This is a genomic window from Segatella copri (genome assembly GCF_009494395.1).
Classification (GTDB): domain Bacteria; phylum Bacteroidota; class Bacteroidia; order Bacteroidales; family Bacteroidaceae; genus Prevotella.
The window spans coordinates 57,672-115,342 of sequence record NZ_VZCB01000099.1 but is presented as its reverse complement, the minus strand read 5'-3'; the positions used below and the strand labels follow the sequence as shown (position 1 = coordinate 115,342).

At 45.0% G+C, this 57,671-nt stretch carries 45 protein-coding genes and 2 pseudogenes (2 of these 47 cut by a window edge); 30 read left to right on the top strand and 17 right to left on the bottom strand.

Translation table 11 applies throughout. From position 1 onward, the window contains the following. Both F7D73_RS14670 and F7D73_RS14665 read left to right on the top strand, forming a co-directional pair. Positions 1 to 1,249, top strand: the 3' portion of a protein-coding gene (locus F7D73_RS14670; RefSeq protein WP_153125892.1) for a cellulase family glycosylhydrolase. The gene continues 1,112 nt to the left of window position 1, outside the view; 1,249 of the gene's 2,361 nt are visible here — the last part of the coding sequence; its start codon lies beyond the left edge, outside the window; its stop codon occupies positions 1,247 to 1,249. A 9-nt stretch (positions 1,250 to 1,258) separates the two neighbouring features. Next, complete coding sequence (locus tag F7D73_RS14665; RefSeq protein WP_153125890.1) at positions 1,259 to 2,323, top strand: hypothetical protein; 1,065 nt, start codon at positions 1,259 to 1,261, stop codon at positions 2,321 to 2,323. A gap of 342 nt (positions 2,324 to 2,665) precedes the next feature. Here the strand turns inward: F7D73_RS14665 and F7D73_RS14660 are convergent, their stop codons facing one another. From F7D73_RS14660 to F7D73_RS14650, 3 genes are all read right to left on the bottom strand, one after another. Continuing rightward, positions 2,666 to 3,979 carry a glycoside hydrolase family 5 protein gene (locus tag F7D73_RS14660; protein WP_153125888.1) on the bottom strand — a complete coding sequence of 438 codons (1,314 nt, stop codon included), beginning with the start codon at positions 3,977 to 3,979 and terminating at the stop codon, positions 2,666 to 2,668. A gap of 329 nt (positions 3,980 to 4,308) precedes the next feature. After that, complete coding sequence (locus F7D73_RS14655) at positions 4,309 to 4,446, bottom strand: hypothetical protein (protein ID WP_153125886.1); 138 nt, start codon at positions 4,444 to 4,446, stop codon at positions 4,309 to 4,311. 4 nt (positions 4,447 to 4,450) lie between these two features. Continuing rightward, positions 4,451 to 5,404 (bottom strand): ATPase, encoded by a 954-nt coding sequence (locus F7D73_RS14650; RefSeq protein ID WP_153125884.1) that lies wholly within the window; start codon positions 5,402 to 5,404, stop codon positions 4,451 to 4,453. 221 nt (positions 5,405 to 5,625) lie between these two features. On the opposite strand from F7D73_RS14650, the gene kdsA reads away from it, so the two are divergent. The 4 genes from kdsA to F7D73_RS14630 all read left to right on the top strand — a co-directional run bounded on the left by kdsA (position 5,626) and on the right by F7D73_RS14630 (position 9,458). Beyond that, positions 5,626 to 6,378: a 3-deoxy-8-phosphooctulonate synthase gene (gene kdsA, locus F7D73_RS14645; RefSeq protein WP_153125882.1), complete on the top strand. Its 753-nt coding sequence runs from the start codon at positions 5,626 to 5,628 to the stop codon at positions 6,376 to 6,378. A gap of 114 nt (positions 6,379 to 6,492) precedes the next feature. Next, positions 6,493 to 7,473, top strand: coding sequence for a KpsF/GutQ family sugar-phosphate isomerase (locus F7D73_RS14640; protein ID WP_153125880.1), 981 nt, complete (start codon positions 6,493 to 6,495; stop codon positions 7,471 to 7,473). 57 nt (positions 7,474 to 7,530) lie between these two features. Beyond that, the gene (gene cls, locus F7D73_RS14635; RefSeq protein WP_153125878.1) at positions 7,531 to 8,802 is read left to right on the top strand and encodes a cardiolipin synthase; all 1,272 of its coding nucleotides are present in this window, start codon (positions 7,531 to 7,533) and stop codon (positions 8,800 to 8,802) included. A gap of 47 nt (positions 8,803 to 8,849) precedes the next feature. Then, on the top strand, positions 8,850 to 9,458 hold the full coding sequence (locus tag F7D73_RS14630) for a response regulator transcription factor (protein WP_228117762.1): 609 nt from the start codon (positions 8,850 to 8,852) through the stop codon (positions 9,456 to 9,458). 143 nt (positions 9,459 to 9,601) lie between these two features. Here the strand turns inward: F7D73_RS14630 and F7D73_RS14625 are convergent, their stop codons facing one another. Then, the gene (locus F7D73_RS14625; protein WP_153125874.1) at positions 9,602 to 10,558 is read right to left on the bottom strand and encodes a LuxR C-terminal-related transcriptional regulator; all 957 of its coding nucleotides are present in this window, start codon (positions 10,556 to 10,558) and stop codon (positions 9,602 to 9,604) included. A 365-nt stretch (positions 10,559 to 10,923) separates the two neighbouring features. On the opposite strand from F7D73_RS14625, the gene F7D73_RS14620 reads away from it, so the two are divergent. The 13 genes from F7D73_RS14620 (at position 10,924) to F7D73_RS14560 (ending at position 24,789) form a co-directional block, all read left to right on the top strand. After that, positions 10,924 to 12,225, top strand: coding sequence for a hypothetical protein (locus F7D73_RS14620; protein ID WP_153125871.1), 1,302 nt, complete (start codon positions 10,924 to 10,926; stop codon positions 12,223 to 12,225). Positions 12,226 to 12,305: 80 nt separating this feature from the next. Then, a complete protein-coding gene (locus tag F7D73_RS14615; protein WP_153125869.1) occupies positions 12,306 to 13,559 on the top strand; it encodes an imelysin family protein in 1,254 nt (417 codons plus the stop codon). A gap of 106 nt (positions 13,560 to 13,665) precedes the next feature. Continuing rightward, complete coding sequence (locus F7D73_RS14610; protein ID WP_153125867.1) at positions 13,666 to 15,423, top strand: di-heme oxidoredictase family protein; 1,758 nt, start codon at positions 13,666 to 13,668, stop codon at positions 15,421 to 15,423. A gap of 161 nt (positions 15,424 to 15,584) precedes the next feature. After that, positions 15,585 to 17,849: a cytochrome c biogenesis protein CcsA gene (gene ccsA, locus F7D73_RS14605; RefSeq protein WP_153125865.1), complete on the top strand. Its 2,265-nt coding sequence runs from the start codon at positions 15,585 to 15,587 to the stop codon at positions 17,847 to 17,849. A 90-nt stretch (positions 17,850 to 17,939) separates the two neighbouring features. After that, entirely contained in the window at positions 17,940 to 18,338 is a 399-nt protein-coding gene (locus tag F7D73_RS14600) for a C-GCAxxG-C-C family protein (RefSeq protein ID WP_153125863.1), read from the top strand. Positions 18,339 to 18,344: 6 nt separating this feature from the next. After that, positions 18,345 to 18,536, top strand: coding sequence for a 4Fe-4S binding protein (locus tag F7D73_RS14595; RefSeq protein ID WP_089542963.1), 192 nt, complete (start codon positions 18,345 to 18,347; stop codon positions 18,534 to 18,536). 18 nt (positions 18,537 to 18,554) lie between these two features. Continuing rightward, positions 18,555 to 19,133: a 4Fe-4S binding protein gene (locus F7D73_RS14590; RefSeq protein WP_117692104.1), complete on the top strand. Its 579-nt coding sequence runs from the start codon at positions 18,555 to 18,557 to the stop codon at positions 19,131 to 19,133. A 35-nt stretch (positions 19,134 to 19,168) separates the two neighbouring features. After that, positions 19,169 to 20,095 (top strand): LysR substrate-binding domain-containing protein, encoded by a 927-nt coding sequence (locus F7D73_RS14585; protein WP_153125861.1) that lies wholly within the window; start codon positions 19,169 to 19,171, stop codon positions 20,093 to 20,095. Positions 20,096 to 20,213: 118 nt separating this feature from the next. After that, entirely contained in the window at positions 20,214 to 20,510 is a 297-nt protein-coding gene (gene trxA, locus F7D73_RS14580; protein WP_117692155.1) for a thioredoxin, read from the top strand. Between the two features lie 179 nt (positions 20,511 to 20,689). After that, complete coding sequence (hcp, locus tag F7D73_RS14575; RefSeq protein ID WP_153125859.1) at positions 20,690 to 22,333, top strand: hydroxylamine reductase; 1,644 nt, start codon at positions 20,690 to 20,692, stop codon at positions 22,331 to 22,333. Positions 22,334 to 22,513: 180 nt separating this feature from the next. Further along, positions 22,514 to 23,182: a Crp/Fnr family transcriptional regulator gene (locus F7D73_RS14570; protein ID WP_153125857.1), complete on the top strand. Its 669-nt coding sequence runs from the start codon at positions 22,514 to 22,516 to the stop codon at positions 23,180 to 23,182. Positions 23,183 to 23,610: 428 nt separating this feature from the next. After that, a complete protein-coding gene (locus F7D73_RS14565) occupies positions 23,611 to 23,871 on the top strand; it encodes a hypothetical protein (RefSeq protein ID WP_153125855.1) in 261 nt (86 codons plus the stop codon). Between the two features lie 15 nt (positions 23,872 to 23,886). After that, the gene (locus tag F7D73_RS14560; RefSeq protein WP_153125854.1) at positions 23,887 to 24,789 is read left to right on the top strand and encodes a transglutaminase-like domain-containing protein; all 903 of its coding nucleotides are present in this window, start codon (positions 23,887 to 23,889) and stop codon (positions 24,787 to 24,789) included. Positions 24,790 to 24,929: 140 nt separating this feature from the next. On the opposite strand, the gene F7D73_RS14555 is transcribed toward F7D73_RS14560, so the two are convergent. The 5 genes from F7D73_RS14555 to F7D73_RS14535 all read right to left on the bottom strand — a co-directional run bounded on the left by F7D73_RS14555 (position 24,930) and on the right by F7D73_RS14535 (position 28,663). Then, positions 24,930 to 25,628 carry a tRNA 2-thiocytidine biosynthesis TtcA family protein gene (locus tag F7D73_RS14555; protein WP_153125852.1) on the bottom strand — a complete coding sequence of 233 codons (699 nt, stop codon included), beginning with the start codon at positions 25,626 to 25,628 and terminating at the stop codon, positions 24,930 to 24,932. Between the two features lie 115 nt (positions 25,629 to 25,743). Continuing rightward, complete coding sequence (gene rny, locus F7D73_RS14550) at positions 25,744 to 27,279, bottom strand: ribonuclease Y (protein WP_153125850.1); 1,536 nt, start codon at positions 27,277 to 27,279, stop codon at positions 25,744 to 25,746. A gap of 43 nt (positions 27,280 to 27,322) precedes the next feature. Continuing rightward, positions 27,323 to 27,622, bottom strand: a complete 300-nt coding sequence (locus F7D73_RS14545) for a cell division protein ZapA (protein ID WP_153125848.1) — start codon at positions 27,620 to 27,622, stop codon at positions 27,323 to 27,325. Between the two features lie 8 nt (positions 27,623 to 27,630). Beyond that, positions 27,631 to 27,924, bottom strand: coding sequence for a hypothetical protein (locus F7D73_RS14540; protein ID WP_153125846.1), 294 nt, complete (start codon positions 27,922 to 27,924; stop codon positions 27,631 to 27,633). 88 nt (positions 27,925 to 28,012) lie between these two features. Continuing rightward, the gene (locus F7D73_RS14535) at positions 28,013 to 28,663 is read right to left on the bottom strand and encodes a hypothetical protein (RefSeq protein ID WP_153125844.1); all 651 of its coding nucleotides are present in this window, start codon (positions 28,661 to 28,663) and stop codon (positions 28,013 to 28,015) included. Between the two features lie 214 nt (positions 28,664 to 28,877). Here F7D73_RS14535 and rfbA point away from each other — a divergent pair, with 214 nt between their 5' ends. The 3 genes from rfbA to F7D73_RS14520 all read left to right on the top strand — a co-directional run bounded on the left by rfbA (position 28,878) and on the right by F7D73_RS14520 (position 32,925). After that, positions 28,878 to 29,753 (top strand): glucose-1-phosphate thymidylyltransferase RfbA, encoded by an 876-nt coding sequence (gene rfbA, locus F7D73_RS14530; RefSeq protein WP_153125842.1) that lies wholly within the window; start codon positions 28,878 to 28,880, stop codon positions 29,751 to 29,753. 95 nt (positions 29,754 to 29,848) lie between these two features. Beyond that, positions 29,849 to 32,407: a GumC family protein gene (locus F7D73_RS14525; RefSeq protein ID WP_153125839.1), complete on the top strand. Its 2,559-nt coding sequence runs from the start codon at positions 29,849 to 29,851 to the stop codon at positions 32,405 to 32,407. Between the two features lie 89 nt (positions 32,408 to 32,496). After that, entirely contained in the window at positions 32,497 to 32,925 is a 429-nt protein-coding gene (locus F7D73_RS14520) for a BT0820 family HAD-type phosphatase (protein WP_153125837.1), read from the top strand. Positions 32,926 to 33,335: 410 nt separating this feature from the next. Here F7D73_RS14520 and F7D73_RS14515 read toward each other — a convergent pair whose 3' ends face one another. From F7D73_RS14515 to F7D73_RS14500, 4 genes are all read right to left on the bottom strand, one after another. Continuing rightward, positions 33,336 to 35,483, bottom strand: coding sequence for a peptidylprolyl isomerase (locus F7D73_RS14515; RefSeq protein WP_153125835.1), 2,148 nt, complete (start codon positions 35,481 to 35,483; stop codon positions 33,336 to 33,338). A 200-nt stretch (positions 35,484 to 35,683) separates the two neighbouring features. Next, complete coding sequence (locus F7D73_RS14510; RefSeq protein ID WP_153125833.1) at positions 35,684 to 36,952, bottom strand: hemolysin family protein; 1,269 nt, start codon at positions 36,950 to 36,952, stop codon at positions 35,684 to 35,686. A gap of 12 nt (positions 36,953 to 36,964) precedes the next feature. Beyond that, complete coding sequence (lptC, locus tag F7D73_RS14505) at positions 36,965 to 37,624, bottom strand: LPS export ABC transporter periplasmic protein LptC (protein ID WP_153125831.1); 660 nt, start codon at positions 37,622 to 37,624, stop codon at positions 36,965 to 36,967. Between the two features lie 62 nt (positions 37,625 to 37,686). After that, complete coding sequence (locus tag F7D73_RS14500) at positions 37,687 to 38,982, bottom strand: hypothetical protein (RefSeq protein WP_194256934.1); 1,296 nt, start codon at positions 38,980 to 38,982, stop codon at positions 37,687 to 37,689. 166 nt (positions 38,983 to 39,148) lie between these two features. Between F7D73_RS14500 and F7D73_RS14495 the strand changes: the two genes are divergently transcribed. From F7D73_RS14495 to F7D73_RS14475, 5 genes are all read left to right on the top strand, one after another. Next, a complete protein-coding gene (locus tag F7D73_RS14495) occupies positions 39,149 to 40,444 on the top strand; it encodes an Lnb N-terminal periplasmic domain-containing protein (protein ID WP_153125829.1) in 1,296 nt (431 codons plus the stop codon). Next, positions 40,441 to 40,800 carry a hypothetical protein gene (locus F7D73_RS16270; RefSeq protein ID WP_228117761.1) on the top strand — a complete coding sequence of 120 codons (360 nt, stop codon included), beginning with the start codon at positions 40,441 to 40,443 and terminating at the stop codon, positions 40,798 to 40,800. The genes F7D73_RS14495 and F7D73_RS16270 overlap by 4 nt, the downstream gene beginning before the upstream one ends. A 236-nt stretch (positions 40,801 to 41,036) precedes the next feature. Continuing rightward, a complete protein-coding gene (secA, locus tag F7D73_RS14485; RefSeq protein WP_153125827.1) occupies positions 41,037 to 44,381 on the top strand; it encodes a preprotein translocase subunit SecA in 3,345 nt (1,114 codons plus the stop codon). A gap of 250 nt (positions 44,382 to 44,631) precedes the next feature. Continuing rightward, the gene (gene feoB / locus F7D73_RS14480) at positions 44,632 to 47,163 is read left to right on the top strand and encodes a ferrous iron transport protein B (RefSeq protein ID WP_153125824.1); all 2,532 of its coding nucleotides are present in this window, start codon (positions 44,632 to 44,634) and stop codon (positions 47,161 to 47,163) included. A gap of 229 nt (positions 47,164 to 47,392) precedes the next feature. Beyond that, the gene (locus tag F7D73_RS14475; RefSeq protein WP_153125822.1) at positions 47,393 to 49,552 is read left to right on the top strand and encodes a six-hairpin glycosidase; all 2,160 of its coding nucleotides are present in this window, start codon (positions 47,393 to 47,395) and stop codon (positions 49,550 to 49,552) included. Positions 49,553 to 49,710: 158 nt separating this feature from the next. On the opposite strand, the pseudogene F7D73_RS14470 reads toward F7D73_RS14475, so the two are convergent. After that, positions 49,711 to 50,313: pseudogene (locus F7D73_RS14470) on the bottom strand (beta-glucuronidase); the annotation flags it as partial. A 197-nt stretch (positions 50,314 to 50,510) separates the two neighbouring features. Here F7D73_RS14470 and F7D73_RS14465 point away from each other — a divergent pair. Then, complete coding sequence (locus F7D73_RS14465; RefSeq protein WP_153125821.1) at positions 50,511 to 52,901, top strand: sugar-binding domain-containing protein; 2,391 nt, start codon at positions 50,511 to 50,513, stop codon at positions 52,899 to 52,901. 33 nt (positions 52,902 to 52,934) lie between these two features. Beyond that, positions 52,935 to 54,434 (top strand): glycoside hydrolase family 30 protein, encoded by a 1,500-nt coding sequence (locus tag F7D73_RS14460; RefSeq protein WP_194256932.1) that lies wholly within the window; start codon positions 52,935 to 52,937, stop codon positions 54,432 to 54,434. Positions 54,435 to 54,533: 99 nt separating this feature from the next. On the opposite strand, the gene F7D73_RS14455 is transcribed toward F7D73_RS14460, so the two are convergent. Next, complete coding sequence (locus F7D73_RS14455) at positions 54,534 to 55,874, bottom strand: family 43 glycosylhydrolase (RefSeq protein WP_153125817.1); 1,341 nt, start codon at positions 55,872 to 55,874, stop codon at positions 54,534 to 54,536. A gap of 9 nt (positions 55,875 to 55,883) precedes the next feature. Further along, complete coding sequence (locus F7D73_RS14450; protein WP_153125815.1) at positions 55,884 to 56,366, bottom strand: carbohydrate-binding protein; 483 nt, start codon at positions 56,364 to 56,366, stop codon at positions 55,884 to 55,886. Between the two features lie 34 nt (positions 56,367 to 56,400). On the opposite strand from F7D73_RS14450, the pseudogene F7D73_RS14445 reads away from it, so the two are divergent. Next, positions 56,401 to 56,742, top strand: a pseudogene (locus tag F7D73_RS14445) (ferrous iron transport protein B); the annotation flags it as partial. Positions 56,743 to 56,810: 68 nt separating this feature from the next. On the opposite strand, the gene F7D73_RS16265 reads toward F7D73_RS14445, so the two are convergent. Continuing rightward, on the bottom strand, positions 56,811 to 57,671 hold the 3' portion of the coding sequence (locus F7D73_RS16265) for a glycosyl hydrolase 115 family protein (protein WP_228117763.1). 1,419 nt of this gene lie beyond the right edge of the window; the window shows 861 of its 2,280 coding nt (coding positions 1,420-2,280); its start codon lies beyond the right edge, outside the window — the gene reads right to left on this strand; the stop codon is at positions 56,811 to 56,813.

Here is a 57,671-nt window from a genome sequence, read left to right as displayed (position 1 = left end):
CCTGGCAGAATGTGGTACTGATGCCAACAGCAACACGACTACAGCCGGCATTGATGAGGCATGGAACGCAGGTGCAAAATGGAGTTTCTTCATGCCTTGGTATGGAAGCAACATGCCATCCAACGACTGGTGGAAGGCAGCATTGAGCAGCAAGAACGTGATTACCCGCGACCAGGTGAACCTGAATGCAAACTATGTAGAGGAAAGTGCAGTAGATGCAGTGAAGAACATGGGCATCGGTACCAACTTCGGCAACTGCACAGATGTAGTTGCCATGTGGATGAACATGAACAGCAACTCGGTTACTGATTTCGAGAAAGCTTGGGGACAGGTTCCTACCACCAAACCGATGGTAGATTTCCTGAAGCAGAACGGTTTTAATTCCGTCCGCATCCCTGTTACCTGGTTCCAGCACATGAAGGAAGACGGAACCGTGGATGAAGCCTGGATGAACAGAATACAGGAAATCGTAGATTACGTCATTGATAACGGAATGTACTGCATCCTGAATGTTCACCATGATACAGGTGCAGACGATGAGGATGTGAAGCACTGGATCAAGGCTGATGAAGCCAACTATAACGAGAACAAGGAGAAGTTTGAATATCTCTGGACTCAGATTGCCACCCGTTTCAAGAACTACGACCAGCACCTGGTGTTCGAAGGTTACAACGAGATGCTTGATGCCGACAACACCTGGAATGCACCAAAGAGCGCAAGCAGCTATAAGGGTTTGAACGGATATGCCCAGAGTTTCGTGAATGCAGTACGTGCTACCGGTGGCAACAACGAGACCCGCAACCTCATCATCAATACCTATGCTGCAGCTAATGGTGACGACGTATTGAACAACCTCGCCATCCCTACCGACAAGGTGGATGGTCATATCGCCATAGAAGTTCACACCTATGGTCCTTGGGACTGGTTTGCCAAAGGCAAGTGGGATGCTTCCTGCAGCAAGGAAATCGCTGATATGTTCACCCGTCTGAACAGAAAGTTCATCAGCAAGGGCATTCCTTGCATCATCGGTGAATACGGTACTCACGGAAGCAAGAGCGTCAGCAAGAACAGTTCTGCCAGCGAGATTCAGGCTGCTGCCGACCAGGCTGCCGACATCGTGAAGCAGGCAAAGGCTTACGGTGTAGCCACCTTCTACTGGATGAGCATCTTCGACGGTACAGACAGAAGTGTTCCACAGTGGACCTTGCCTACCGTGGTAGAAGCCATGAAGAAGGCTTATAACGAATAAAAAAAGAAGATGAGAATCAAATATTTATTATTGATTTTTGCAGCACTCATGGCTCTCTCATCCTGCGGTGAAAAGAAAAAGAAATCGTATGATGAGATTGCCATGAGCGGTCTTACTACCCGCACAGAGAATCTGAAAACCAACCTCAAGGCTTTCGCCAACAAGGGAACCCTCATCGGACAGATGTACGGCACCCTAAGCGGAATGGGTTGGAACAGATGGGAATGCGATAGCGACCGCTGCGACATGAAGGCACTCTGCGGTTACCGACCAGCAGCCAACGGTTATGAACTGGACGGCATCGAGAGCGGAAAGCAGCAGAATGCAGATGGAGTACCATTCAAGGCAATCCGGGAAGATGTGCTCAATCACTTCCGCAAGGGAGGCTTGCTCATCATGAACTGGACGATGCCGAACTACAACGGAGATGAAGACAAACTGGAAGAATACACCCAGCAAGTGGCAAAATATCTTGATACCTTGCAAGATGGTTACGGCATCAAGGCTCCGGTGATTCTCAATCTCCTTCCGATAGACGGCAAGGCATGGTACTGTCAGTTGAGTGCGGAAGATTACAGTAAGCTTTATCAGAAGATACAGGACTGCTTATCAGATGAGGAAGTAACGAATGTGGTTTACGGTTATTCGGAGACCTACCAGCCAGGCAAGAAACTGATGGAACGTTATCCAGACCACAATATTGATGTCATCAACATCACTTATCTCCAGTCTAAGGATACCATCAATCTCCCACTCTACCAGAAGAGCCTCAAGGACATCGTGGCTCAGGCTTTGCCTTTTGCACAAGAGCACAACAATGCGTTTGGTATGACAACGGGCATTGAATCCATCGGTGATTCCAGCCTCTTCGCTGATATACTCCTGCCGGAACTTAAACAGCATCATATCGCTTACCTGATGTTCGGCAGAAACGCAGGAGAACCTATCAATGAGCATTACTACACTCCTTATCCTGGAGTTTCCAATAGTAAGACCCATGGTTTCATGGAGTTGGTAAACGATGAAGTGAGTGTGTTCCTGGAAAAGCTGAACGGCTTGTATCTGGAACATTAAGACGTAAAACAACTGAAAAACAAACGCAGGCAAAGTGGATTTGCCTGCGTTTATTTTTTCCTCACGATGGGTCTGAAAATGCGTCCCGACGCAGCAGTTACTACGTCGAGGACGTAGGATTTCCTACATCGGGACGTAAGAAGCGCTACGTCGGGACGTAATTTAAAGGGCTAGGTTGCATCCCGCAACCTAGCCCCTTGACTTAAACCAATTATTAAACTAAGAGTAAATAAAAACACTCTCTATTACTGAACAAACTTTTATCCATTCTTAATAACAACGCCCTTATAAGAAGCGTCAACCTGCTGACCAGCAAGACTATATGTCTGAGAGCCCCGGATATCATGGTTTGGGATAGATTTTGTGATAAGTTTCCATACCTATCTCAGCTCCATCCATTACACCTTTAAATATATAAGAGTCAGAGACTACTTCCTTGGCACGGTTGAAGAGCGTCATGTGAGGAAGAGGCTGCACATTGATGTCCCAAACGTAGGGAATGAGACCAGCCTTCAGCATCTCGGCAGTAACGGAACTGTACCATGACATCATACTTTCATCATGCAGTTTCTGATTTCCCCCATAGAGGGAAGCATCCTTGCGGTTGGCACCGTATTCACCAATGACAACAGGATAACCCTTGTCCACGAACTTCTTCTTCATCTTCATCACCTGGTTGGTAATATGCTGATAGGCATCCACATTCTTATTGTCATACCAGATGGTATTGACGGTACGCCCCTGATCGTCAGCAGGCGCATGTCCCTTCCAGTAGAGTGCCACCTTGCCCCAATCGGCATCCTTGTCCATCAGGGTGAAGATATATGGATCATAGAAATGTACCTCTGCCATCAACCGGTTCTTTGCCGAATCCTTGAGACGGGCAATATCATAGGTATCCTTCTCAGCCAGATCTATCTCCGTCTTCGGACACTGCATGATGAGTACACGTTTGGCATTCTTGCCACCGGTAGAACGAACGGCATCCAGGAACACCTGCTCATATTCAAGGAGTCTGTCGGCAAACTCCTTGCTGTCGGGAGCCAGCATTTCACCCTTTGCCAGTGGACTGCCCCCACCTACTCCAGGTTCATTCAATGCTGCAAAGAGTAGGCGCTGATCATAGTCCTTAAACTGTTTGGCAATATTGACCCACAATTTGCGATACATCTCCTTATGTTCTGAAACATTCGCCAGATTGGTAAAAGCATCATGCTCCATCCAACCACCATCCCAATGTTCGTTGATGATGACACAGAGTCCTGCATTGAGACCGTAATCCACAATCTCCTTGATACGAAGCATCCAAGCAGGGTCTATCGTCATCTTCTCCTTGTCTACAATATGACCAGCCACCCAAGAGGTAGGAATGCGAAGACTGTTGAATCCCTGCTTCTTCAAGCTCCGGATATAACTTTCCGATGTCTTGTCATTCTGCCATGAAGTCTCCGACTTCAAGCCGGCGTTGTTGGTAAAGATATCATTCCAATTACAAGCCTCCATCGTATTACCAAGGTTGACGCCTGGCGCCATATAATGCGCCAACTGGCTTGCAGTAAGTTCCATCTTCGTCATACGTCTATCAGCAGGTGCCACTTGTGCACTAGCCCATGCAAACTGGGCAGCTGCCGCCAAAATCATAACTATTTTTTTCATGTTAATTATATAAATTGTTATAGTTCTATGTAGTTATGGTGCAAAGATAAAGAAAAAACGGCTATAGCTATGTAGTGTTTTGTTAAACTGATACGTACATAATGTTACAAGGACATATTTTTGTCTTTTGGGGGAAAGAATATGTTACACACAAAAAAGGCGCACACCAGAGAAAGACTCTCCGACATGCGCCCGGAACACTTATGCTAAACCCAAAAACTTCACATAACTTTCTTTATTTAACAGGCCAAGCGGCTGCCTTCACAGCCTCCTGAATACCCTCCAACATATTGGCATTGCTGACTGATGCCTGGCACGGTTGAAGATGGTCATACTTGGGAATCTACCCAGTCGGTATCAAGCAAATCGCCATTGGCATCATAGACACTCTTGTACTTACTCCAGTCGTAGGCGTTCTTACCCGAGTTGATGGCAGCACCCGTCACCAGCTTTTTCTTCACTGCCATTCTGTTACTCTTTCCGAAGAGAATGAAAGGCAATCAGCCCCTTCATTGGGGCTCTTAATATGAGAGCAATCTTCAGGTGATGTTCATCTTCCATCACGTTTCTGAGAGGCGATTCGAAATAGTGGGCAATGCTTCCCACAAACCCTACTTCCTGATTTTCGCCCAAAGAAGCATCCCAAGCTTTCACTCCCGACGTCAACCTGCTGATGTCCTCAACGCTAGCCTTCACATAATCAATATAAGGAACTAGATTGTTACGGTAAAACAAGTCAAAGCTACTTAATATCATCCGGTAGAGCGCCATGGCTTCGTTCAGCTCATCGCTACCGTTTTCATGTTTCTCTCCCTCGGCTATCTGCTGGGAAATGAAAGGACAGATAGAAGCCAGAAAGCGATTGGCTAAAGGCTCTTTATATACCTTATTAATAATAGTAGGGTAATCAAGTCCTGACCATGCCAGATATTTCTCCTTGAGAGAAGCAGGAAGTGTTCCCTTGAAGATACCATTCAGAAACAGCTTACCCAATACAGCTCCACTACCTTCATCCCCCAGGATGTAACCAAGCGGCGGAGTATTCATAACGATGTTCTTTCCATCATAAAGACAACTGTTGGCACCTGTACCCAAGATACAGGCAATACCCGGTTTATCACCAAACAGAGCACGAGCAGCACCCAACATATCACCTTCCACTTCTACCCTAGCTTCCGGGAAAGACTGCTGCAACAAGGACTGCATACGAGGTTTCATCGCCTCAGTTACACCACTGCCATAAAAGAACACTTCCTGAGGCTGCTCGTTCAACACTAGTTTATCACAGAGAATCTGCAATATATCAGCATCACTCTGATGAATCGGATTGATGCCTTGAGTATTACAAGTCATCAACACATCCCCCTGGTCACTTATCAATGCCCAATCGGTCTTGGTACTACCACTATCTGCTATCAGTTTCATCTTCGACTATTCTATTAATCAATACTATTTCTTCCTTAGAACATTCATCCAAGTAACGTCTAAGACACTGCAAATTTACAGAATTTCATTGAAATATCATCATAATAAATTGAAAAAGATACGCCCCAAAGGATAATATCTCAAAAAAGGTTCATGAATCTTTGCTTTTCTCTTCTTTTTTTAATAACTTTGCAGTCAATAACAATAAAACATGTATAATTATGGCAACATTCATAGCAGGACCATGCGTCATCGAGTCGATGGAACTACTGGACACAGTAGCTCAGGAACTCGTTCGCATCAACCAGAAGTTAGGAACCGACATTATATTCAAAGCATCATTTGACAAGGCAAACCGAACCAGCATCCACTCTTTCCGTGGTCCTGGTATGGAAAAGGGTCTACAGATGCTCAGCGATATCAAGTCAAAGTATGGACTTCGCATCACCACAGATATTCATGAGAGTTATCAGGCTGAGGCTGTAGGCAAAGTATGCGATATTCTCCAGATACCAGCCTTCCTCTGCCGACAGACCGATCTTTTGGTTTCAGCTGCTAAAACGGGTAAGATTGTCAACATCAAGAAGGCACAGTTCCTGAGCGGAAGAGATATGAAATATCCTGTAGAAAAAGCCTTGGACAGCGGTGCCAAGGAAGTATGGCTCACCGAGCGCGGCAACTGCTTCGGCTACAATAATCTCGTAGTAGACTTCCGCAACATTCCAGACATGAAGGAGATTGTTCCTAATGTCATCATGGACTGCACTCACAGTGTGCAGCGACCAAGCGCTGGCGATGGCAAAACCGTGGGCGACCGCAAGTTCGTACCAGCCATGGCCATGGCAGCCAAGGCATTCGGCGCAACCGGTTACTTCTTTGAGGTACACCCAGACCCTGATCAGGGAAAAAGTGACGCTGCCAATATGCTGGAATTAGACAAGCTGGAGGCTCTCATTGCAGATTTGCTCGCTTAACAAAGTATATTAATTAACTTGTCTAAGTATATTAGTTTACTTGTCTAAGTATATTAGTTTACTTGTCTAAGTATATCAGTTCCATTCAATAAAGAACATTTATTTTAGAAAATAATGAATCACAAGATAAACGATATTGACAACATGACAGTCCGCTCGTATGGAGAGCAAGCCCTTCGTGATGAAGCTCAAGCCATACTCGATCAAATTTCCTATATGGATAGTAATTTTGAGAAGGCAGTAGATATGATGTATCATTGCGAAGGAAAGATTATCGTAACCGGTGTAGGCAAAAGTGGACACATAGGTGCCAAGATTGCAGCTACTCTGGCATCAACAGGTACACCTGCTTTCTATATCAATCCTCTGGATGTATATCACGGTGATTTAGGCGTAATGACAGATAAAGACGTAGTTCTGGCACTGAGCAACAGTGGCCAGACCGATGAGTTGCTTCGCTTCATTCCAATGGTACTCCACATGAATGTTCCAATTATTTCGATTACGGGAAATCCAAATTCCCTGTTGGCGAAATATTCCAACCACCATATCACAGTAAAGGTAAAGAAGGAAGCTTGTCCGCTGAACCTTGCTCCAACCAGCAGTACCACTGCGGCTTTGGCGATGGGAGATGCCTTGGCAATAGCCCTGATGCAGGTACGCCACTTCAAGCCGCGCGACTTTGCACAGTTCCATCCTGGTGGCGAATTAGGTAAGCGCCTCCTGACTACCGCAGAAGATGTGATGCGCAGCGACGATATGCCAATCATCCCTAAGGAGATGCACCTAGGCGAGGCTATCATCCACGTCAGCAAGGGCAAACTGGGATTGGGAATCTCGCTTGATGAAGACAATCGTGTCATCGGATTGATTACTGATGGCGATATCCGCCGTGCCATGGAGAAATGGCAGGCTGAGTTCTTCAACAAGACGGTGAACGACATCATGACCACCACTCCTAAGATGGTGACTCCGAAGACCAAGATTTCGGAAATTCAGCGCATTATGCATAAGTACAAGGTACATACAGTACTCGTAGTAGATAAGGATAATCATTTGAAAGGCATCGTTGATCACTATGCCTGCATGGTGTGATTTTAATTAATAATTTATAATTAATAATTTATAGCAAATAGATTATTAGTAGTTGACATGAGACTCAGAGAGATAATAACAACGATAACACTGATGCTTGTCAGTTCGCTGTGCAGCGCACAGACCAGCGATTCATTGATAGTCAACCAGCTTCGTGGGAAAGGTGTGAGTTTTTCTCACGATAATTCTGTTACGCTCCTGATGAGCGGACAGGAGAAATTTGATGATATGTTTCAGGCAATCCGTCAAGCCAAACACAGCATTCATCTGGAATACTTCAACTTCCGCAACGACAGCATCGCCTCCCTACTCTTCGACCTCCTGGCTGAGAAGGTAAAGGAAGGCGTCAAGGTAAGAGCCTTGTATGACGGATTCGGGAACTCATCCAACAACAAGCCGTTGCGCAAACGGCATCTCAAGAAAATACGTGCCAATGGCATTGAAATATATGAATACAAGCCGGTTAAGTTTCCATGGGTACATGCCATCTTCAACCGTGATCACCGTAAAATCGTGGTCATTGATGGACAGATTGCCTATACAGGAGGTATGAACGTTGCCGACTATTATATCAATGGTACAGAAGTAGTAGGCGAATGGCATGACATGCACTGCCGCATTGATGGTAGCGAGGTGAATACCCTGCAAAAGATATTCCTCAAGATGTGGAACAAGGTGAGTGGTCAGCATATTGACGGCGATGAGTATTACCGCAAGGAGAAAAAAGATTATCTGGTAGAGAATCTCAAGCCCGACACCACTGCTACCGCCTATCATAAAACGGTAGGCATCATTAACCGTGAGCCCCATATCACCAAGGATATCATCCGCTATTTCTATGTGAATGCCATCAATGATGCCCAGGATAGCATCAAGCTCATCAGTCCTTACTTCACCCTAAGCCACAAACTGAAGAAAGCACTGAAGAATGCAGTAAAAAGAGGCGTAAAGGTAGAAATCATGCTCTCTACCAAGAGCGATATTCCATTGACTCCAGATTGCGGTTTCTATAATGCCCATAAACTGATGAAGGCAGGTTGCCATGTATGGATGTACACACCAGGCTTCCATCATACCAAGATTATCATGGTAGATGGAAAGTTCTGTACGGTTGGCAGCGCCAATCTCAATGCCAGAAGCCTTAGATGGGATTACGAAGAGAATGCTGTAATTGTAGACCCTTACACTACAGACCAGCTGGTAAAGCTCTTCGATGGAGAGAAGAAAGACAGTTTCCTGCTCAACGAGAAGAACTGGAGAGAATGGCGCACGGGGTGGCAGAGATTCAAGGGATGGTTTGCAGCCACCTTCCTGACCCCTTTCCTATAAAATTATAAAAAAAAGAAGATATAATGAATGAAGAAATGATGAAAGTAATGGCTGGGAAATCAATGCCCGAACTAGCCATTGTAGATAATAATACGCTGGCAGCATTGGGACTGAAAAGTCTGCTGGAAAGCGCTATTCCGATGGTAAGAATCAAAACCTTCGGTACATTCGGTGAATTTGAATCGAGTGTATCCGAGCGGTTTATGCACTATTTTGTAGCAATGCCTATTGTATTAGCGCATCGCAACTTCTTCATTGACGAAAAGCATCGTCACCATACCATCGTACTGACTCCCAGTTTCGATCCCAATTCGCAACTGCAAGGTTTCCACTGTATCTGTACCAACGTACCTGAAACGCAACTGATCAAGGAACTGATGAGTCTGCAACATTCAGGTCACCCCCATGGTGAACATATTCCGATGATGGGCGACTCATCTCCAAAAGAAAAAGTGTTGACTGATAGAGAAATCGAAGTTCTGTCCCTGATAGCACAAGGCAAAATCAACAAAGAAATTGCCGATCAGCTCTGCATCGGACTCACTACCGTGATTACTCACCGCAAGAATATCCAGGAAAAATTAGGAATTAAAAGCGTTTCGTCACTCACCATCTATGCCGTAATGCATGGATATGTGGACATCAACAGGATTTAAACGGGTCTGTTTATCCCCAATAATGGTGATACCCGGTTATAGCATACCTACATATAGTGATAATGCCTTCCCCGCAAGCAGCAGGGAAGGCATTATTATTTTATAAAAAATAACATTTCTCAAATGACTTTTCCTAAGAAAAACTAGAGTTTCACAGTGGAAATATCAACCAGACTGTTCACGATGGCATAAATTGTAAGACCCGCAGGAGAGTGAATCTGAAGCTTTCGGGCGATATTTCTGCGGTGAGTGATTACCGTGTTGATAGATATAAAAAGATGTTCCGCAATCTCCTTATTGGTCATACCCTGAACCAAGGCTACAATCACATCTTTCTCTCTATCGCTCAACTGTTCGTCGCTCATCGGGGTCTGGTTAATCATGCTCGAAATCTTGGCACTCACATCATTCTGCTTCAGTTTCATTTCTGCATTTCTCACGGCAGGAATAAAGATTTCTTCCTCCACCTCAGAATGATGCATCAGCCATTCCTCATTGTTGTAGATGTCATAGAGGGTGGCACTGAGCTGGTTGTTATGCAGTCCATCCGAAGGCAGATACTTGATGATGATACTCTTCAACTCCTTCAACTTTATGTCCACCTGAGCATGATGCTTCGAGAAGGTCTCTATATCGAAGTTCGCACTGGCATTACCATCGATAAGTGCCTGAACATAAGGAAATACCATCTTTTCCTCATACTTCATGTGATTGGTGATGCTATGGGCATAATCATCATAAAGCTTGAGGATAAGGCGTGCCAGATTATCCTTTTCATCCAGCGCTTCAACCAGTTCCTTACGGATAAACGGCAACTGGAAATCTATGTAATAGGCATGCGATGCCTTGAGATAATGCAAGAGGGTTGGCAGCGACAGGCGGTCGGCATTGTCATACTCCTTGTAACCATTAATCGTCAAGTTTACCACGGACAGGAAGGTATAGGTATCCACATTCTGCTCGTCGCAAACCTCACGCACAGTCTTGTCGCCAAAGCCCAGGTTAATACCGAAGCTACCGAGGCTCTGCAAGATGTTGTAATTGTCTCTAATGATGCTGATCATCTTGTCATCAGCCTCATACATCTTCTGATTTTTCATCTTCTTTTATCCTTAAATGAAAACATCCTTGTATCAAGAACATTCATAATGTTTCTATTTCGGCTGCAAATATACAAAAAAGTTTTGAAACTCGCAATACCTAGAAATGGGGATGCCGTAGTTTACCGATTTTTAGGTATTGCAAGATTTTTTAAAACTCCGTACCTTTGCACCCGAAATCGAGAAAGAGCGCGGTGATGATTGCCACTCCCGAGCGGCAGAGCTGCGTAATTCCTTATCAAGCTTCAGGGCTTTAAGGAGATACTAGGCCTCTAAAGTGTCGAGACCGCAAACAGACATCCGCGCTCTTTTCTTTATATTATAATAAGGATAATAAGATAACAAATAATTTCAATATAACAAAAATGAACAGTTTAAGAATTGGATTGATGTCCGCTGCCCTCGTTGCCGGTTTGGCAACAGCAAGTGCACAAACTGTGGCTGCCGATAGTGTGATGCAGCATGTAAACGGCAAGCGCCTCAGCGTGGGTGGTTATGGCGAGGTAGCCATGAGCCGCAACTTCTACAGCGATCACGTAAGCCGTTACAGTTTGGCAGACGAGCACAAGAATGATCCTAGTCATGGTCGTTTTGATATTCCTCATGCAGTAATCTACCTGGGTTACGACTTCGGAAAGGGTTGGACTATGGGTACCGAGATTGAGTTTGAGCATGGTGGCGTAGGAATGGCCTATGAAAAAGAAGATGAAGAAGGAGGCGAATGGGAACAGGAAGTTGAGAAAGGCGGTGAGGTCGAACTCGAACAGTTCTGGATTCAGAAGTCATTCGGTCGTTGGGCTAACATCAAGGCAGGTCACATCGTTGTTCCCGTTGGTTTGAACAACGCTTACCACGAGCCATTGAATTTCTTCACTGTTTATCGTCCGGAAGGCGAGAATACAGTTCTTCCAAGCACTTGGCATCAGACAGGTATCAGTTTCTGGGGTAAGACAAAAGGCTGGAGATATGAATTGCAATTCCTGGCAGGATTGAACTCAGACAACTTTACCAATACAGGTTGGATCAAGAAGGGTCCAGGTACTCCTACCGAGGGAGAGATTGCAACCAAATATGGTACAGCCCTCCGTATCGACAACTACTGCATCAAGGGCTTACGCATCGGTCTGAGCGGATACTATGGTCATGCCATCGGCAACTCTTATCCAAACAACAAGGATGGAGCAGAATCTAAGTACAAAGGTGTGGTAGCTATCGGAGCCATCGACTTCACATACAATAATTATAATTGGATTGTACGCGGTCAGGCAGACTATGGTTACCTGAGTGATGCCAAACAGTTGAAGTACTTTACTAATCGTCTAAATGGTCTCTCTCCATTCCATCACTCAGCATTCGTCAGCAAGAATGCCTTTGCATACGGAATCGAGGCTGGCTACAATGTTTTCTCACAAATTGAGAAACTCCGTCAGGACAACCAGAAACTGTATCTCTTTGGCCGTTATGAGCACTATAATCCATACGCTTCCAAGACCAAGAATACATCATACGATTACACCAATGTAAAGCGTATGGCAGTTGGTATCAACTACTATCCAGTAAAACAGATTGTAGTAAAGGCAGAATATTCGCATCGCTTCCTGAAGAGCCAGTACAACAATGAGCCAGCCATCAACATCGGTGTGGCTTATGAAGGATGGTTCCTCTAAAGATTCTTACAGAAGAACTTAATATAAAGTGATTGAAACATAGATATAAACATATCAATAACAAAATACTTATATTTAAAATGAAAAAGGTTTTTAAAAGTGCAGTAATGCTCATGGCAGCCTTTATGTTGCCATTAGGTTTCACATCATGCAGCAGCGATGATGATCCAGTAGAGAACAGCGACTTTACAAACAAGGCATATGGCCAGGATGCTATGGATGCCTGCGATGAACTTTGCAATGCCCTCCGTGCAGCTTACAGCAAAGTAAACAACGCAAATTTGAGTGCAGATCAGGAAACATACCTGAAGAATGTATGTGCTAATGCTGTTGACAATACCATCCAGCCAACATACAAGTCACTGGCTGACGCTGTAGAGAAGTTGCACACTGCTCTTCCTAAGAGTGTAGATACCAACAACCTGACTCAGGAGAACATCAACAATGCCTGCGATGCTTTCAAGGAAGCACGTGCATTGTGGGAGAAGAGCGAGGCTTTCCTCGGTGGTGCAGCATCAGACTTCGATATTGACCCACACATCGACTCATGGCCATTGAACCGTACACTCCTCCACAGCTACTTTGCTACAGGTAAGTTTAGTGATGCTGCGCTTGAGGATGCTTCTATCCTTGGTTTCCACGCACTTGAGTTTATCCTCTTCCGTGATGGACAGCCACGTAAGGTTGCTGAGTTCAAGGGTAACGATACATACAATGGCTTTACAGATGTAAAGGGTTCTGAGGAGCTGAAGTATGCAGAGGCTGTTATCGAGGACTTGGTTAACCACGTATATGAGTTGGAGGTTGCATGGTCTGAGAATCCTAACGAATCTCGCCTCGCAGCAGTAAAGGCAGCAGGTCTTGAGTACCTGACAGACAAGGGTCAGTCATACGCTGCCAACATGAAGAATGCAGGTAACACTTCTGTTAGTAAGTTCGCTTCTTTGAAGGCAGCCGTTCAGCAGCTTCTCTCTATGGAGGAAGGTTCAGCTTGGGGTATCTCTAACGAGGTAGGTACAGCCAAGATTGCCAACCCATTCCAGGCAGGTGATATCAGCTACGTAGAGTCTCCATATAGCTACAACTCTATCACCGACTTCCAGAACAACATCCGTTCTATCGAGAACTTGTGGTATGGTGGCACTAATGGTACAAGCTCTAATGCTAAGTATAGCTTCCATCAGTTCTTCAAGGACAACGCATCTGCAGAAGGTCAGCGTGTTGAGACTGCCATCGCTAACGCTATCAGCAAAATCGGTGGTATGCCTTACCCATTCGTTAAGTATGTAAGTACTGTTTGGGGTAAGAAATTTGATGAAGTAAACCCAGAGTAATCTTGTGGTAAACTAACATACAGGAAGCATCTCACCATACTCTTTTTGGTGAGATGCTATTCTGCGCTAAACGAGAATATAAAACATTATAAAACAGAATAACATTATGATTTATCAAAGAATTAGCAAAATGTTATTACTCGGCTTGCTTGTTTTGCCTTTGGCATCATGCTCCGATGATAACAATGTGGTAAACAATGACAATTTAAATGGTGATTCTCAGTTTGGTAAGGCTAACGATGTTTTTGAGGCATCAGAATGGTATCCAGGTGGCGAACTTGGAACTGACGAAGGTATGAGCTATTCAGCCGAAACACCAGCTACTACCAACCAGGGACTGTCAAACAGTTTCAACAAAGGTGAAGATTTCTTCGAGCACCTTTACACCATCACAGAGGCTCCACGTAAGGGTCTTGGCCCAGCTTGGGTTCGCAGCAGCTGTCTCCACTGCCATCCTAACTATGGTCATGGTAAATTCCAGAACCAGTATCAGGCAGACCAGTTTGGTAACGGCTACCTGCTCGTGGTTTATCACCCTACAGCAGGTACTACAGCTGACGGAAAGCCTTATAAGGCAGACAGCTACATAACTGAGGTTCCAGGTATGCCACAGACCAAGGCTATGACTCCATTCTCTGCTCCTATCGACGAGAAGCAGATTAACATCCAGTGGAATGAGGTTACAACCATGCCTAGCGGTTTGGCTATGAAATTCCCTAAGGATGGCGAGACTTTCGCTTTGCAGTATCCAGAGGTTACCATCCCTCAGTCTGCATTCAATACCAATCCTAAACCAGACAACTATGAGGTTCGCCTGGAATCAACCATCGGTATCTATGGTACAGGCTTGCTTGATGCCATCGACGAGGATGATATGAAGAAGGTTTATCAGAATGAGGCGAAATACGTAGAGTTGAACCCTGCCATGTGGGACAAGACTGCTAACGATTGGGCTTCAAGTGCCTGGTACACTTTGGCAGATGGAACCAAGAAGGTGAAGAAGTTTACCTATGCCCTGACCCGTGCTTCCCTGCAGGATGGTCCAGGTGCCAATGCCATCTGGAACATTACCAACGTAACACGTTCCGACCGTCATTATCTCTATACTACTCCAGCTTGGGCAAAGTATCAGAGTGAAGATCCAGAAGTAATCAGCTATATCAAGAAGCATGGTGCTGACGAGTCTTCTGTACTCCACCCATACTATGCAGATGGAACAGAGGAAGGTATCAAGGAGAGAGTAAACGAGATTCTGAGCTGCAACAATGCATCCAAGTCGGCTACTTTCGAGAAATACCTTTTGAATGGTGCTCCATACAATGGCGAGGAAGAGATGAGCGATAAGGATTACTATGACTTCATGGTTTGGCATCGCGGTCTGGCTGTTCCTGCTGCCCGTAACCTCGACAATGCACAGGTTCAGGAAGGTAAGAAGCTCTTCACTCAGTGGGGATGCGTTAATTGCCACAAGCCATCTTGGAAAACAGGTGCTGACAACTATTGGGTAGATAAATCTATCAAGGCTTATGCCAAGAGCATTGGTCAGGATCCTAACACCATGTTGCCAAAGTATCCAGGCCAGACTATTTATCCATACACCGACCTGGTACAGCACCGTCTGTACATGGCTAACGACATCCGTACAGGATGGTGCCGCACTACTCCACTTTGGGGTCGTGGTTTGTCAAGCATGCTGACTGGTCGCAGCGACCGTTTGCACGACTGTCGTGCCCGCAATGTAGTAGAGGCTATCATGTGGCACTGCTATGACAAGCGCAGCGATTCATACAATGCAGCACTCAACTTCTACAATGCAACCAAGGAAGAGCGTGATGCTGTAGTGGCATTTATCAATGCTATCTAAGCCTTTACATGAAGGAACAAAAATAAGAAAAGCTGCCAGGCTATCAAAAGCACTTGGCAGCTTTTTTTATCTGAATCTATAAATATACGGATTAACTCTTGCATGTTTCCGAATAAAATCGTAATTTTGCAGCGGAAATTCTATCAAGGTTCCAACTAAGTATGGTTAAAAAGATTATATTCATTCTTTACATCCTTGTGCTCGTATGCATGGCTGCCGCCACCATCGTGGAGAAAAGCCAGGGCACGGATTATGCCCATGCCCACTACTATGGGGCATGGTGGTTCATTCTAATCTGGGCAGTACTTGCTGCCCTCGGTGCTTTCTACATCATCAAAAGAAAAGTGAAGTGCGCTTCTACGCTGGCACTCCATCTCTCCTTCATCATTATCCTTGCCGGGGCATTGCTCACACATATATCGGCTAAACGGGGCATGATTCATCTGCGCATCGGTCAGCCTACAGATACTTATATGGCTCAGGATGAAGAGCAGGGTATGAAGGAAGAGAAACTCCCTTTCTCGCTCTGCCTGCAGAAGTTTGAAGCGAAGATGCACGATGGAACCAACGCTGCGGCTGACTATTCTTCAAAATTCACCGTAATAGACGGAGATGATAAGAGCGAAGGCGAAGTTTCGATGAACAACATCTATTCCCACCGGTCTTACCGTCTTTATCAGTCATCTTACGATGAAGACGGCAAGGGAAGCGTGCTAGCCATCAATGCCGACCCTTTCGGTATTCCTGTCACCTATACTGGCTATGCACTGCTCTTCATCTCCCTCGTATGGATGCTCTTCGACCCTAAGGGCGGTTATCGCAAACTACTGAAGAGTCCTTTGCTCAAGAAGGGAGCCTTGATGATAGCACTCATCCTCAGCATGGCTAACATACAGACTCTGCATGCCGAATCAGCAGCAGGCAATCTCCAGCATGCAGTATTGCCAAGGGAAAGTGCTGAGAAATTCGGCAAACTCCATATTCTCTACAATGACCGCATCTGTCCGGTACAGACCTTTGCCCTGGATTTCTGCAAGAAGATATATGGAGCTAGAAGCTATCAGGGATTGACTGCAGAACAGGTGCTCTCCGGTTGGGTATTCTATGGGAATATATGGGCAAGCGAACCTTTCATCAAGATCAAAAGCGGAGAAATGAAGACGGCAATGAACCTGCCAGACTATACATCGCTTAATACTTTCTTCAATCGTGAGATGGGTGGCTATACCATCGGACCATATGTTCAGGAATACTACAATGGTCAGCAGGACAAGTTCCATCAGCAAGCCGCCGATATCGATGGCAAGATACAAATCATCATGGAGTTGCGAGCAGGTATCTCATTGAAAGTTCTTCCTTACACCTTCATCAAGAATGTGAAGGCTACCAAGGATCATCCTTTCATCAAGGCGGGTACCACCACCTGGTTTTCACCGGTGGATAAGTTGCCGCAAGCCGTAGAGCAGCAGCATGCGCTCTATATCAGGAACGTATTCTCCCTGCTGAATGGCGATGTAAAGGCAGGAAATATCAGCCGTGTAAATGAGTTCTTCGTCAAGATGAAGAAATATCAGGAGGTAAGTAGTGGTAACTCGCTGCCAACAAATACCCAGTATAAGGCAGAACGCATCAATAATGCCTTTCCTTTTGCCACCATTCTCTTCATGGCAAACCTCACACTGGGTTTCATTGCCCTCTTCTACACCATCTATCGCATGACGAAGAAGAAAGAAATCAAGGCATTGAACATCGCTTTGCCTATCTTGCTTGGCGTATCCTTCCTTGCCTTAACCTTCGGATTGGCATTGAGATGGATTATCAGCGGCAACATACCTATGTCTAACGGATATGAAAGTATGCTGACTGTAGCCTGGTTCGTGATGCTTATCAGCATTTTGATGCAGTTGCGCATCCGCATCGTCATGGTATTCGGCTTCCTGATTTCAGGATTCTTCCTTCTGGTAAGCCATATCAACCAGATGGATCCTGCTATCGGACAGATGATGCCGGTATTGAACAGTCCGTTACTCAGCATCCATGTCAGCATCATCATGATGAGCTATGCCCTCCTATCGCTCACCTTTATCTGTGGCATCATGGGTATCTGCCTTCGTTCTCATGGCGAAGAGCTTCAGGCACTGAGCCGCATCTTCCTATACCCTGCCCTCACCACGATGGGATTCGGCATCTTCATCGGAGCCATCTGGGCTAACGTGAGCTGGGGTAATTACTGGAGTTGGGATAGCAAGGAGACGTGGGCGCTCATCACCTTTATGATTTATGCCGTAGTAGTGCATACGCAGAGTCTGCCGGTCTTCCGCAAGCCGCTGGTATATCACATCTACATCACCCTAGCCTTCCTGAGTATCGCCATGACCTACTTCGGTGTGAACTATTTCCTCACGGGTATGCACTCGTATGCATAGATAGAATCTATAATATAATAGCCAACATCTTTCGTTTATCTATCATAAAAGCCGTATCTTTGCAGCAAAATTCAAATAAACAAGATAAAAATGGAAACAAGAAAAGAAATTGCAGCAGAAAAGAAGCGTTGTGGATCTCATAACTGTACCCAGGCAGTGGTTTGTACCTATTATGATTATACAGGTATCGACGAAGATACCCTCAAGAATGTGGGCAATGCCTTTGCAGCGGGAATGGGAAATATGGAAGGAACCTGCGGTGCCCTCGTAGGAGCAGGTGTGGTATTGGGTCTTGCCACCAAGGATAAGGCAAAGGCTATCAAGGCGATGCGACAGATTATGACCCAATTCCAGCAGCGCAACGGAGCTACCCAGTGCAGGCTTCTCAAGGGCGTAGGTACGGGAAAGGTCCTCAGAGAATGCCCGCTCTGCGTAGCCGATGCGGCAGAATTTCTGGAAGAGCAGTTTGATAAACTAACCGATCAGTAGAAAACGATGGCAAAATACAAGGCTCAAAGCGAGCACGACCGCTGCGTGGCATGTGGTGTTTGCGTAAAGGTGTGTCCCAAGGATGCCATCAGCATCTACCGGGGATGTTATGCAGTAGTGAATGAGGATCTGTGCATAGGTTGCGGCATCTGTGAAAGGAATTGTCCGGCAGGAGTCATGCACAAGGTATTGAGATAACAGATAAAAAGCATTTTTATGGCAAGACAAAAAAGCAAGAAGTGGAGTGATTATCTGTGGCTGGTATCTGCCACCTATTTCACCCTTGGATTCTTCAATATCGTGTTTGCATGGCTGGGAGTCATCTGTTTTATGATTCCGCTGTTCATGGCTGTTTTCGGAGGCGGCAAGGGATATTGCAACAACTATTGTGGGCGTGGTCAGCTTTTCCTTCAAATAGGAAACACCCTGGGATGGTCGCGCAGGAAGGTAGCACCAAGATGGTTATCATCCAAATGGTTCCGTCATGGATTTCTGCTGTTCTTCATGTTCTTCTTCATCCAGATGATCATCCTCACAGTGATGGTGGCAAAGGGTGCAGAGAATCTCCATCAGACCATTCACCTGCTATGGAGCTTTGATGTTCCCTGGCACTGGGCATATCCTGTAGAGATAGAACCCTGGAAGGCTCAATTTGCCTTCGGTCTCTATGGCATCATGCTCACCTCGCTGATAGTGGGTGTGCTACTCACCATCTTCTATCGTCCTAGAACCTGGTGTGTTTTCTGTCCGATGGGCAACATGACTCAACTCATCTGCAAACTCAAGGCAAGATAAGCCCTGTACTTGGCTGATATAAATAGAATAGCGATATGAATTTACAGCAACTGAAATATATTGTGGCACTCAACCGCTTTCGCAATTTTGCGAGAGCGGCAGAGGCTTGCCTGGTTTCGCAGCCCACGCTCAGTGCCATGCTTGTGAAACTGGAGGAAGAACTGGATACCCGTATCTTCGAAAGAAACAACAAGACCGTATCTCCCACTGCATCAGGCAAGAAGATTATCCGTCAGGCAGAAACGGCATTGCAGGAGACAGAACGCATCTCGGAAATCGTGATGGAAGATAAGGGAGAGATAGGCGGAAGACTGTCGCTCGCCGTGGGTCCAACCATTGCCCCCTACATCCTGCCCAAGTTCATCAGACACTATCGGGAAAACTATCCATCGGTGGATCTCAACATTCAGGAACTGAAGGCTGATTTCATGCTCGATTCCCTGCTTCGTGGTGAGACGGATGCCGGCATAGCCATCTCCGACAATATCCGTGAAGGCATTCTGGAGATACCGCTCTACACGGAGAAGTTCTATGTGTATCTTGCCGAGAGATGCTGGCGCAAGCTCCCTGTTTTCAAGCCAGAGAATCTGGAGTATGAGAACATGTGGATTATGAAGGAGGCACAGTGTCTGCGCAACAGTGCCTTTTCGTTCTGCAAGGCGCGCAGCAAGGGTCATCATATCTATGAGGCAGGCAGCATCGAGACCCTGATAAGGATAGTGGATGAGAATGGTGGCTTCACCATCATTCCAGAGATGCACCTCCCCTTCCTGAGTGAGGAGCAGAAGAGGAATGTAAGAAAGATAGAAGAAGATTATCTGTCGCAGCGGCGCATATCGCTCTATATCAGGGAGGATTACATCCGTGAGCGGATGCTGAACACCCTAGTCGATACCCTCAAGATATTCATTCCGGAGGAGATGATGGGAGAAGGCATCAGGAAATACGGCATCAGGCTGTAACCTTAAAATGAATAGACTCCATCTATCGCCGCATTGACTGAGTGATTTGGTGGAATGCCGGATTCTTCTTATCTTCGCACCGATAAAAACAAGTAATAACTTTTAAATATCAATAATGATGGAAAAATTCAATGAAATGATTAACGGCGAACAGCTGACATTGGTAGATTTCTTCGCTACCTGGTGCGGACCTTGCAAGATGATGCACCCTATCCTGGAACAGCTGAAGGAGAAGATGGGCGATGACATCAGAATCCTGAAAGTAGATGTAGACAAGAACGAGGCACTGTCCATGCAGTACCGCATTCAGTCGGTCCCTACTCTCATGCTCTTCAAAAAGGGAGAAATGCTCTGGCGACAGAGCGGAGCCATGAGCCTGAATGATTTGATGCAGAAAATTTCGCAGCTGCAATAATAGCCCTGCTGAAAACGAAATCCATTCCCCCACACTCTTTTTATGTTTTTTTAATATCCTACGGTCACAATTGTTACCGTAGGATTATTTTTTAAGCCGTAATTTTGCAGCCGAAAACCAGGAATGGCAGATTGCCGCCTGGAAGAAAACATTAAAATAACTCATTAATTGATAGCAATATGGCAGAAAACAAGATGTTCTGTTTCCAGTGTCAGGAAACAGCTAAGGGTACAGGCTGTACCATCAAGGGTGTTTGCGGTAAGGAGGCAACAACTTCCAAGTGGCAGGATCTGCTGCTCAGCGTGGTTCGTGGCATAGGAACCATACAGCATAGCATAGGCGAAGAACCGACACCAGAGGTAACCCATTTCCTCACGGATGCACTCTTCACCACCATCACCAACGCCAACTTCAACGACCAGGATATCCTGCAAAAGGTAGATAAGGGCATCGTACTGAAGAAACTGCTGCTGGAAAAGGCGGCAAGCATGAATATCCACCTCCCTGCTTATCAGGAGGTAACCTGGGGTGGCGAGAAGACAGACTATGAGGCTGAGGGTGCCCGTGAATCCGTGCTCCGCCACGAGAATCCAGATATCCGCTCGCTCAAGGAACTCACCATGCTCGGCCTGAAGGGTATGGCGGCATACTACGAGCACGCAGCCCATCTGGGAGAAGAGAACAACGAAATCATCAGCTTCATCTGCCGTGCACTCGCCACTATCAGCAACCCTGATGCTGATATGAACACGCTGCTGGGCGTGGTACTCGAAACAGGAAAGTACGGCGTGGATGTGATGGCACTCCTCGACAAGGCCAACACCCAGGCATACGGTAATCCGGAACTCACCCGGGTGAACATCGGCGCAGGCAGCAATCCGGGCATCCTCATCTCCGGTCACGACCTGAAGGATATCGAAGATCTCCTCATCCAGACCGAAGGCACGGGCATCGACGTCTATACCCATGGCGAGATGCTTCCTGCCCACTACTATCCGCAGCTCAAGAAGTACAAGCATCTGGTGGGCAACTACGGCAATGCGTGGTGGAAACAGAAGGAGGAATTCGAGAGCTTCAACGGTCCTGTAGTCTTCACCACCAACTGCATCGTGCCGCCATCGCCATCGGCAGGCTACAGGAACCGCGTCTTCACCACCAACTCTACCGGTTTCCCTGGCTGGAAGCATATCCAGGCGGGTGCCGACGGCCACAAGGACTTCTCCGAGGTGATTGCGCTTGCCAAGACCTGCCAGCCACCTAGGGAGATAGAGACAGGCGAGATTATCGGCGGTTTTGCGCATGCCCAGGTCTTTGCCCTGGCAGACAAGATAGTAGAGGCAGTGAAGAGCGGAGCCATCCGCAAGTTTGTGGTGATGAGTGGCTGCGATGGCAGAATGAAGAGTCGCAACTACTACGAGGAGTTTGCCAAGGCGCTGCCTCAGGATGTAGTAATCCTCACCAGCGGCTGTGCCAAGTTCAAGTACAACAAGCTCAATCTGGGCGACATCAACGGCATTCCTCGTGTGCTGGATGCCGGTCAGTGCAACGACTCCTATTCCTGGGCGGTTGTGGCATTGAAGCTGAAGGAGATCTTTGGAGCCAGCGACATCAATGACCTTCCTATCTTCTTCAATATTGCCTGGTACGAGCAGAAGGCTGTCATCGTACTTCTTGCCCTGCTGCATCTGGGCGTAAAGAACATCCATCTGGGTCCTACGCTCCCAGCCTTCTGTTCACCAGCCGTACTGAAGGTACTGGTAGATACCTTTGGCATTGCCGGAAACGGAACGGTAGAAGAGGACATCAAAAAATATATAGGATAAGAACAGCAGCTACTGAGTTAAGAGAGAATCTGTAAAACTCGGGTAAAAAATCAAAAGATAAGTTTTCATGTTTAAAAGGCACTTTGCAATAACACTCTCGATAGTGTTGCAAAGTGCCTTATTTTTTGAGCGAACAATAAATCGGGAGAAAATGCGTTATTGAATATAAAACTTAAATGTATGAAAGAATCAATATTCGTTACCTTGCAGAAATGCACGGTGTTTGAGGGATTTACTCCTGAGGAAATCAGAGGGGCGCTATCGATGGTAAGCTACCGGATGGTGGAGCTTCCTGCCAGGGAAATCTATGTGCTGGCAGGAATGCCCTGCAGATATGCCGACATCATTGTCGAGGGAGAGATGATAGCCCGCATGTCGGGATTGTCGGGCAAACAGACCCAGATAGAGCGGCTGGGGGAATCGATGCTGATAGCCCCTGCCTATATCTTCGCACATCATAACGAAATGCCCGTAAGCGTGGAGACAAGTAAGAAGACTACCCTCCTGCGCATGAAGCCTTCGGAACTGAAACTGCTGATAGATACCGATGAGCGCATACGCTGGAACTTCATCCAGCACCTGTCAAAGATAGATATCTTCCTCTCGCAGAAAATGCGCATGCTCTCCCTTTTCTCCGTCAAGGAGAAGGTGGCGCAATACCTCATCAAGATGGCTACCAAACAGCAGAGCAGAACCATCCGGCTGGATGTCAGCCGACAGGAAATGGCGGATATCTTCGGTATCCAGAAGTTCTCGCTCCTCCGCTGCCTGTCCGAATTCGAGGAGAAGGGCGCCATCAGGATTGATGGCAAGACCATCACCATACTCAACTCGGATGACATGAAATAAGAAGCAAGAATGAGAGGAAAGGAGAGAGAAAGAACCGATGAAGACGAAGTTCTCCACCTGCGCCTCCAGAGCCCATCTTCAGCACCACATCCGCTGCATCGGTTTGAAATCCCCCATTCCCATCACATTGCAGACTACATCCTGGTTGCTGGGGATAACATATCCCCAGAGCATAAAGAGGTTAGGACATTTATTAGCGGCGGATTGTAAATCCGCCGGAACGCCTAACGGAGGAAAGGGCATATCCGACGCTACGAAATTACCTTAATATATATGTGAAACAAGACGATTATAAGAAAAAACTGCCTTAAAATTTGGAGGTTACAAATATTCAGCGTACCTTTGCATAAGATTGGCGGCACTCGGCAATTGGAAAGCAAGCTTTCATTGCACTCGCTGGCAAAATCTTTGCATAAGATTTAAAAAGAATGACGTATGAAACAGGTAGAAGAAACATACATCAGCTTGCTGACCGACTTCGGTTTCAAGCGAATATTTGGAACGGCAATGAACAAGAATTTACTGATTTGCTTCCTCATATCAAAAATTCTATTGATACGACGAAGCAAGAAGGTAAGAATGAGAAAGCCTTGGAAATTGCCAAGAACATGCTTGCCGATGGTGTTGACATCAATCTAATCAAGAAGTATTCCGGACTAACCCAGGAACAGATAGAAAAAATGAAATAACTAATAGAATAAAAAATGAAGAAAAAAATCAAGTTGGTTGGCTGGAGCATCCTTGGAATCCTGCTCATAGCTGTAGCAACATTACTGTTGGCACGCTTTGTTTTCAATAAACAAGTGGAAGCTTACCTTTGCAATTCGCTGAAGAATGAAATGGTAGAAAAATTAAAAGACGCTGGCAAATATGTACCAGATACTACGTCCTATCATTTTGCATATCAGAAAGATTCTGTCCAATCACAAAAAATCCGTGAATATTTCAAACTCGATACTGTTGTATCTTCCACAATGCCAACATGGGACAAAGCCATTTCACTGGCACGTTTTGTAGCGGAAAACATTCCTCATGCCAATCAAAAGATTAATCCTAAGAGACGTAATGCTATAGATCTCTGGAAATACACTCGATCGATAGAGCCTGCATTCAACTGTCGATTACACTCCATCCTCTTACACGAACTATTGCTGTCTGAGGGTATTGTAAACCGCTTTGTAACTTGTCATCCCGCAGATTCCGAGGATTCCGACTGCCATGTTGTTAACCTGGTGTGGCTGCCAGAATTACAGAAATGGGCTATGCTAGACTCGGATATGAATGCTTGGGCAGAAGATGAAAAAGGCACTCCACTTTCTCTTGCAGAAATGCGTGAGCGATATATTGACGGCAGAGAAATCGTTTACCGTCCTCTCTTGAATTCAGATAATGATTTTGTTTATTACAGAGCATATTGGGCAAAAAACTTATACAGGTTTGATACTTGGGAGACAACAGGCTATGGTCGCGAAGACAATAATCCTGCTTATAGAAACAAGAATCGCCATATCGTGCTTGTTCCTTCTGGATTCAAAGGTTTTGAACTTCCCGACCATTCAGTACTGACAACAGATGCTTCACGTTTCTGGGCAGCTCCCCAAAATTAGTAACTGCCATTTACTAGATTTACCCCAGGAACAAATACAATAGGCTTCGATGGCAAATGAAGCCTATTTCATTGGCTAACGAAAGTAGTTTCATGAGCACATGAAACTACTTTCTTTTTTATTGCTTCTTCTACTATATTTTATGCCATAAAGACAGAACGCCAAAGACTATAGCGCGCTTCAGGATTCAACCGCTCCAACTGCTGGAAGATGGCTTGCATATCCGCACGGCGAGTGGTCTCTTCATAAGGACACAGCGCCTTCTGCTTAGTGAAATGCAACTCTTCTGCCACCTGACGGATATCCGCCTCATGCACCAGACAAAGGGGGCGGATAATGGTGAGCGGATAATGTTTTAAAGGAAGACTGGGCTGCATGGTGGAATGAGAACCCTCGAAGGTGATATTCATCAGCAGGGTAACGAGGATATCATCCATGTGATGGCCCAAGGCTATCTTATTGAAACCATTATTTACCGCAAACTCGAAGAGCGTCTTGCGGCGATTCCAGGCACAGAGGAAGCAACGGGTTTTGCGGGGATCGATGGATTCATCGAAAGAACTGTGCAGGATATGGAGCCGGATGCCATTCTCAGCACAGTAATCCTGAAGATAAGAGCGGTCAGTCTCGTAAGGAATATTATCCATGATGATATGAGCTGCTTCCACTTCTATATGCGGTTTGAAGATACGGGCACGCTGAGCCAGCAAACGGACAAGTTCCAATGAATCCTTGCCTCCACTCAAAGCAATGAGAATGCGATCACCATCTTCCAGAAGATGATAATCCACACAGCCCTTGTTGAAACGCTTTAATACTTTCTGTTCTGCCTTTATCATATTATTTAGAAGAAAAAGAAAAGCCGTACCCTATAAAAAGAGCACGGCTTTATCAAGATACATTCCCCAACCAAAGGTAAGGAAACGACAATTTAAACTTCAATATTCTCTAAAATTACTTAGCGTAAGCCACGCTACGTGTCTCACGAATGACGGTAATCTTAACCTGACCAGGATAAGTCATCTCATTCTGAATCTTGGTAGCAATCTCGTCTGAGAGCTTGATACTCTGCTCATCAGTCATCTTGTCTGCACCAACGATAACACGAAGCTCACGACCAGCCTGGATAGCATAAGTCTTGGTTACACCTGGATAACTCATGGCAATTGCCTCCAGATCGTTCAAACGCTTGATGTAAGCCTCAACAATCTCACGACGTGCACCAGGACGAGCACCAGAGATAGCATCACATACCTGAACGATAGGAGCCAACAATGTGTTCATCTCCATCTCATCATGGTGAGCACCAATTGCATTACAGATATCTGGCTTTTCCTTATACTTCTCTGCAATCTTGGCACCATACAATGCGTGTGGCAACTCGCTCTCCTCATCAGGCACCTTACCAATATCATGCAAAAGACCGGCACGCTTTGCCTTCTTTGGGTTCAAGCCCAACTCTGAAGCCATGACAGCACAGAGATTAGCTGTTTCACGAGCATGCTGCAGGAGGTTCTGACCATAAGAAGAACGATACTTCATCTTACCTACGATGCGAATCAACTCAGGATGCAAGCCATGAATGCCGAGGTCAATAGCAGTACGCTTACCAGTCTCGATAATCTCATTCTCCAACTGCTTCTTCACCTTGGCAACTACCTCCTCGATACGGGCTGGGTGAATACGACCGTCAGCAACCAACTGATGGAGAGCCAGACGGCAAACCTCACGACGCACTGGGTCGAAAGCAGAAATAACGATAGCCTCAGGAGTATCATCCACTACGATTTCTACACCGGTAGCAGCCTCCAATGCACGGATATTACGACCTTCACGACCGATGATACGGCCCTTCACCTCATCGTTATCAATATGGAATACACTGACAGAGTTCTCGATAGCAGTCTCAGTAGCCACGCGCTGGATAGTCTGGATAACGATTTTCTTAGCCTGCTGGTTAGCATTCAGCTTAGCATCATCAATAATTTCATTGATATAGCTGGCAGCATCAAGACGAGCCTGATCCTTCAAACTCTCCACGAGACGATTCTTAGCTTCCTCAGCGCTCAATCCGGAAAGTTCTTCCAGCTTAGCCTGCTCCTGCTTCTGCATCTTCTCAAGTTCCTGCTGCTTGACAGTGAGAAGTTTCTTTTCATTATCAACACGCTGCTGATACTGATCAACCTCCTGCTTGCGACGACCGAGATCCTCCTGACGCTGGTTGAGAGAGATTTCGCGCTGTTTAAGTTTATTCTCACTCTGCTGAATACGGGAATTGCGCTGCTGCACTTCCTTCTCCAACTCAGCTTTCTTATTGAGGAACTTCTCTTTCACTTCGAGAAGTTTTTTCTCCTTTAATACTTCTGCCTCTTTACTGGCAGTATCAATCATTTCATTATATTTTCCCTTGATAACATAACGGAAAATGAAAAAGCCCACCGCTCCACCAAGGCAGAGACCGACTAAGGCTGCTATAATTGTTACTATCATTATTATATATATTTATTAAAATTCACTCAAAGTTAGCTGCTTATTATTTCAGAGCATCTTCTATCTCGGCAGTCAACTTCTCAAGAATCTCATTATAAGGCTGGGTGTCATTCTTACCCTCTTCCTTTTCATATCTCAGCGCCACATCAAGTAGTGCCATATACAAAATCTCCTTGTCGCTCTTACGCCCCTTAAAGATTTTAGTATATGAATTCACTATATCGTCAATCAATTTTGCAGATTTACGATAATACTCCTCATCCTCTCTAGGTATTCTTACCGAGAGGTCAGTATCATAGACATGTAACCTAATCTGTAACTTGTCTTGTGTTTGATCTACCATCGCTCCGATTATTTATCGCTCAGTAGCGTAATACATTTATTGACATCTCGGATAAGCTTGGCGATACGTTTCTGAGTAGTTTCAATATCTGCATCAGAAATCGTCATCATCTTCGCCATCTTCAAACTGTCGTAATCATGCTGCGCCTGAGTCAACTTATCCTCCAATTCCTTTATTTTGGCATCACGCTCATCCACCATGGCATAAAGCTCCGTATTCTCCTGCTTGACCTCGTCAAACTTGAGAATCATCTGCCTTACTCTCGTGGCAAACGTATTGATTGTTTTCTCATTTGCACTCATGCTTTTTTGTTTTTGGCTACAAATTTAAGAGAATAATTTGAAAAAAACAAATTTTCTACTATATTTTTTAAAATTTAAAGGGATTTACTTACTTTCCCATCTTTTGCTTTGCCTTTTCAACATCTTCATCAGATGGACGTGGCTCCTTCTTTGCAAGCATCAATACCTGGAAAGCAAAATCTGTCACCCACTGCTGGCTGAAAGCTAATCGCTTGTTGAATTGGCGCAACTGGAACACAGTCTTCAATGTGCTGGCATCGCTGTAATCATTCTTGTTGAAGATATCATCTACAGTCTTTGCTGTTAACTTGTATAAAGAATTTTTCATAAAGCTAGGCAAGCGCAGCTTGAACTTCATCAAGTTGCCCATCAGCATCATCAAATCCTGGGTGAAGTTCTGGAACTGGATGAGATACACATTCACATCCTGCAGTTTCTGACAGTTCTTACGGATACTTGAATCAATCTCCTTGAAGAAAGAATCATCAGTATCATAAATATTCTTCATCATTTTCTTAACCTGCGCCTTCTCGCCGATACCAAGACGATTGTTTACAGTTGGAACATGCAAACTGGTCTTGAACACTCGCAAGTCTGGCAACATTGCCAGATTAGTAATACCTAATTGAGAAGCCAATGCAGCCTGGAAGTATACACGGACCAGCGTCATGTAATCTTCCATTCCACCTACTTTCTTATTGTCATTTTTATGACTGAATAGTTTTGAAAATATTCCCATTCTTATTTCGTTTTATACTTTAATGTTTTCAATTGTTCTGCAAAAATACAATAAAATCACTAAATATCAAAATCAAAGGGGTGTTTTTTCTTCATAAATATGTTTTTTCTTGGAAAAACAACGATTTTATCGATTTTTCTATTCAAGTTTCAATTATTTTTAGTACCTTTGCCACGTTAATTAATTAATATTTGTGTTCCAACAGAGAAGATATATGAAGGGAATAGTTTTAGCAGGCGGGTCTGGAACCAGACTTTACCCAATCACTAAAGGAATCAGCAAACAGTTGATTCCCATATTCGACAAACCGATGATATACTATCCGGTATCAGTTTTGATGCTGGCTGGAATCAAGGATATTCTTATTATTTCAACACCATTCGACTTACCTGGTTTTAAACGTCTCCTTGGAGACGGAAGCGATTTAGGAGTACATTTCGAATATGCAGAACAACCATCTCCAGATGGATTGGCACAAGCTTTTATTATCGGTGAGAAATTTATCGGCAATGATAATGTCTGCCTAGTATTAGGCGACAACATATTTTACGGTGCCGGATTTACCGGACTTCTCAAAGCCAGCGTAAAAGCTACAGAAGAAGGATTGGCAAGTGTCTTCGGCTATTATGTCAATGATCCGGAAAGATACGGTGTTGCTGAGTTTGACAAAGAAGGCAATTGCCTCAGTATTGAGGAAAAACCCAAACATCCAAAAAGCAATTATGCGGTTGTAGGACTCTACTTCTACCCAAACAGTGTGGTAGATGTTGCCAAGCATATCAAGCCAAGTGCACGTGGCGAGCTGGAGATTACTACTGTCAACCAACATTACTTGTCAGACAACACACTTAAAGTAAGAACTCTCCAAAGAGGTTTCGCCTGGTTGGACACCGGTACTCACGACAGTTTGTCAGAAGCAAGTACGTTCATTGAAGTGATCGAAAAGAGACAGGGACTGAAAGTAGCATGTCTGGAAGAAATTGCATTTAAACAAGGTTGGATTAACAAAGAACAGCTGTTGAAACTTGCAGAACCTATGCAAAAGAACGGATATGGAAAATATTTGCAGGAACTAGCTTTGGGTAAATAATAAAATTGAATCTATCAGTATTCTTGCCACTTTCATAGAAGTGGTTGAGATAATATATAATAAGGTATAATTCAAATAACAACATTAAAAGAATAATGGAAGAGAACAAGAACTTACAATTAGAAGGCGCAGTTCAGGAACAGGAAGAGAAATCTGCCATTGACTTTCAGTTGATTTATACAAATCTGATTCTCAACTGGAAATGGTTCGTACTCTCTCTTATCGTTTGCCTGGGCTTAGGCTATCTTTACCTGAGATATGCTACTCCAGCCTATCAAGCATCTACCAAGGTACTCATTAAAGACGATGATGACAGCAAACGCAGAGGTAGTTTGGGTAGTAGCATGATTCAAAGTGCTGCCAACCTCGGCTTTATGTCAAACTCTAATGGTATTGATAACGAGATTGAGATTTTGTCGGCTCATGACATGGCTCAACTCGCAGTTCACGATATGAAAATATACGTTAACTACTATCATAAGAGCGCTTTCAAGGACCCTCTGGTATATAAAGAGCAGGAAGTATCAGTAGACCTGGATCTGCCACATCTCAAGAAGCTGAACGCTCCTATCAAGCTCAGCATCGAAAAGGAAGGTACAAAGTATCACGTCAAGGGTACATACAATTTACCTATTGATGCTTTCTCTTTCGAAAAAGAGGCCAGTGAATTTGAGAAGACTTTCGACCGTCTGCCAGCAACTATCAGCACAAGAGTAGGTATGCTGACCTTTACACCTAGCAAGATTTACAAACTGGAAGATGGAGAAGTACTGAAAGCTGTCATTGTCTCTCCGGAAATGGCTGCCAAGCAGTATACAAAGAACCTGACTGTCAGTCAGACATCCAAGACTACAACGATTGCAGAACTCGTATTGAACGACGAAAACCCTCAGAGAGCTTTAGACTATCTGAATACACTCCTCAAGGTTTACAACCGTCAGGCAAACGAAGACAAGAACGAAATTGCCTACCGCACAGAGCAATTCATCAACAACCGTTTGCAAAAGATCAATGCGGAGCTGGGCAATACAGAAGGACAGCTCGAAAGCTACAAGAAGCGCAACAAGGTGATTGAGATGAAGCTGAACGCTACAGCTACCATCGCAAACTCAGACGCTTATGCTCAAAAGCTTCAGGATGCCAATACCCAGGTAGAATTGCTGGACGAGCTTGGTAAGTACATGAACGAGCCAGGTAACAAATACCAGCCTATCCCATCCAACGTAGGTTTGACTGATGAAAGTTCAACAGAACTCATCAACCAGTACAACAAAATAGCCCTGGATCGCAACAACGCCTTGCATGCAGCCAGCGAGACTTCTCCTACAGTAACTCCTCTGACCGCACAGTTGGATGCACTCACAACATCTATCAAACGTGCCATGAGACAAGCTAAACTGGGCATGGAGATACAGCGCAACAGCATCGCTAAGCAGGCTGCAGAATATGCAGGACAAATCGGCAACTCACCAGAGCAGGAAAGAGTTCTGACACAGATTGGCCGCCAACAGGAAGTAAAGTCTGGTCTTTACCTCATGCTGCTTGAGAAACGAGAAGAGAACTCTATTTCTTTAGCTGCAACAGCAGATAAGGGAAAGATTATCGATGCACCTTCCTTTATCGGCAAGGTGAGCCCAAAGAGCTCAATCATCATGCTGATAGCATTGGTTCTCGGCTTGGCAATTCCTGCAGGCATCCTCTTCCTTATTGAGTTCTTCAAGTACAAGATTGAAGGTCATGAAGATGTCATTAAGTTGACACAGATTCCAGTCATAGCAGACATCCCTGTTGCCAGTGATGCAGCCAAGAAGGAAGGAAAGGCTGATATTGTGGTTCACCAGAATGTCAACAATCTGATGGAGGAAATCTTCCGAGGCTTGCGTACCAATATTCAGTTTATGCTGAAGAGCGATGAGAAAGTGATGATGTTTACCTCTTCTACTTCAGGCGAAGGAAAGACATTCGTTGCTTCAAACATCAGTATCTCCCTCGCCTTGTTAGGCAAGAAGGTCATCATGGTGGGTCTTGACATCCGTAAGCCGCGTCTGGCTGAGTTGTTCCAGATAGACAACCACCACAATGGTATTACCAACCTGATTGTTCATGATCATAATTCATGGGAAGATATCCAGAAGCAGATTGTTGCATCAGGCGTCAACAGTAACCTCGACATTCTGATGGCTGGTCCTGTACCACCTAACCCAGGTGAGTTGGTAACAAGAGCAAGTCTTGACGACATCATCAACCAGCTGAAGCAGCATTACGACTATGTCATTCTCGATACAGCTCCTGTGGGTCTGGTAAATGATAGTTTGCAGCTCGGTCGTCTGGCAGACCTCTGCGTATATGTTTGCCGTGCAGACTATACTCCAAAGGCAAGCTTCGGAATGATCAACGGTTTGAACGCCGAGAAGAAGTTGCCTAACATGTGTCTGGTTCTCAACGGTGTCGACCTCTCCAAGAAGAAGCACAGCTTCTACTATGGAGTTGGTAAGTATGGAAAGTACGGCAAGTATGGAAACTACGGTTCTTACGGCTCATATGGCAAATACGGAAAGTATGGCAAGTACGGTACTTACGGCCAGTACGGAAGCTACGGCAACTATAGCAACAGTCATTATGGCAATGCCAATGACACAAGTATCAAGAAGTAATTGAAGATTTAATTAATAACATTTATATAAAGAGAGTCTTTCTATATTATTTATAGGAAGACTCTTTTAGATTAAAAGACATATAAACTATGGCAACAATAGCAGTAGATTTTGATGGTACAATCGTAACCCATGAGTACCCAAAGATTGGTACAGAGTTACCTTTCGCGACAGAAACATTGAAGATGTTGATAAAAGACCACCACAAACTCATTCTCTGGAGCGTACGCGAAGGCAAGCTCCTGGATGAGGCTGTAGAATGGTGCAGAGAGCGTGGAGTAGAATTCTGGGCTGTCAACAAGGACTATCCGGAAGAAAGTCTCGAGAACAACAATCACTTCTCTAGAAAGCTGAAGGCAGACTGGTTTATCGACGACCGTGGTATCGGTGGACTGCCAGACTGGGGAGAGATTTATCAGATTATCACCAACCATACCAGCTACCGCAGAGTATTAAAGCAGAAATACTGCGCAGAGCAGGAGACTCCTAAAAAGAAACACTGGTGGAGTCGCGGATAATCAAACTGTTCCAACCAAGTCCAAAATATGACAGCGGGTGTATCACTCTTAAAGTTGATACACCCGCTGTCTTTTTATCTCACAACAGATGGAAGACAAGCACACATCAGCTGTCAGACGACCGCACAACAGCTGTTGTGCGGGTGCATAACAGCTGATGTGCGGACGAGAGAGCTAGCTTTTAGAAGAACTATACCTATATAAAACAACAACTTTTCCTATCTAACCGAAAGACTATCTCTGTATAAAAGGAAAGCCATTCTGAGAGAAAAGAAACTGTTACTCAGAAAGAACAAAGTCCTATACGGTATAAGGAAAGCCATCAACGTCAAAGAACACTCAAAAGAAAAAGGGATATACCTGATGAATGGTATATCCCCTATTATTGATTTACTAAATGATTTTATTCTTTAGAAGAACAAGTAGCGGTTGTCCACTACGTGAGCCTTCATATAAAGCTCGTTCATGAAGTTACCAGCATACTGCATAGACTTCTGACGGCACTTCTGCTCGTATGTCTTCTCATCAAACTTAACAGGACGGTTAGACTTGTTAGTAACCTGGAAGAGATAAACACCTGCATTACCCTTAACAGCATGTGCAGAGAAAGCGCCCTTCTTTGTTGCAGAAACAGCACCAGAAAGAGCAGGCTCACTAGCACCAGTTGCTGCAATGAATGTAGGAGCAGCGAAAGTAATCTGGTTTACAGAAGAAATCTTACCACCCTTAGCCTTAGCAGCTGCGATGCTCTTTACGCCGTTTACCTTAGCCATCAACAGTTCAGCCTTCTTGTCCTTGATAACCTCAGCCTTTACCATCTCCTTTACATCAGGATCGCTCAAGTCGCGGTAACCAATGCGATGAATCTTGTTAAGTACTACAACCAAAAGGTGATTGTTGTCGCCACACTCATAGAGAGGAGAAACTTCACCTTCCTTAGCCTCGAAGATCCACTTCAATGCCTCACGGGTTGAATGGATATTAGCTACATAATGAGAAGCTGTTGTCATATCCTTCAACTCCTGAACCTTGTAACCATTGCCAGCAGCATTCTTCAACAAATCAGCTGAAGCCTGGTTGCCGCTAACGAAGCTAGAGAACTTGTTGTAAGCTGTACGATATGTGCCCTGTGAGAAATCAATAGTCTTCTTGATGACTGCAGCAACATACTTGTTAACCATTGCCTTGCGGTCAAGAACCTGAAGAACTACGTAACCCTGACCCAACTGGAGCTGGTTAAGAGAGTTGACAGAAGCTGTATTCAAGGTATTGATGAACGCCTTGTTGTCCTTGTCCATAGTCTGAGCATACTCATACTGCTTTGTTGTCATCCAAGCCTTCTCACCAGTCTGACCGTACTTCTTGGCGATAGCCTCGAAATCAGCACCGCCAGCGATAGCACCCTGGATAGAGTCTGCCTTGGTCTTAGCCTCAGCTACAGAATTAGCAGCTACCTGGATAACGCGATACTGTACTGAGTCTGGCAACTGCTGCTTGCTCACCAACTTAACGATGTTCAAAGTATTATCAGCAGTATTAGCCTTTACAGCAGAAGTAGAACCTACAGCCATAGAATCCAAGACTGCTGCGATGTCTGAAGGATAAGCATCCTTGCTGACAGGAATACCAAGATAAGATACAGTAGAAGCAGCCTTGCGAACAACCTCTGCAGGATCAGCTGCAGCAGCAAGCTGTGTCTGGAAACCAGCGAAATCCTTGTTGAGGGCTGCACGGTCAGCAGCAGAAGCCATCACCTCGATGTCTACATACTTGATGTCACGAGTCTCAACAGGCTGCTTGAAACGAGCCTTCAACTCATCATACTTAGCCTTCAAATCACTCTCCTCAACCTTTACCTTATCGTCCTGGATATCAGAATAAGGGAAAGCAGCCAACTGAATCTGGCTCTCTTCGTTCTCCTCCTTGAAAGCCATCTTAGCCTCTACAGGATTTGAAATGAAGCAATGAGCAAGAAGAGCCTGATACTTCTGAGCCAAAGTCTGCTGACGAAGAGTCTTCTCGATGAATGACCAGTAGTTGTAAATCTTGGTATACTGATCCATCAACTGAGCGTTGGCTGGGTTAGCCTTCTGAGTCTTATAATCAGCCAAGAACTTCTGGAGAGCAGATACATCGAAACGACCGGTCTGCTGGTTCACGAAAGGAGTCTGCTGAAGCATTGGGTTGGTACCAGTCTTCAAGATGTCCTGAAGCTCAGCGTCAGTAACTGTCAAGCCGAGCTTGCCAGCTTCCTTAGCAATCATCTGATTCTGAACATAAGTGTTCCACACCATGTCCTTAATCTGATTCATCTGCTGCTCAGGAAGATTCTCCTGACCCTGTTGCATTTTAATAACTTCTGTGTACTCATCAACGAGCTTCTGGAATTCCTGCACGCTGATTTTCTCGCCATATACCTCACCAATCTGCTGACGCTCATTGTTCTTTGCAGAATCACATGAACGGAAAGCTTCTTCGGCAATGAAGGCGAAAAGGCCAAAACTGATAATACATACCAGAATGACGCCTCTTTTTCTAATTGTTCCTAATGCTGCCATTACGTTTTTAATTTTTATTTTATTTTTATTTTCTTATTATTAAGTGAGCATCGCCATAAGAATGATGAGGATTCTCAAATCCTTAAAACTAGCCAATTGTCTGCAAAATTACAAAAAATAAACGAGAAAAGGGAATTTTTCATTAGCTTTTTTAAAACTGATAACGAAAAACATAAAAAAAACTGAGCCGAAGCTCAGTTTTAACCTAAAATATGAAGTTTAACCAACTCTATTTTACGAGAAGTAGACTTGATAATCTTAAACTCAAAGTGATTGAACTTAATGACTTCATTCAACTTAGGAAAACTCTGATACTCATGAAGTATCAAGCCACCCACGGTCATATAGTCATCGCTCTCAGGCAAATCGAGATCAAACTTCTCGTTCACCTTATCAATTTCCAGTCGAGCTGACAACAGGTAATCCCCATCATTCGTCTGCTTGGCAACATACTTTTCTGCATCATGCTCATCCTCAATATCGCCAAAGATTTCCTCTACGATATCCTCCAGACTCACCAGACCGCTGGTACCACCGAACTCATCTACTACCACACCGAGCGACTTCTTCTGCTGAAGAAAAGTCTGCATCAGCTTCTGCGCCTGCATCGTTTCAGGAACAAAAGGCAAAGTGCGCACATGATCCTGCCATTTCACAGGATTATGGAAGAGTTCCGAACTATGGATATAGCCGATAATATGATCTATATCCTCCTCATATACAATGATTTTCGAGTTACCGCTTTCTATGAATTTCTGACGCAATTCCTCCAAAGAAGTATTCTTCTCTACTGCCTGGATTTCTGTACGTGGAACCATACAGTCACGTACTTTGGTATCGCTGAAGTCGAGCGCATTCTGAAAGATCTTGACTTCATCATTAATTTCATCTTCATTGGTAGCATTATCAATGCTCGACTGAACCAAATAGTCAAGATCCACCTTGGAAAAGCCCTCATCTCCCGATTCAGTATCCATCTTCATGCCCACCAGGCGAAGCAGAACCTTACTCAAGAAGGTACTGAACTTGCTTATCGGCCACAAAACCACATAGCATAGATAGGCTATGGGACTGAAGATGGCAAGCAGGCGGTTAGGATTGGCCTTGAAAAGAGTCTTGGGCAAGAACTCGCCAGTAAACAAGACAATCAAGGTAGAAAGAATGGTATCAGCCGGCACCGTAAAAGCCGCATCCATCCCGCTGAAGATTGTATTATCAAACAGTCTGGCTATCAGAATACCATACACGACGAGGGCAATATTATTGCCCACCAGCATCGTGCTGACGAAGCCGTTAGGATGGTTATAAAATAAAGAAATCAAACGTTGCGTAAGACCGTTTTTCTCCTTATCCATTTCCGCCAACATACGGTTGGAGGAAACAAAGGCAATCTCCATACCGCTGAAGAAAGCAGAGAAAACCATCGTAATGATTATACCAACGATAAGACTTAAATCAACCTGTTCCATTTATTCTATAATTTAATGCATGATAGGGATAGTCGTTGCCCTAACAGGTGTAGCCTGCTGGCGGATAGGTGCAGCCGTAGAATCACCTGGAGCAGGAGTAGCTCCAGAATCATTTCCGCCAAAGTCACCCTTTTCAAAACTACCTTTAGAATTGCTGACAAAATAGCGAGTCATCTTCTCATCACTCCAGAAATGGGTACCCTGAAGGGTACGCTCCGGTGTGATTAACTTACTGAATACATTGCTGGAAATCTCGTGTCTGTTCTCGTCCCAGGTAAGCTGTTCGCTGCTGAAGCGCAAGCCATCCTTGGTCAGAATTCTCACTCGACCATATAATTTCCAAACACGCTGCTGATCAAAATAATAGGCTGTATCACACTGGATATAGCTATTGATATGAAACTTCTCGTCAAACTGTTCGAGCAGAAGTCCCTTGTTGAAAATCCAACGGGAAGGATTGCGATTGGTATTTACTTCCCATCGCTCTGTCACAATACGATATTTGATCACTCCGGAATCACTGATAAGGGTATTGACACCATACGACGTCATCATGGCAACCGAATCCTTGGCATGGATAGCAGCTGCCGTATGCTCCACCTGCTCCTGACAACCTGCCAGAATCATGGACATCAATATTCCTATCAGAAAAGAGTTTCTTAGCTTATACATTATTATATATACGTGCGAGATATGTATTATCTATATGAACGCAGAAGAGATGCAGCAAAGAATTACTGCATCTTCCACTTCTTAAACCAGCCTTCATTGAATGTCAGACCGATATTGATTCGAAAAACATTCTCCTTAATCAAACCATCAGCAGAGTTCTTGACCCACTGACCACTGATGTTCAGGAGAGAACGGCTGTTATAGCTGTTCATGATAGGAATGCCGAAACCGGCACTCACTGATATTTCCTTTGGACCATCTACCCCATTCATCTTATAATAAGGAGTAGCATAGCTGGCTCCCAAGCGATACTGAACACGCTTCAGGAAAGCACGGTCACGCTCATTGTAACAATACTGAGCACCGAAGTTAAACTTGCTTCTGTCTTTGTAAAAACCGTCTTTCAGGCTATAAGTAGCTTCATTGTTCTTCATTTCGAAAGTAGGATAGCCTTCTGCACCCCACTTCTGAAGCGTATAATCAAGACCTACCTTCCACTGGTTGCTATGATTCCACATCAAACCGACACCATACATGGTTGGCAGACTATGAGCGTTGCCTATAGAGAACGGAATGGTATCCGAAGTGTTGGTCTGAGCATTACTAGAGATAATGTTCATATCGGCAGAGCCTCCCAGATTATGTCCTGGAGTAAAGGTTGCACCAACAGTTACCCAATCCTTCTTGGTCACCTGCTGGGTATACTGAGCTCCAAAATCCAGTCGGTAGCTGTTTATCTTCGAATTATAAGTTCTGGTCAAAGTCTTATAATATGCATTGCTGTAGCTATTGGTGATATATTTGGTATAATCACCCCAAAGATAGGAAATATTGGCACCCACTGAGAGTCCCTTGATTGGTTCCCAACCAGCACCGACATAAGCCTGATGCAAACCACCCTCACCATGGAAGGTATTGGTATAATAGACATCCTTATCAGATGCATTTACCCAATCAGAAGAAGAATAATCATATCCAATATTAGTGAAAGGAACCACACCGAAACTCATTCCGAGATGACGGAAAAGGCGGAAGCCGGCTACCACATACTCGAAATTGGAATTATTGGCATTCTTCTTCACTCCGTTCTCCTCAAAGTTAGTAATCTGACCAGAGATACCTGCATCAAAGATGAAGGTCATGGAATCGAGAGATGCATAGGAAGCAGGGTTCAGATAATTCACCTGATTATGCTCATGAAAACCAAGGCCCACACCATTCATACCACGATTGAAGCCGGAAGTCTGGTCAGACAACACGCCTAAACCATACTGGCTGTATGGAGAATTGGTACCACTCTGGGCATTTGCTAAAAGAGTCGCCCCCAACATGAGGACTGCCATAAAAATCTTTCTCATTTATATATAAAACCGTCAAATTTATATTCAGAGTGCAAAAGTATTAAAAAAAATCTAGAAAAAAGAAGGATAATTGAAAATAATAAGGTATTTTTGCATCGTGAAACGTTTTAAGCATATTTTCGGAGTCATTTTAGCCGTTATTTTAACCAATTTAACTTCTAAGATGATTGCACAGGATTTTTCAGGCAATTACGCATCTGACATTTCTGTGCAGAACAGTCGTGCCTTTGAAAACGCCACAAATTGGCTCGACTCAGTAGATATATCACTTCTTACTTGTGGCCCTGGTCAGGAAGTGTGGTCGTACTATGGACATACCGCTTTGCGCATCCAAGATAAGGTTCATGACAGCGATGTTGCCGTCAACTGGGGTATGTTCAGTTTCAAACAGCCTTTCTTCGAGCTACGATTTGTCTTCGGACTTGCCGACTACCAGATTGGCATATTCCCAATGAGCGACTTCATTGCGGAATATTCAGCAGAAGGCAGATGGGTAAGACAACAACGTCTCCAGCTCTCAAGACAGGAGAAGCTGAAGATTCTGCGTGCCATTGAAGAAAATGCCAAGCCGGAGAACCGCACATACAGATACAATTTCTTCTATGACAACTGTTCTACCCGTGCCCGAGAGATGATACTCACCAACATAGGCTACAGCAATACCAACTTCAAAGACAACAATGTCCGTACTTCATACAGAGAAGAGATACATAAGCTCAATGAGCAAGACCATTGGGCGAGATTTGGAAACGACCTTCTTTTAGGTGTATACGCAGACTCTGATTTAGAGAGAAGAAACTGGGAATTCCTGCCTGATAACCTAAGCAAGGATTTTGCAACGGAGGGAAGAAAAGATTTCGTCAACGAATCTTCTGTAGAAGACGGTGTCAGTCCAGTCACATCAAACGGCTTCATCACCTTGGTAGACAGTACATCCTATGTAATACCACCAGTCAGTCAGGAGAATGTAGAGCAAGCTAGTGGAATCACCCCACAAGAAGTCGCAATAGGCTTTGCACTTGTCATAGCTGTTCTTACTATTCTGGAGATTTATCGCAAGAAGAATCTATGGTGGCTAGACACCACCCTACTGGTACTCACCGGATTACCGGGTCTTATCCTCCTGGCGATGGTATTTTCCCAGCACCCTACAGTACAGCTTAATTTCCAGATACTCATCCTCAACCCATTGAACCTCATCTTCGTATGGAAAGTAACGAAAAAGATGAGAATGGGCAAGCAGTATTGGTATTTCGAGCTTTATGGCTGGCTGCTTCTGCTGTCGCTGTTCCTGCAAATCTGGCAGACCTATGCAGAGGGCATGAGCATTTTGGCATGCACTTTGCTGATTAGAAACGGTATCAAGTCAACCATGCTAGAACTTAACAGCTACGGATTGCACAAATACGTACACAAGAAATTTTATAGAAACAAAAGAAAACAAGAAACAACAAAATGATGGTAAACAGATATATCACAGCCCTTTTGGTTGTCCTTGCGGCAACTGGCATGGAGGCGCAGACTTATCAGCAGGCGCTGAAGTTTGCGCTTACGGATATATCCTACGATGAATTCATCCAGCAACCGGAGGCGAAGGCATTGGAGGAGGACATCCTCTATGTCCTGAAAGCCATCAAGCAGGCTTCCGAGGATGAAAGCAGCACAGAATATCACTACCATCAGCCGGCTATCAGTATAGCGGCAAATACTGACATTCTGACAGATTCACATTCACATATTTATTTTTATCCCGTTATTGCACATAAGTATATGGCACCATACGGGAGCATCGTTATTCGAGGGCCAAACTGCTGATTATTTGCTTTCTGACAGCAAAACAAGCAAGAAATGCTGCCAGAAAGGGCAATAATCGGAAAAATATTGCAGATTTACAGATATTTTTTGTATTTTTGCAAGCTAGTAAACAAAGAACAGGAAAAAGCAGAAGAGGAAAAAGGACTGACAGAGCACATTTGCCAGAACTCCTTTAACTCCTTAACTTCTCCTATTCATATATCATACATCGAATAATAATAAAAAATAAATATACAATGAACTTTAACAAAATTCTTCAGTCATTGTTTGGCAACAAGTCAACTCGCGATATGAAGTTGATCCAGCCAATCGTAGAGAAAGTCAAGGCAGAATATCCTAAGATGAATGCCTTGAGCAATGACGAACTCCGTGCAAAAACAAAAGAAATCCAGAAGTACGTACAAGAGTACGCTAAGGAAGAGAAGGCTAAAATTGCCGAACTCAAAGCTAAGATTGAGGATACCCCTATCGATGAGCGTGAAGGTATCTTCAATCAGATAGACAAGTTGGAGCAGGAAGCGCTCGACAAGTATGAAATCGCCCTCAACGAGGTATTGCCTCAGGTGTTCGCTATCGTAAAGGATACCGCCCGCCGTTTCGCAGAGAACGAGGAGACAGTAGTTACTGCTACTGACTTCGACCGCGAGCTGGCTTCTGATCCAAAGAACGACTTCGTAACCATCGATGGCGACAAGGCTATCTATCACAACCACTGGACAGCCGGTGGCAACGATATGAAGTGGGAAATGATCCACTACGACGTTCAGCTCTTCGGTGGTGTCGTTCTCCACCAGGGTAAGATTGCCGAGATGGCTACCGGTGAGGGTAAGACTCTCGTAGGTACAACTCCTATCTTCCTGAATGCCCTGACAGGTAATGGTGTTCACGTCGTTACCGTGAACGACTACTTGGCTAAGCGTGACTCTGAGTGGATGGGCCCTCTCTATATGTTCCACGGTCTCTCTGTAGATTGCATCGACAAGCATCGTCCTAACTCTGACGCTCGTCGCAAGGCATATATGGCTGATATCACCTTCGGTACCAACAACGAGTTCGGTTTCGACTACTTGCGTGACAACATGGCTACCAACCCTAGCGATTTGGTACAGCGCCAGCACAACTACGCTATCGTAGATGAGGTTGACTCCGTGTTGATTGATGATGCCCGTACTCCATTGATTATCTCCGGCCCTATTCCAAAGGGCGACGACCAGATGTTCGAGCAGTATCAGCCACTGGTAGAGAAACTCTACGAGGTACAGCGCAAGCAGGCTACCGAGTTGCTCGCCGAGGCTAAACAGAAGATTACAGAGGGAACAAAGAACAAGAACCAGCAGATGCTCGAGGAAGGTTTCCTCTCTCTCTACCGCTCATACAAGGCATTGCCTAAGAACAAGCCATTGATTAAGTACCTCTCTGAGGAAGGTATCAAGGCGGGTCTGTTGAAGACCGAGGAGTTCTACATGGCCAACAACAACCGTGAGATGCCTAAGGCTGTGGAGCCTCTTTACTTCGTTGTTGATGAGAAGTTGAATTCAGCCGACCTTACCGACAAGGGTACAGACTGGCTGGCTAAGCAGGTTAACGACAAGGAACTGTTCGTTTTGCCTGATATCACATCCCAATTGAGTGAATTGGAAGCACGTACAGACCTGGATGACCAGACTCGCCTCGACAAGAAGGATGAGTATCTGGCATACTATGGTGTACAGAGCGAGCGTGTTCACACCTTGCAGCAGTTGCTGAAGGCTTATACCATGTTCAATAAGGACGATGAGTATGTTGTCATGGACGGTCAGGTAAAGATCGTTGACGAGCAGACAGGTCGTATCATGGAAGGTCGCCGTTGGAGCGATGGCTTGCACCAGGCTGTTGAGGCTAAGGAGCATGTAAAGGTGGAGGCTGCTACCCAGACCTTCGCTACTATCACTCTTCAGAACTACTTCCGTATGTATCACAAGCTCGCCGGTATGACAGGTACAGCAAGCACAGAGGCAGGTGAGTTCTGGGACATCTACAAACTGGATGTTGTTGAGATTCCTACCAACCGTCCTATCCTGCGTAAGGACTTGGATGACCGTGTATACAAGACAGCCCGCGAGAAGTATCGTGCCGTTATCGACGAAATCGAGGAGACACGTAATGCAGGCCGCCCAGTATTGGTAGGTACCACATCTGTGGAGATTTCAGAGTTGTTGAGCAAGATGTTGAAGATGCGCAACATTCCTCATAATGTATTGAACGCCAAGTTGCACCAGCAGGAGGCTCAGATCGTAGCCGAGGCAGGTCGCTCAGTAAATGGTAAGGGTGCCGTAACCATCGCTACCAACATGGCAGGTCGTGGTACCGATATCAAGCTGACTCCTGAGGTAAAGGCTGCTGGTGGTCTCGCCATCATCGGTACAGAGCGTCATGAGAGCCGTCGTGTAGACCGTCAGCTCCGTGGTCGTGCCGGTCGTCAGGGTGACCCAGGTTCTTCCGTATTCTACGTATCATTGGAGGATAAGCTGATGCGTCTGTTCGCTTCAGAGCGTATCGCCAAGGTAATGGACCGTCTCGGTTTCGAGGATGGTGAGCGTATCGAAAGCCCAATGATCAGCAAGAGCATCGAGCGTGCTCAGCGCAAGGTTGAGGAGAACAACTTCGGTATCCGTAAGCACCTCCTGGAGTATGATGACGTGATGAACCGTCAGCGTACCGTTATCTACGAGAAGCGTCGCCATGCCTTGATGGGTGAGCGTATCGGTATGGATATCGCCAACATCATCTGGGACCGCGTATTAAACATCGTCAACAACAACGACTTCACCGGTGCTAAGGAAGAGTTTCTGAAGATTCTTGCTATGGAGATTCCATTCACAGAGGATGAATACGAGAACGGCAGACGCGACGAGCTGGCTGAGCGTGCTTTCCAGGAGGCTATGGCAGTATTCAAGCGCAAGACTGAGCGCATTCAGGCTACAGCTATGCCTATCATCAAGCAGGTTTATGAGAACCAGGGTACTATGTATGAGCGCATCATGGTGCCTATCACAGACGGCAAGCGCATGTACAACATTGCATGCAACCTGAAGGAAGCTTACGAGAGCGAGGCTAAGAGCGTTGTGAAGGAATTCGAGAAGAACGTTGTCCTCCAGATGATTGATGACGACTGGAAGGAGAACCTCCGCAAACTCGACGAACTTCGTCACTCTGTACAGAACGCAAGCTACGAGCAGAAGGATCCTTTGTTGATCTTCAAGCTGGAGAGTGCCAAGATCTGGGACGGCATGATCAACGACATGTACGACCGCATCAGCAGCATCCTGATGCGTGGTCAGATTCCAGTAATGGAGCAGGAACAGCAGGTTCAGGAGGCAGCACCAGAGCAGCACACCCAGCAGAACTACGTAGAGAGCAAGGTTGACATCGATGCAGAGCGTGCAGCTCAGGAGGCAGCAGCCAACCAGGATACTCGCGAGAACGCAGAAGTAAACCGCACTCCATACCGTGCAGAGCGCATGCCTCGTCCTAACGATCCATGCCCATGCGGTAGCGGTAAGAAGTTCAAGAACTGCCATGGCAGAAACATGCAGGCATAAAGAATGATTCATAAGAAATGATGATGTTCTCTATATATAATTTAAGGTATAGGAACATCCATCATCATAAATAATGATAAGAATACCTAGATTTGATGATACTCTCATCATTTCTAGGTATTTTTATTTTAAATAACTCCATTGCTACCGAGTTGCAAATAATTATTAGTATTTTTGCAGTCGAAAAGAAAAAAAAGCTGGCAATAAAGCCAGTTTTAAGAGAAAACAAGGTTAATTCAAGGAAAGATATATGAAATTATCAGAACTTAAAACAGGTGAAAGCGGCGTCATCGTCAAGGTATCCGGTCACGGTGGATTCCGCAAGAGAGTCATCGAGATGGGATTCATCAAGGGCAAGAAAGTAGATGTCCTGCTCAATGCCCCACTCCAGGATCCTGTGAAATACAAGATTATGGGTTACGAGGTGTCACTCCGCCACAGCGAAGCTGACCATATCGAGGTGGTTTCCATTGATGAAGCCAAGAACGATGCAAAGCTCAGCAAGGCGGAAGAAGAAGACCGCCAGCAGGTAATTGACTCAAAAGTAATAGATTCCAACGATAGCGACGAGCAGGCGCTCGGCGACAAGATGCTCGTAGCTGAAAGAAAAGACAATGCCAGCAACGAGGCTTTGGCTGAGCAGGAAGCTGAACGACTCCACCGCGTCATCAACGTGGCACTGGTGGGAAATCCAAACTGCGGAAAGACTTCATTGTTCAACTTCGCATCGGGTGCTCACGAACGTGTGGGCAACTACAGCGGCGTAACCGTAGATGCCAAGGTGGGCGAAGCCGAATACAACGGCTATCATTTCAACCTGGTAGATTTGCCGGGCACCTATTCGCTTTCAGCCTATTCTCCAGAAGAACTCTATGTGCGCAAGCAACTCATCGAGCATACGCCGGATATCGTCATCAACGTCATCGACACCAGCAACCTGGAGCGCAACCTCTATCTCACCACCCAGTTGATAGACATGCACATCCGCATGGTCTGCGCCCTCAATATGTTTGATGAAACCGAGAAGCGTGGCGATAACATCGACTACGACAAGCTGGGCGAACTCTTCGGTATCTCGATGATTCCTACCGTCTTCACCAACGGTCGAGGCGTGGATAAGCTCTTCGAGACCATCATCGAACTCTACGAAGGCAAGGAAGATTCCAGCGCTCACTATCGCCATATCCACATCAACCACGGACATGAGATAGAACACGGCATCGAGCATATCCAGAAATATCTGAAGGCAGATGATTCCATCCGCCAGCGCTACTCCACACGTTACCTCTCCATCAAGTTGTTGGAGAATGATAAGCACGCAGAGGAATATGTAAGTCATCTGAAATCGGCCAAGGAAATCTTCGCAGCCCGTGATGAGGCTGCCAAGCGCGTGAAGGAAGAGACCCTGGAGGATAGCGAAACAGCCATCATGGATGCCAAATACGGTTTTATCCATGGCGCATTGCAGGAAGCGGGCTATGAACCGGGCAAGGCAAAGGATACCTATCAGGTAACCCACCTCATCGACAGCATCCTGACCAATAAATATGTAGGCTTCCCTATCTTCGTCCTCCTGCTGTTCATCATGTTCTCAGCCACCTTCGTACTGGGCGAAATCCCTAAGGGATGGATTGAGGACGGCGTGGCATGGCTGGGCGAATTCATCAGCAATACAATGCCGGATGGACCAGTGAAGGATATGCTGGTAGATGGTGTGATTGGTGGTGTAGGTGCGGTCATCGTATTCCTGCCACAGATTCTGATTCTGTATTTCTTCATTTCTTATATGGAGGATTCGGGATATATGGCTCGTGCTGCCTTCATCATGGATAAGCTGATGCACAAGATGGGCCTGCATGGCAAGTCATTCATCCCGCTGATTATGGGATTCGGATGTAACGTACCTGCGGTAATGGCAACGAGAACCATCGAGAGTCACCGTTCCCGTCTGATTACGATGCTGATATTGCCATTGATGAGCTGTTCGGCTCGTCTGCCAATCTACATCATGGTCATCGGAACGTTCTTTGCCATCCAATACCGTTCGCTCATCATGGTATCGCTCTATCTCATCGGCATCTTCCTTGCCGTGATATTGAGCCGCATCTTTGCCAGTTTCGTGGTGAAGGGCGAAGATACCCCATTCGTAATGGAGCTGCCTCCTTACCGCTTCCCTACCTGGAAGGCGATAGGCCGCCATACCTGGGAAAAGGGTAAGCAGTACTTGAAGAAGATGGGTGGTATCATCCTTGTGGCAAGTATCATCGTCTGGGCTTTGGGTTATTTCCCTCATAATAAGGAGCTTGACAACCAGGCACAGCAAGAGCAGAGCTATATCGGCAGAATAGGTAAGGCCATCGAGCCTATCTTTACCCCACAGGGTTTCGATTGGAAACTGGATGTGGGCTTGGTATCCGGTGTAGGTGCCAAGGAGATTGTAGCCTCAACGATGGGCGTGCTCTACAGCAACAACGACAGTTTCTCTGACGATCAGGATTACAACGATGAAGACGGAAAATACGAGGTTTTGAAAAAGCAGATGACTTCTGACCTGAAGAAGACCTACGGTTACAGCGATGCCGAGGCTGCAGCGAAAGCAACGCTCACCGCCTATTGTTTCCTCCTCTTCGTATTGCTCTACTTCCCTTGCATCGCCACGATAGCCGCCATCAAGGGCGAAACGGGCAGTTGGAAATGGGCAGGCTTTGCCGCCGGCTACACCACGCTATTGGCATGGGTAGTATCAGCCCTGGTCTTCCAGATAGGAAGTTTATTTATCTAACATAACAAAGTAAATTCAAACCAAATAGGGTGTGACTAGTCGATTAGTCACACCCTTTTTTGTTTGTTGCTCATAAGAATGAAGACCGTTCTTGCCTTCTGGAAAAAGCAGAAGATGCAGAATAGCAGACGATGAATGAAATTAGGCGATAATTGAATGATAATACAGACACAAATCCACAAAAAAGAGTTATTTTTGCAGTCGAATAACATCAAAAGACAAAAGCTATATGAACAAACGAACAGCAACAAACATTTTGAGTTTAAGAACCTCAGCCATCTCATGCCTGATGGCACTGAGTCTCGGCAACAGCTTTGCCCAAGGTATCACATTCCAAACCGATGCAAGCACCGGTGCCATCGCACAACTTGCCATCGACAACGATGCACAGAAGATGAACTGGGTGCTCACGCCAGACGGCAAGCAGTATAAATGGGTAACCGGCAAATACGGCTGGGGCCTCGGTTTTATGACCGTCAACGGACAAAAGCTGGAATGGCAGACTCCTATCAGCCAGAAGGGAGAACCCGTTTATCAGGCAGACGACATCCGCATCTCCGTAAAGAGAACCCTGAAGAATGGTGAACTCTTCGAGGAATACACCTTCAAGAATACAGGTAAGACAGCAGCACAGATTTCTGATTGGGGAATCTATACCCCATGGAATGATAACTATCCTGATGCTGCCACCTGCATGACCAACCGTTGCAACGCTCATATCTGGGCTGGCGATAACGCAGCATATACCTGCGCCATCCGTATGGGTGCTAATGGTATCTTAACAGAGAAAGCCAAGAACAAAAAGGAAAAGGACAAGAACATCACCATAGAAGGCAGCAACGTGGGCTTGATGCTCACCCAAGGTTCCCTGCCAGATTACGAGGAATGGGAGCGCAAGAAAGAGAATGCCAACTCCAACTTCCGTGGTGTCATCGCCATGGATCTGCCGGACATGACCCTGAAAGCAGGAAAATCATACACCATCGCATGGAAGGTTTTCGAACACAAAGGCAAGGAAGATTTCTATCAGAAACTCCTGGCTGCCGGTGGTGCCATCGCCCAAAGCGACAAATACGTATATCAACAGGGCGAAGAGGTGAAGATTTATCTGGAGAAGAACAAGCTGAAATCGCTCTCTGCTACCATCACGGGCAAGGATATGCGCAACGGCAAGATTACTTCTGAGCCAAAAGCCATCAAAACCGGAAAGGATGCCAAGGGTTATTATGCTTATTTCAAGGCAGAAGAACTGGGCGAGCAGCGCATAGACCTTATATATAATAAGGTAGAAAGAACGCATGCCACCATTCTCGTGGTAAGTAGCTATGAGACGTTGATAGATAAGCGTGTGAATTTCATCATCGATCATCAGCAGATGAATGACCCGCAGGATGCCCGATATGGCGCCTACATGGTATATGACAACGAAAAACAAGCCATCTACAAGAATGATGACAAAAGAAAGAGCTACGACTGCGATGAAGGTAGAGAACGTGTGGGTATGGGCATTCTTATTGCCAAATGGTATATGAAACATCCTAGTGAAAAGTTGAAACAATCACTCATCCGCTATGCCAAATTCTATCATGAAAAGTTGCAGACAGAAGATTTCACCACCTATTCCAGAGTAACAAAAGATGGCTGGAACCGCGGTTACAACTATGCGTGGGCAGCCGACTTCTTCTTCCACATGTATGAGATTACTCAAGATAAGCAGTATGCACTTTGGGGATACAAGACGATGCAGGCCCTGTATCGTCATACGGGATACGGTTTCTATTGCATTGACATTCCTGTGACCACAGGATTGAAGGCATTAAAAAAAGCAGGAATGATGGCAGAATATAACGATCTCTTGATAGATTTCTCCAAGACAGCAGATGTTTTTATGAGAAACGGCTTGCACTTCCCTAAATCGGAGGTTAATTATGAGCAATCCATCGTTGCCCCAGCCACCCAGTTTCTCTTAGAGATGTACCTTCAGACCAAGGACACTCAATACTTGGAAGGTGCAGAAAAGATGATGCCCCTGGTGGAAAACCTCTGCGGTACCCAACCAGACTATCGTCTCAACGAGATTCCTATCCGTCACTGGGACTGCTACTGGTTTGGCAAGCGCCAGGTATTTGGCGATACCTTCCCACAGTACTGGACCTGTATCAATGCCAGCGCCTACTACTATTATGCCAAGGCAACAGGCAAAGAACAGTATATGAAAATGGCGAAAGAAATCGTAAGAAACAACCTCTGCAATGTCTTCGAAGACGGAACAGGAAGCTGTGCCTTTGTTTATCCAAAGCGCATCAATGGCGAAAAGGCTCACTTTGCCGATGCCTTTGCCAACGACCAGGACTGGGCACTCGCTTACTATCTGATGGTGAACGAATAATTAACAGCAAAAGCCCCTAGACTTTCTCATCGAAGTCTAGGGGCTTTTTATTTCACAATATAAATTCAAAATATACTTTCAACACATACTTCAAAATATACTTTCAATACATATTTCAAAATATACTTTCAAATCATCCCGAAATACCAAGCTGTCATTTACTTCAGCTTCGGCTTCAGTTCATCCGGAGAATCTTTGGTAAACATATTTACGGCTGGCGCCGATTTGGTGAAGAGATTTTCTATCACCTGCTTATCCACCTCCATTGAAGGCTGGAAATCATCGCTCATCATATATTTCAGGATGGCATAACGCATCTGGTTGGCTACCAGGCGATGTTCCAAGTTGCTGGTTACATCCATCGTAGTCATCAGCAGCTTGCCCTTCCCCACCTTGGCTTCAATCATCATACCGAGCTTTCGACTCACGTGCCAGGTATCTATCGGCTGGATTGCCGGCTGATAATCCTTCGGGAACTCACGGAGATTCATCACCTGCGCCTTGTTCAGCAACTCCCACCAGTTCTGGTTTGCCCAGTCATCCGTAGGGAAATTTCTGAAGAGTGGATGAGCCTTGTGGATGGTAGCACCCGTGGTATGAGGCGGACGCATCTTAAACCAACTGGTGTTCCAGAACACCGGCAGATAAGTTTGCTTCACATCTTCTCCCATCTTCACCTTACCGGCAGCCAGAACCAACACCTTTCCGCCCTTTTGCAATACCTTCTGCGCCTTGGCATCCAGACTATCAGCTACATAGATATCCTTGAGTTCCATTTTTCCCATCAAAACACTTTATACCAATAACCTTCTTGCATTTTAAAGTATTCTATTTTTACCGGCATTTTCCTCATAAAGAACGATTTCTAACATAAAAAGAATGATTTTAAACCACCTGATCAAAAAGAAATAAGTATATTTGCACACGAAATCGTAACAAAAATAACAATAGACTAACAATGGAAAAAAGAAAAATCATTTTAACGCTATTATTAGCGAGTATTACATGGCTTTGTTCTCCAACAGCTACTGCAGCACAAAATGCAAGAAAGTTCTTATTGGACGCAACTTGGCGATTCTCGTTAGGAGATAACCCTAAAGCCAGTAATATTTCGTTTGATGACTCTAAGTGGAGAACGCTGACTCTGCCACACGACTGGAGCATAGAGCAACAAATAGACAAAGATGCTCCTGCAGGCAACGATGGCGGCTATTATCCTACAGGCATCGGATGGTATCGCAAAGAATGTGTTGTGCCTGCATCAATGAAAGGGGAAAAAATCTTTCTCTATTTCGAGGGCATCTACATGAACTCATCCATATATATCAATGGTAAGTTAGTAGGTGGTCATCCTTATGGGTACACCTCATTCTTCTGCGATGCGACACAAGCCATCATTCCCGGCAAAAAAAATATAATCGCTGTAAGAGTAGATAATTCACAGCAAAAGAACTGCAGATGGTATTCTGGCTCAGGAATCTACCGACATGTATGGCTCATCCATACCCCTAAACTGTATATCGGCAATTGGGGCGTGCAGATTCATACACCTCAGATTTCTGATACAGAAGCTACTGTAGAAATAAACACCCTGGTTAAGAACGAAACCAACCATAACAAAAAGATTAAAGTAGTAACCCAACTGTCTGGGACTTCTCAAGCCAACACAATAGTTACCATTGCAGCCAACAGCGAGCAGCGGGTAAAACAGCTGTTGCATGTAAAATCTCCAAAATTGTGGAACCTGACTTCTCCACATCTTTACGAAGCCCAAATCTCCATCTGCGAGAACAACAAGGTAATAGATAACTATAGTCAGAAGTTTGGTATCCGCAGTATCAGATATTCCAACAAGGGATTCTTACTCAATGGTAAAAAACTCAACATTACGGGTGGCTGCCTGCACCACGACAATGGTATCCTTGGAGCAGCAGCCTTTGACCGTGCCGAAGCAAGAAAAGCAAGACTGATGAAAGAAGCTGGCTTCAATGCAGTCCGTACCTCTCACAACCTTCCTTCTGAAGCGTTTCTCAATGCTTGCGACAGCCTAGGACTTCTGGTTATAGATGAAGCTTTTGATGGTTGGCGCGATGCCAAGAATAAGCATGATTACTCAACACTGTTCGACAAATACTGGCAAGAAGATGTTGAAGGTATGGTACTGCGCGACATCAACCACCCTTCAATCATTGCCTGGAGTATAGGAAACGAGGTAATAGAACGCAAGAAACTGGAAGTTATTACCACCGCGCGCAAACTAGCCAACAAAATAAGAGAATACGACAATCGGCCAATCACATCGGCCCTTGCCTCTTGGGACAAAGACTGGGAAATCTATGACCCTTTGGCTGCCGAGCACGACATCGTAGGCTATAACTATATGATACACAAGCACGAGGAGGATCACAAACGAGTTCCCAACAGAGTGATGTGGCAAACAGAATCCTATCCTAAGGATGCATTCAAAAACTGGACTTTGGTGAACGACCTGGATTACATCATCGGTGACTTCGTATGGACATCCATAGACTACATCGGAGAATCAGGTATCGGCAGATGGTGGTATGATGGAGATGTACCAGGCGAACATTACCATCGCCCTCTCTTCCCTTGGCATGCAGCCTATTGCGGTGACATCGACCTTACTGGATGGAGAAAGCCAATCTCACATTATCGCAGCATGCTCTATAACGATACCGAGAAACTTTACCTAGCCGTGAAGGAACCAGATGGCTACAAAGGTAAGATCAATACTGGTCTCTGGGCAGTATGGCCTACCTGGGAAAGTTGGAACTGGCCAGGATGGGAAGGCAAGAACATTGAGGTAGAAGTATATAGCAGATATCCCATCGTTCGCCTATATTTAGATGACCATTTAATCGGAGAAAAGGCTGTAAATAGGAATACAGAGATGAAGGCTGTATTTACCATTCCTTATCAAGAGGGAACCCTTAAGGTTGAAGGAATTGAAAATGGAACCATCAAGGAATCCAAAACTCTCTCTTCAGCCTCAGCACCTGCAGCCATCCGCCTTACAGCAGAAAATAAGGATATGATTGCCAATGGCGAAGATTTAGCTTTCGTACAAGTGGAAGTCATTGATAAGAATGGAAATCTCTGTCCGAACGCAGAAATCAAACTGTCTGCAGCAGTTACCGGACAAGGCTCTCTAGCAGCTATGGGTAATGCCAATATCAAAGATACAGACAGCTATGTAAACAATACTCATAAGACTTGGAAAGGTAGAGCCTTGGTAATAGTGCGCAGTAGTCACAAGAAAGGCAAGGCAGCATTAAGCATTAAGGCTGATGGCATCAAGGGAGCCACAGTTTCTTTAAGGATAAAATAAAGAAAAGAATAAACAATAAAAATGAAAGCAAAAATGAAAACAAAAATTTTTACTACAATTGCCCTCGTGCTCAGTTCGAGCACTTGGGCACAGAAAGTTACAACCTTCACCACCACAAAAACCTCTTCATGGGTAAAAGCAAAGACTGTTCTTTCGGCAAAAGCCGAAAATAAAGTTGTGGCAGAAGTAAATGCACTAAGTAGCGGTACTAAGTTTGTAGCATTCGGAACCACCTTTAACGAACTCGATTGGGATGCATTCAATCTGCTGTCCCGTAAAGAGCAAGACGAAGTGATGTTCAATATCTTTGATCCTCAGGGCGATTTGAAGTTTACCCACGGAAGAGTTTCCATGAATGCCAACGACTATGCGCGTGAATGGTACAGTTGCTCTGAGGTAAATGGTGATTTCTCTCTCAAGTATTTCAACATCGAGCACGACAAACGTAACATTATCCCCTTGGCACATGCCGCACAAAAATACCAGCCTAACCTGCAATTATTCATGAGTCCATGGAGCCCTCCTACATGGATGAAAATCAATAACGATTACCCTGTATCTCCTAACAAGACCAACAAGATGGATCCTCGCCAGAGCTATCTCTTATATATGGACGACGGCAAACAGGTGGATGCAGATGAGATGAAACTTTTTGGCGACCGCAATGGCGTATTTCCTCGCCGTCTCGCCACCCAAGACTTCTTTATCCAAGATCCACGTTATCTGCAATGCTACGCCAACATGTTCTGCCGCTTCATCGAACTCTACAAGGAAGAAGGACTCCCTATCACCAAGGTGATGTATCAGAACGAGGCTTACTCATACACTCCATACCCCGGTTGTGCATGGACAGCAGAAGGAACCTTGCGCTTCAATAATGAATATCTGGCTCCAACCCTTGCCAAGAAGCATCCTGAGGTAGAGTTGTGGATAGGTACATTCAACACCAACCGCCTGGATTACGTAGAAAAGATTCTTGATAATAAGACTTTACAAGCTAACGTGAAGGGAATAGGAACGCAATGGGAATGCCGCAATAACCTGCCACAGATGCGCCAACGCTATCCTAACCATCGATTTATGGTAAGCGAAAGCGAATGTGGAAACGGCAGCATGGACTGGAAAGCTGGCGAGCACACATTCTTCCTTCTTTCCGATAACCTGGGAAATGGTTGCGATGAATATTACAACTGGAACTTCATCCTGAAAGATAACGGTATCTCTCCATGGGGATGGACACAGAACGCTCTTATACAAGTAGATAGTAAAACCAGAAAGATGCGCTATACTGCAGAATACTATGCCTATAAGCACTTCAGCCATTTTGTAAAAGAAGGCACCGAAATGCTGGCATACGCCGGTCGTGACTATAGTAAAACTCCCGTTGTGGTATTCAAGACCAAAACAGGCCAATACATCGTTACCGCAGGTAATTTCACAGATAAGCCTGCCAAGCTAACAGTAAAGATAGGCAAGAAATATCTGAATATACAGAGTTTACCCCATTCATTCCTAACGAATGTGATAGAATAAATAAATAGTTTAGGGGTTGTGGGAAAAATCCTACAACCCCTAAACTATTTGTTACTGATAAATCACCCTACGGAGAGCAGCAATCAATCAATCCACTCATTACCTTCTCTTACTTTTTCTAGATTTACAGCCATATACATAAAATTGACTTGTCTGCACAAAAGAATCATCCGATCCATATAGATTCTTTCTTTTATCCGACCAATTGGCTTTTTCGCCAGTAGCCATCACCTCCAAGGTATATTTTCCATAAGGCATTTGGGGCGTAATAACCCGAATACCTTCCTGCGGTACTTTACTGTAAAAATCTATCAAACTGGAATATACAGTATCTCCATGCGTATTCAATACAGAAACCAAACCATAGCCACCATGATTATCTGTCTTGCCAACTACAGCCACATGCGTACCCTTGAAATTCGTTTTCACAGACTTACCAGCTTCATTAGAATACAGAAGAAGTGGTTTCCTATGCCTTGCATATTTCAGAACGTCATGAGATTTCACTTTTTCAGCATCCCATGATTGCCAATAAAAAGGTATAGAGAGTTTCTCTGCATTTACCTGCATGGGCAACCACACATAAGTCGCAGCTGAAGTCTGATGAGGATAAGACCATCTGTCGCCCATATACATCGGGGTACCATCAGGAAGCATCAACACAAATGTACTTTGTGAGTTCCATGTCAGAGAACCTTCCGGACAGAACAAGCCCTGTTTTTTCCAAGGGCCTGCGATATTCGTAGCCGTAAAATAGTAATTGTCGTTACGCTCCCAACTGGTAAGATTGGAAGTAAGCAGATAATACATGCCATTCTTCCTGAACATGGCAGGCGATTCACCCATTCCACCAACATAGGCTATCATCGTATCCACGCTGAGATAATCATCACTCAGCCTATAGATAGGTCCATGATGAATAAGCAGATAGCCCTTGCCATCTTCATCCTGAAAAACTCCCATATCCCAACGCTTGATAGGTTGCCCCTTGTATTGGAGCGTACCTCTCAACTGATAATCACCATTGATGGTCTTGCAAGTAGCGATACCGATATGCGGGTCATTATACTTCAAGTCATCCGCATGCATCAGCATCACATACTCGCCCGTCTTAGGACACTTCATCACCTTCACTCGCTCACCCACTCGATTAGGACCGAGGATGCCGTCCTTCTGTACCGGCAGGACCACACGCTCGAATTTCCAGTTCACCAGGTCGTCAGAAGAATAGCATCCAAAGCCTGGAAAGGCATTGGAAGTATCACTCTTATATTCTCCAAAGAGCCAATACTTTCCGCCATCCCTGATGATGCCGGCACCATGGGCATTCACCGGATTCTGATTCTGATCATACCAAGGGATGCCATTGTTAACAGCTTGCAGGGCATAAGTCCAACAAGCTATCAAAGAATACAAATATATTAAAAACAATCTTTTCATCCCATAACATTAAAAGATTTGAAACTCATCTATATATCCAGCACATAAAGGATAAACTACTCTATTGATTCGTTGGAAATTACCTCGTGACTCCAGCTTCAGTTCATTAGCTGTTCCCGCTGCCAAATTCACCTTGACTGTTGCATATTGATATTTGTCCCAACCACCAGTCTTTTTCAACTTCACCGTGCTCAACTTGCCATTAACGAAAAGCAAGGCATTCACATCCTGACAACTGCCATTTGAATATCTGATGCGAAGAGTCTTCTCGCCACCATTCTTTCCGTTTACGCTTTTCCAGCAAACATTAGCCCCTTCAAAAGCAGGCAAACGAACAAAGCCATTACCTCCAAAGCCAATGCCGTCAATGGAGTAAGCATGTTCTGCTCCACTACTCAATACTGCATTCTCAGCCTGATAAATTACAGAAGGCTCATCTTCATCGATAGCCTCGCAACGAACCAATAATGTTTCACCTGCCCCAACCCTCAAGGCCTTTTGGTCTGACTTAGGTGCCGTATCAAAAGCCTCAACGATGGGCGTGCTCTACAGCAACAACGACAGTTTCAGCGATGACCAAGACTACAATGACGAGGATGGCAAGTACGAGGTTTTGAAGAAGCAGATGACTTCCGACCTCAAGCAGACCTACGGATATAGTGATACCGAGGCTTCAGCCAAGGCTACGCTCACTGCCTACTGTTTCTTGCTCTTCGTACTCTTGTACTTCCCTTGTATCGCCACGATTGCCGCCATCAAGGGCGAGACGGGTAGTTGGAAATGGGCAGGCTTTGCCGCCGGCTACACCACCCTCTTGGCATGGGTAGTATCAGCCCTGGTCTTCCAGATAGGAAGTTTGTTCCTGTAAAAAGGATACAACGATAAAAAGTAAATTTCCCCGAAGAAAGAGAGTGTTCTCTTTCTTCGGGGGATTTTTTAGTTTTTCAAAATGTATATCTGATCTAGAATTTCTCCTTCATCAAGAGGCAAAAAAGTCAATTGATGCCTCTTTTTGTTTCCAATCGGTAATACGACCCTTCGTATAGCATGATTCCATAGAACATTCTCTTTCCACTCTTCACTTCTCCCTTGAGTAGCATAATCTATAATATGTGTAGTTTGTTTATCTAATGAAATTTGGAATCTAAGCTGATTTCCCGACAGTGAATGAGTTGGAATCATTCGAATTTCTACGACAACAGAATCCATTGCATCGCACTCAAAATCAAATCTGACCTTTTTCCCCTTTTTAGTCTTGATAGCCTTTTCTTCATATCCTAATCCTTCACAAGATTCAAAAGAACCTTGTTTACTATCTGCACCCGAAAAGCAAGCTATATATTGCGGTTCTTTGCATAACGCCTCTTTAGAAGAGCTTCTTTCTACCGGTTCAAAGACAGGGAGCCTTCGAGGTTGAAAATCCATCATTCTTTGCCATTTGCCCTGATTATAGAACCCAGTATTATAACGCCGAGTTAGTGCAGAAATACTATCGAAAGCTGCATCACTTTTCTCCCAAGAACAAAGTCCATGTCGAGCTTGCTGGGCGAAAAGCATTTTCTTATTCATCTCAGCAGCAGCCTGTACAGGATATTTGACCAATTGGAAATAGGTGTCTTTTTGGTCATTCGGAATCTTTCTAAAGATTTCCTCCACATTTTTCTCTATAGTTCCATACTCTGCAAGGCGTTTTTGGATTTTCTCTAAACTCCACGGCATATCACGTACAATACGATAGTAATTAGTGTGATACTCTTCTTCACGAGTATTGCCCATAAATTCTGGCTTCCGAATAAA

Coding starts and splice junctions, on each gene's coding strand:
- F7D73_RS14660 (WP_153125888.1), bottom strand. CDS start 3,979: ATGAAAAAAATAGTTATGATTTTGGCGGCAGCTGCCCAGTTTGCATGG.
- F7D73_RS14540 (WP_153125846.1), bottom strand. CDS start 27,924: ATGAGTGCAAATGAGAAAACAATCAATACGTTTGCCACGAGAGTAAGG.
- F7D73_RS14625 (WP_153125874.1), bottom strand. CDS start 10,558: ATGAAAAATCAGAAGATGTATGAGGCTGATGACAAGATGATCAGCATC.
- F7D73_RS14600 (WP_153125863.1), top strand. CDS start 17,940: ATGGAAACAAGAAAAGAAATTGCAGCAGAAAAGAAGCGTTGTGGATCT.
- cls (WP_153125878.1), top strand. CDS start 7,531: ATGAGACTCAGAGAGATAATAACAACGATAACACTGATGCTTGTCAGT.
- F7D73_RS14665 (WP_153125890.1), top strand. CDS start 1,259: ATGAGAATCAAATATTTATTATTGATTTTTGCAGCACTCATGGCTCTC.
- F7D73_RS14560 (WP_153125854.1), top strand. CDS start 23,887: ATGAAGAAAAAAATCAAGTTGGTTGGCTGGAGCATCCTTGGAATCCTG.
- secA (WP_153125827.1), top strand. CDS start 41,037: ATGAACTTTAACAAAATTCTTCAGTCATTGTTTGGCAACAAGTCAACT.
- F7D73_RS14585 (WP_153125861.1), top strand. CDS start 19,169: ATGAATTTACAGCAACTGAAATATATTGTGGCACTCAACCGCTTTCGC.
- trxA (WP_117692155.1), top strand. CDS start 20,214: ATGGAAAAATTCAATGAAATGATTAACGGCGAACAGCTGACATTGGTA.
- F7D73_RS14630 (WP_228117762.1), top strand. CDS start 8,850: ATGGCTGGGAAATCAATGCCCGAACTAGCCATTGTAGATAATAATACG.
- F7D73_RS14510 (WP_153125833.1), bottom strand. CDS start 36,952: ATGGAACAGGTTGATTTAAGTCTTATCGTTGGTATAATCATTACGATG.
- rny (WP_153125850.1), bottom strand. CDS start 27,279: ATGATAGTAACAATTATAGCAGCCTTAGTCGGTCTCTGCCTTGGTGGA.
- F7D73_RS14475 (WP_153125822.1), top strand. CDS start 47,393: ATGAACAAACGAACAGCAACAAACATTTTGAGTTTAAGAACCTCAGCC.
- feoB (WP_153125824.1), top strand. CDS start 44,632: ATGAAATTATCAGAACTTAAAACAGGTGAAAGCGGCGTCATCGTCAAG.
- F7D73_RS14515 (WP_153125835.1), bottom strand. CDS start 35,483: ATGGCAGCATTAGGAACAATTAGAAAAAGAGGCGTCATTCTGGTATGT.
- F7D73_RS14460 (WP_194256932.1), top strand. CDS start 52,935: ATGAAAACAAAAATTTTTACTACAATTGCCCTCGTGCTCAGTTCGAGC.
- F7D73_RS14565 (WP_153125855.1), top strand. CDS start 23,611: ATGACGTATGAAACAGGTAGAAGAAACATACATCAGCTTGCTGACCGA.
- F7D73_RS14620 (WP_153125871.1), top strand. CDS start 10,924: ATGAACAGTTTAAGAATTGGATTGATGTCCGCTGCCCTCGTTGCCGGT.
- F7D73_RS14615 (WP_153125869.1), top strand. CDS start 12,306: ATGAAAAAGGTTTTTAAAAGTGCAGTAATGCTCATGGCAGCCTTTATG.
- F7D73_RS14535 (WP_153125844.1), bottom strand. CDS start 28,663: ATGGGAATATTTTCAAAACTATTCAGTCATAAAAATGACAATAAGAAA.
- F7D73_RS14495 (WP_153125829.1), top strand. CDS start 39,149: ATGATTGCACAGGATTTTTCAGGCAATTACGCATCTGACATTTCTGTG.
- F7D73_RS14570 (WP_153125857.1), top strand. CDS start 22,514: ATGAAAGAATCAATATTCGTTACCTTGCAGAAATGCACGGTGTTTGAG.
- F7D73_RS16270 (WP_228117761.1), top strand. CDS start 40,441: ATGATGGTAAACAGATATATCACAGCCCTTTTGGTTGTCCTTGCGGCA.
- F7D73_RS14555 (WP_153125852.1), bottom strand. CDS start 25,628: ATGATAAAGGCAGAACAGAAAGTATTAAAGCGTTTCAACAAGGGCTGT.
- F7D73_RS14545 (WP_153125848.1), bottom strand. CDS start 27,622: ATGGTAGATCAAACACAAGACAAGTTACAGATTAGGTTACATGTCTAT.
- hcp (WP_153125859.1), top strand. CDS start 20,690: ATGGCAGAAAACAAGATGTTCTGTTTCCAGTGTCAGGAAACAGCTAAG.
- F7D73_RS14610 (WP_153125867.1), top strand. CDS start 13,666: ATGATTTATCAAAGAATTAGCAAAATGTTATTACTCGGCTTGCTTGTT.
- kdsA (WP_153125882.1), top strand. CDS start 5,626: ATGGCAACATTCATAGCAGGACCATGCGTCATCGAGTCGATGGAACTA.
- F7D73_RS14650 (WP_153125884.1), bottom strand. CDS start 5,404: ATGAAACTGATAGCAGATAGTGGTAGTACCAAGACCGATTGGGCATTG.
- F7D73_RS14455 (WP_153125817.1), bottom strand. CDS start 55,874: ATGAAAAGATTGTTTTTAATATATTTGTATTCTTTGATAGCTTGTTGG.
- F7D73_RS14655 (WP_153125886.1), bottom strand. CDS start 4,446: ATGGCAGTGAAGAAAAAGCTGGTGACGGGTGCTGCCATCAACTCGGGT.
- ccsA (WP_153125865.1), top strand. CDS start 15,585: ATGGTTAAAAAGATTATATTCATTCTTTACATCCTTGTGCTCGTATGC.
- lptC (WP_153125831.1), bottom strand. CDS start 37,624: ATGTATAAGCTAAGAAACTCTTTTCTGATAGGAATATTGATGTCCATG.
- F7D73_RS14640 (WP_153125880.1), top strand. CDS start 6,493: ATGAATCACAAGATAAACGATATTGACAACATGACAGTCCGCTCGTAT.
- F7D73_RS14590 (WP_117692104.1), top strand. CDS start 18,555: ATGGCAAGACAAAAAAGCAAGAAGTGGAGTGATTATCTGTGGCTGGTA.
- F7D73_RS14525 (WP_153125839.1), top strand. CDS start 29,849: ATGGAAGAGAACAAGAACTTACAATTAGAAGGCGCAGTTCAGGAACAG.
- F7D73_RS14595 (WP_089542963.1), top strand. CDS start 18,345: ATGGCAAAATACAAGGCTCAAAGCGAGCACGACCGCTGCGTGGCATGT.
- F7D73_RS14465 (WP_153125821.1), top strand. CDS start 50,511: ATGGAAAAAAGAAAAATCATTTTAACGCTATTATTAGCGAGTATTACA.
- rfbA (WP_153125842.1), top strand. CDS start 28,878: ATGAAGGGAATAGTTTTAGCAGGCGGGTCTGGAACCAGACTTTACCCA.
- F7D73_RS14520 (WP_153125837.1), top strand. CDS start 32,497: ATGGCAACAATAGCAGTAGATTTTGATGGTACAATCGTAACCCATGAG.
- F7D73_RS14500 (WP_194256934.1), bottom strand. CDS start 38,982: ATGAGAAAGATTTTTATGGCAGTCCTCATGTTGGGGGCGACTCTTTTA.